Annotated in this window: 63 protein-coding genes and 2 pseudogenes (1 of these 65 running past the window's edge); 58 read left to right on the top strand and 7 right to left on the bottom strand. The window is 36.5% G+C overall.

All coding sequences use genetic code 11. The annotated features are described in order from the left end of the window. Positions 1 to 56 precede the first annotated feature (56 nt). The 3 genes from G576_RS0100005 (at position 57) to G576_RS0100015 (ending at position 2,514) form a co-directional block, all read left to right on the top strand. Positions 57 to 866: an ANT(9) family aminoglycoside nucleotidyltransferase Spw gene (locus tag G576_RS0100005; RefSeq protein ID WP_002294509.1), complete on the top strand. Its 810-nt coding sequence runs from the start codon at positions 57 to 59 to the stop codon at positions 864 to 866. Between the two features lie 433 nt (positions 867 to 1,299). Continuing rightward, entirely contained in the window at positions 1,300 to 1,515 is a 216-nt protein-coding gene (locus G576_RS0100010) for a helix-turn-helix domain-containing protein (protein WP_027972793.1), read from the top strand. Then, positions 1,516 to 2,514, top strand: a complete 999-nt coding sequence (locus G576_RS0100015; protein WP_027972794.1) for a DNA cytosine methyltransferase — start codon at positions 1,516 to 1,518, stop codon at positions 2,512 to 2,514. 42 nt (positions 2,515 to 2,556) lie between these two features. Here the strand turns inward: G576_RS0100015 and G576_RS0100020 are convergent, their stop codons facing one another. Genes G576_RS0100020 through G576_RS0100040 form a run of 5 tightly spaced genes read right to left on the bottom strand, consistent with a single transcriptional unit; the run spans position 2,557 to position 6,588 of the window. Continuing rightward, entirely contained in the window at positions 2,557 to 3,384 is an 828-nt protein-coding gene (locus tag G576_RS0100020; protein WP_027972795.1) for a hypothetical protein, read from the bottom strand. A 1-nt stretch (position 3,385) separates the two neighbouring features. Further along, complete coding sequence (locus G576_RS0100025) at positions 3,386 to 3,598, bottom strand: helix-turn-helix domain-containing protein (RefSeq protein ID WP_027972796.1); 213 nt, start codon at positions 3,596 to 3,598, stop codon at positions 3,386 to 3,388. Further along, positions 3,588 to 5,249, bottom strand: coding sequence for a DUF2326 domain-containing protein (locus G576_RS0100030; protein ID WP_027972797.1), 1,662 nt, complete (start codon positions 5,247 to 5,249; stop codon positions 3,588 to 3,590). Before G576_RS0100030 ends, G576_RS0100025 begins: the two co-directional genes overlap by 11 nt. Further along, complete coding sequence (locus G576_RS13690) at positions 5,240 to 5,464, bottom strand: ABC-three component system middle component 7 (protein ID WP_027972798.1); 225 nt, start codon at positions 5,462 to 5,464, stop codon at positions 5,240 to 5,242. The genes G576_RS0100030 and G576_RS13690 overlap by 10 nt, the downstream gene beginning before the upstream one ends. Then, positions 5,464 to 6,588, bottom strand: coding sequence for an ABC-three component system protein (locus G576_RS0100040; RefSeq protein ID WP_027972799.1), 1,125 nt, complete (start codon positions 6,586 to 6,588; stop codon positions 5,464 to 5,466). Before G576_RS0100040 ends, G576_RS13690 begins: the two co-directional genes overlap by 1 nt. Before the next feature lie 434 nt (positions 6,589 to 7,022). On the opposite strand from G576_RS0100040, the gene G576_RS0100045 reads away from it, so the two are divergent. From G576_RS0100045 to G576_RS0100315, 53 genes and pseudogenes are all read left to right on the top strand, one after another. Beyond that, positions 7,023 to 7,643, top strand: coding sequence for a hypothetical protein (locus G576_RS0100045; RefSeq protein ID WP_027972800.1), 621 nt, complete (start codon positions 7,023 to 7,025; stop codon positions 7,641 to 7,643). A gap of 12 nt (positions 7,644 to 7,655) precedes the next feature. Further along, a complete protein-coding gene (locus G576_RS0100050) occupies positions 7,656 to 8,447 on the top strand; it encodes a phage antirepressor (RefSeq protein WP_027972801.1) in 792 nt (263 codons plus the stop codon). Continuing rightward, a complete protein-coding gene (locus tag G576_RS0100055; protein ID WP_027972802.1) occupies positions 8,440 to 8,817 on the top strand; it encodes a DUF7768 domain-containing protein in 378 nt (125 codons plus the stop codon). Before G576_RS0100050 ends, G576_RS0100055 begins: the two co-directional genes overlap by 8 nt. Continuing rightward, the gene (locus G576_RS0100060; RefSeq protein ID WP_027972803.1) at positions 8,808 to 11,054 is read left to right on the top strand and encodes a phage/plasmid primase, P4 family; all 2,247 of its coding nucleotides are present in this window, start codon (positions 8,808 to 8,810) and stop codon (positions 11,052 to 11,054) included. Before G576_RS0100055 ends, G576_RS0100060 begins: the two co-directional genes overlap by 10 nt. 205 nt (positions 11,055 to 11,259) lie before the next feature. Further along, the gene (locus tag G576_RS0100065) at positions 11,260 to 11,538 is read left to right on the top strand and encodes a VRR-NUC domain-containing protein (RefSeq protein ID WP_027972804.1); all 279 of its coding nucleotides are present in this window, start codon (positions 11,260 to 11,262) and stop codon (positions 11,536 to 11,538) included. Between the two features lie 31 nt (positions 11,539 to 11,569). After that, positions 11,570 to 12,920 (top strand): annotated as a pseudogene (locus tag G576_RS11965) (SNF2-related protein). A gap of 43 nt (positions 12,921 to 12,963) precedes the next feature. Then, the gene (locus G576_RS0100075) at positions 12,964 to 13,374 is read left to right on the top strand and encodes a hypothetical protein (RefSeq protein ID WP_027972805.1); all 411 of its coding nucleotides are present in this window, start codon (positions 12,964 to 12,966) and stop codon (positions 13,372 to 13,374) included. 131 nt (positions 13,375 to 13,505) lie between these two features. Continuing rightward, complete coding sequence (locus G576_RS0100080) at positions 13,506 to 13,868, top strand: HNH endonuclease (protein ID WP_027972806.1); 363 nt, start codon at positions 13,506 to 13,508, stop codon at positions 13,866 to 13,868. Positions 13,869 to 14,000: 132 nt separating this feature from the next. Continuing rightward, positions 14,001 to 14,552, top strand: a complete 552-nt coding sequence (locus G576_RS0100085; protein WP_027972807.1) for a P27 family phage terminase small subunit — start codon at positions 14,001 to 14,003, stop codon at positions 14,550 to 14,552. A gap of 2 nt (positions 14,553 to 14,554) precedes the next feature. Next, positions 14,555 to 15,337 carry an S-adenosylmethionine synthetase N-terminal domain-containing protein gene (locus tag G576_RS0100090; RefSeq protein WP_027972808.1) on the top strand — a complete coding sequence of 261 codons (783 nt, stop codon included), beginning with the start codon at positions 14,555 to 14,557 and terminating at the stop codon, positions 15,335 to 15,337. A 9-nt stretch (positions 15,338 to 15,346) separates the two neighbouring features. Then, positions 15,347 to 16,594 carry a site-specific DNA-methyltransferase gene (locus G576_RS0100095; RefSeq protein ID WP_027972809.1) on the top strand — a complete coding sequence of 416 codons (1,248 nt, stop codon included), beginning with the start codon at positions 15,347 to 15,349 and terminating at the stop codon, positions 16,592 to 16,594. Continuing rightward, entirely contained in the window at positions 16,578 to 18,005 is a 1,428-nt protein-coding gene (locus tag G576_RS0100100) for a DNA cytosine methyltransferase (RefSeq protein WP_037618090.1), read from the top strand. The genes G576_RS0100095 and G576_RS0100100 overlap by 17 nt, the downstream gene beginning before the upstream one ends. Positions 18,006 to 18,062: 57 nt before the next feature. Beyond that, on the top strand, positions 18,063 to 18,257 hold the full coding sequence (locus tag G576_RS0100105; protein ID WP_027972811.1) for a DUF6900 domain-containing protein: 195 nt from the start codon (positions 18,063 to 18,065) through the stop codon (positions 18,255 to 18,257). Then, a complete protein-coding gene (locus G576_RS14005) occupies positions 18,242 to 18,619 on the top strand; it encodes a DUF4314 domain-containing protein (protein WP_083959888.1) in 378 nt (125 codons plus the stop codon). Before G576_RS0100105 ends, G576_RS14005 begins: the two co-directional genes overlap by 16 nt. Positions 18,620 to 18,682: 63 nt before the next feature. Continuing rightward, entirely contained in the window at positions 18,683 to 18,883 is a 201-nt protein-coding gene (locus tag G576_RS0100120) for a hypothetical protein (RefSeq protein ID WP_027972812.1), read from the top strand. Positions 18,884 to 18,918: 35 nt separating this feature from the next. Then, complete coding sequence (locus tag G576_RS0100125; RefSeq protein WP_027972813.1) at positions 18,919 to 20,508, top strand: terminase large subunit; 1,590 nt, start codon at positions 18,919 to 18,921, stop codon at positions 20,506 to 20,508. Positions 20,509 to 20,662: 154 nt separating this feature from the next. Further along, a complete protein-coding gene (locus G576_RS0100130) occupies positions 20,663 to 21,556 on the top strand; it encodes a Fic family protein (protein ID WP_027972814.1) in 894 nt (297 codons plus the stop codon). 46 nt (positions 21,557 to 21,602) lie between these two features. Further along, entirely contained in the window at positions 21,603 to 21,932 is a 330-nt protein-coding gene (locus G576_RS0100135) for a hypothetical protein (RefSeq protein ID WP_051177923.1), read from the top strand. Positions 21,933 to 22,026: 94 nt separating this feature from the next. After that, positions 22,027 to 23,286 carry a phage portal protein gene (locus G576_RS0100140; protein WP_027972816.1) on the top strand — a complete coding sequence of 420 codons (1,260 nt, stop codon included), beginning with the start codon at positions 22,027 to 22,029 and terminating at the stop codon, positions 23,284 to 23,286. Beyond that, entirely contained in the window at positions 23,252 to 23,962 is a 711-nt protein-coding gene (locus tag G576_RS0100145) for a head maturation protease, ClpP-related (RefSeq protein ID WP_027972817.1), read from the top strand. Before G576_RS0100140 ends, G576_RS0100145 begins: the two co-directional genes overlap by 35 nt. A gap of 5 nt (positions 23,963 to 23,967) precedes the next feature. After that, entirely contained in the window at positions 23,968 to 25,131 is a 1,164-nt protein-coding gene (locus G576_RS0100150) for a phage major capsid protein (protein WP_211218864.1), read from the top strand. Positions 25,132 to 25,148: 17 nt separating this feature from the next. Next, complete coding sequence (locus G576_RS0100155) at positions 25,149 to 25,424, top strand: head-tail connector protein (protein ID WP_027972819.1); 276 nt, start codon at positions 25,149 to 25,151, stop codon at positions 25,422 to 25,424. Then, the gene (locus G576_RS0100160) at positions 25,424 to 25,756 is read left to right on the top strand and encodes a phage head closure protein (protein ID WP_027972820.1); all 333 of its coding nucleotides are present in this window, start codon (positions 25,424 to 25,426) and stop codon (positions 25,754 to 25,756) included. The genes G576_RS0100155 and G576_RS0100160 overlap by 1 nt, the downstream gene beginning before the upstream one ends. Continuing rightward, positions 25,753 to 26,130, top strand: coding sequence for an HK97 gp10 family phage protein (locus G576_RS0100165; RefSeq protein WP_037618096.1), 378 nt, complete (start codon positions 25,753 to 25,755; stop codon positions 26,128 to 26,130). Before G576_RS0100160 ends, G576_RS0100165 begins: the two co-directional genes overlap by 4 nt. Further along, positions 26,123 to 26,461 carry a hypothetical protein gene (locus tag G576_RS0100170; protein ID WP_027972822.1) on the top strand — a complete coding sequence of 113 codons (339 nt, stop codon included), beginning with the start codon at positions 26,123 to 26,125 and terminating at the stop codon, positions 26,459 to 26,461. Before G576_RS0100165 ends, G576_RS0100170 begins: the two co-directional genes overlap by 8 nt. After that, a complete protein-coding gene (locus G576_RS0100175) occupies positions 26,446 to 27,036 on the top strand; it encodes a major tail protein (protein WP_027972823.1) in 591 nt (196 codons plus the stop codon). The genes G576_RS0100170 and G576_RS0100175 overlap by 16 nt, the downstream gene beginning before the upstream one ends. A gap of 11 nt (positions 27,037 to 27,047) precedes the next feature. Then, a complete protein-coding gene (locus tag G576_RS0100180; protein ID WP_027972824.1) occupies positions 27,048 to 27,413 on the top strand; it encodes a hypothetical protein in 366 nt (121 codons plus the stop codon). Continuing rightward, on the top strand, positions 27,410 to 27,574 hold the full coding sequence (locus G576_RS13695; protein WP_169361564.1) for a hypothetical protein: 165 nt from the start codon (positions 27,410 to 27,412) through the stop codon (positions 27,572 to 27,574). The genes G576_RS0100180 and G576_RS13695 overlap by 4 nt, the downstream gene beginning before the upstream one ends. Before the next feature lie 51 nt (positions 27,575 to 27,625). Continuing rightward, complete coding sequence (locus tag G576_RS0100190) at positions 27,626 to 30,433, top strand: phage tail tape measure protein (RefSeq protein ID WP_027972825.1); 2,808 nt, start codon at positions 27,626 to 27,628, stop codon at positions 30,431 to 30,433. Next, positions 30,430 to 31,068 (top strand): phage tail family protein, encoded by a 639-nt coding sequence (locus G576_RS0100195; protein WP_027972826.1) that lies wholly within the window; start codon positions 30,430 to 30,432, stop codon positions 31,066 to 31,068. The genes G576_RS0100190 and G576_RS0100195 overlap by 4 nt, the downstream gene beginning before the upstream one ends. Next, positions 31,068 to 32,687 (top strand): phage tail protein, encoded by a 1,620-nt coding sequence (locus tag G576_RS0100200; protein ID WP_027972827.1) that lies wholly within the window; start codon positions 31,068 to 31,070, stop codon positions 32,685 to 32,687. Before G576_RS0100195 ends, G576_RS0100200 begins: the two co-directional genes overlap by 1 nt. Position 32,688: 1 nt before the next feature. Continuing rightward, positions 32,689 to 34,422 (top strand): hypothetical protein, encoded by a 1,734-nt coding sequence (locus G576_RS0100205; RefSeq protein WP_027972828.1) that lies wholly within the window; start codon positions 32,689 to 32,691, stop codon positions 34,420 to 34,422. 10 nt (positions 34,423 to 34,432) lie between these two features. Beyond that, entirely contained in the window at positions 34,433 to 34,840 is a 408-nt protein-coding gene (locus G576_RS0100210; protein ID WP_027972829.1) for a phage holin family protein, read from the top strand. Next, positions 34,840 to 35,820, top strand: coding sequence for an N-acetylmuramoyl-L-alanine amidase (locus tag G576_RS0100215; protein WP_027972830.1), 981 nt, complete (start codon positions 34,840 to 34,842; stop codon positions 35,818 to 35,820). The genes G576_RS0100210 and G576_RS0100215 overlap by 1 nt, the downstream gene beginning before the upstream one ends. Before the next feature lie 149 nt (positions 35,821 to 35,969). Then, positions 35,970 to 36,161: a hypothetical protein gene (locus G576_RS0100220; RefSeq protein WP_027972831.1), complete on the top strand. Its 192-nt coding sequence runs from the start codon at positions 35,970 to 35,972 to the stop codon at positions 36,159 to 36,161. Next, positions 36,154 to 36,450: a hypothetical protein gene (locus G576_RS0100225; protein ID WP_027972832.1), complete on the top strand. Its 297-nt coding sequence runs from the start codon at positions 36,154 to 36,156 to the stop codon at positions 36,448 to 36,450. Before G576_RS0100220 ends, G576_RS0100225 begins: the two co-directional genes overlap by 8 nt. After that, positions 36,443 to 37,576 (top strand): DUF2800 domain-containing protein, encoded by a 1,134-nt coding sequence (locus G576_RS0100230; protein ID WP_027972833.1) that lies wholly within the window; start codon positions 36,443 to 36,445, stop codon positions 37,574 to 37,576. The genes G576_RS0100225 and G576_RS0100230 overlap by 8 nt, the downstream gene beginning before the upstream one ends. Continuing rightward, a complete protein-coding gene (locus G576_RS0100235) occupies positions 37,577 to 38,125 on the top strand; it encodes a DUF2815 family protein (protein WP_027972834.1) in 549 nt (182 codons plus the stop codon). Positions 38,126 to 38,237: 112 nt separating this feature from the next. Continuing rightward, positions 38,238 to 40,664, top strand: coding sequence for a DNA polymerase (locus G576_RS0100245; RefSeq protein WP_027972835.1), 2,427 nt, complete (start codon positions 38,238 to 38,240; stop codon positions 40,662 to 40,664). Between the two features lie 54 nt (positions 40,665 to 40,718). Then, positions 40,719 to 41,117: a sigma-70 family RNA polymerase sigma factor gene (locus tag G576_RS0100250; RefSeq protein ID WP_037618100.1), complete on the top strand. Its 399-nt coding sequence runs from the start codon at positions 40,719 to 40,721 to the stop codon at positions 41,115 to 41,117. Continuing rightward, positions 41,107 to 41,286, top strand: a complete 180-nt coding sequence (locus G576_RS11980; RefSeq protein WP_037618109.1) for an SHOCT domain-containing protein — start codon at positions 41,107 to 41,109, stop codon at positions 41,284 to 41,286. Before G576_RS0100250 ends, G576_RS11980 begins: the two co-directional genes overlap by 11 nt. 44 nt (positions 41,287 to 41,330) lie before the next feature. Continuing rightward, the gene (locus G576_RS11985) at positions 41,331 to 42,272 is read left to right on the top strand and encodes a recombinase family protein (protein WP_051177926.1); all 942 of its coding nucleotides are present in this window, start codon (positions 41,331 to 41,333) and stop codon (positions 42,270 to 42,272) included. Continuing rightward, a complete protein-coding gene (locus G576_RS0100265; RefSeq protein WP_027972837.1) occupies positions 42,238 to 43,779 on the top strand; it encodes a recombinase family protein in 1,542 nt (513 codons plus the stop codon). The genes G576_RS11985 and G576_RS0100265 overlap by 35 nt, the downstream gene beginning before the upstream one ends. 107 nt (positions 43,780 to 43,886) lie before the next feature. Next, on the top strand, positions 43,887 to 44,336 hold the full coding sequence (locus G576_RS0100270; RefSeq protein ID WP_027972838.1) for a CopY/TcrY family copper transport repressor: 450 nt from the start codon (positions 43,887 to 43,889) through the stop codon (positions 44,334 to 44,336). 17 nt (positions 44,337 to 44,353) lie between these two features. Continuing rightward, positions 44,354 to 45,796 carry a multicopper oxidase family protein gene (locus G576_RS0100275; protein WP_018381136.1) on the top strand — a complete coding sequence of 481 codons (1,443 nt, stop codon included), beginning with the start codon at positions 44,354 to 44,356 and terminating at the stop codon, positions 45,794 to 45,796. A gap of 8 nt (positions 45,797 to 45,804) precedes the next feature. Continuing rightward, a pseudogene (locus tag G576_RS13100) lies at positions 45,805 to 45,942 on the top strand (CopY/TcrY family copper transport repressor); the annotation flags it as partial. A gap of 19 nt (positions 45,943 to 45,961) precedes the next feature. Then, entirely contained in the window at positions 45,962 to 48,091 is a 2,130-nt protein-coding gene (locus tag G576_RS0100280; protein WP_027972839.1) for a heavy metal translocating P-type ATPase, read from the top strand. A gap of 521 nt (positions 48,092 to 48,612) precedes the next feature. Next, entirely contained in the window at positions 48,613 to 49,413 is an 801-nt protein-coding gene (locus tag G576_RS0100290; RefSeq protein WP_027972840.1) for a Cof-type HAD-IIB family hydrolase, read from the top strand. Then, positions 49,403 to 50,236: a Cof-type HAD-IIB family hydrolase gene (locus G576_RS0100295; protein WP_027972841.1), complete on the top strand. Its 834-nt coding sequence runs from the start codon at positions 49,403 to 49,405 to the stop codon at positions 50,234 to 50,236. The genes G576_RS0100290 and G576_RS0100295 overlap by 11 nt, the downstream gene beginning before the upstream one ends. Next, on the top strand, positions 50,223 to 51,440 hold the full coding sequence (gene ftsY, locus G576_RS0100300; RefSeq protein ID WP_027972842.1) for a signal recognition particle-docking protein FtsY: 1,218 nt from the start codon (positions 50,223 to 50,225) through the stop codon (positions 51,438 to 51,440). The genes G576_RS0100295 and ftsY overlap by 14 nt, the downstream gene beginning before the upstream one ends. 144 nt (positions 51,441 to 51,584) lie before the next feature. Next, positions 51,585 to 52,157: a CHAP domain-containing protein gene (locus G576_RS12910; RefSeq protein WP_051177928.1), complete on the top strand. Its 573-nt coding sequence runs from the start codon at positions 51,585 to 51,587 to the stop codon at positions 52,155 to 52,157. A 179-nt stretch (positions 52,158 to 52,336) separates the two neighbouring features. Then, positions 52,337 to 54,178 carry a translational GTPase TypA gene (gene typA / locus G576_RS0100310; RefSeq protein ID WP_027972843.1) on the top strand — a complete coding sequence of 614 codons (1,842 nt, stop codon included), beginning with the start codon at positions 52,337 to 52,339 and terminating at the stop codon, positions 54,176 to 54,178. Positions 54,179 to 54,193: 15 nt separating this feature from the next. Then, a complete protein-coding gene (locus G576_RS0100315) occupies positions 54,194 to 54,433 on the top strand; it encodes a DUF3165 family protein (RefSeq protein ID WP_027972844.1) in 240 nt (79 codons plus the stop codon). Positions 54,434 to 54,619: 186 nt separating this feature from the next. Here the strand turns inward: G576_RS0100315 and queA are convergent, their stop codons facing one another. Further along, on the bottom strand, positions 54,620 to 55,648 hold the full coding sequence (gene queA / locus G576_RS0100320) for a tRNA preQ1(34) S-adenosylmethionine ribosyltransferase-isomerase QueA (protein ID WP_027972845.1): 1,029 nt from the start codon (positions 55,646 to 55,648) through the stop codon (positions 54,620 to 54,622). Positions 55,649 to 55,794: 146 nt separating this feature from the next. Between queA and nagB the strand changes: the two genes are divergently transcribed. Further along, entirely contained in the window at positions 55,795 to 56,499 is a 705-nt protein-coding gene (nagB, locus tag G576_RS0100325) for a glucosamine-6-phosphate deaminase (RefSeq protein ID WP_027972846.1), read from the top strand. A 343-nt stretch (positions 56,500 to 56,842) separates the two neighbouring features. Here the strand turns inward: nagB and plsY are convergent, their stop codons facing one another. Then, on the bottom strand, positions 56,843 to 57,481 hold the full coding sequence (gene plsY / locus G576_RS0100330) for a glycerol-3-phosphate 1-O-acyltransferase PlsY (protein ID WP_027972847.1): 639 nt from the start codon (positions 57,479 to 57,481) through the stop codon (positions 56,843 to 56,845). A gap of 69 nt (positions 57,482 to 57,550) precedes the next feature. On the opposite strand from plsY, the gene G576_RS0100335 reads away from it, so the two are divergent. Continuing rightward, positions 57,551 to 57,671, top strand: partial view of a GNAT family N-acetyltransferase gene (locus G576_RS0100335; RefSeq protein WP_027972848.1) — the start only. Its footprint extends 341 nt past the window's final position; 121 of the gene's 462 nt are visible here — the first part of the coding sequence; it begins with the start codon at positions 57,551 to 57,553; the stop codon falls past the right edge of the window.

Below are 57,671 nucleotides of genomic sequence, written 5' to 3' on the forward strand. Positions count from 1 at the left end.
TTTTATAAATTTTAAGAGGCGTTAAAAAACAGTTTTCAGACGAAAGGAGATCGAAGTTGAGTATAGATTTAAGTAACAAAAAAATTCCGAAAGAAGCAATTCAAGCATTAAAAACTATAGCGGAACTACTTGATAATATGTTAATTGGGGTGTATTTGTATGGTTCGGCAGTAATGGGTGGTTTACGTATGAATAGCGATGTAGATATTTTGGTAATAACAAATCAAAGTTTATCTGAAAAAACTCGAAGGAATCTTACAAATAGGTTAATGCTTATATCTGGGAAAATAGGAAACATAAAAGATATGAGGCCTCTTGAAGTTACGGTCATAAATCAAAAGGATATTGTCCCTTGGCATTTCCCCCCCAAATATGAATTTATGTATGGCGAGTGGCTAAGAGAGCAGTTTGAAAAGGGAGAAATTCCTGAGTCGACTTATGATCCGGATTTAGCAATACTTTTAGCACAACTAAGAAAAAATAGTATTAACCTTTTGGGACCAAAGGCAACAGAAGTAATTGAGCCTGTGCCAATGACAGATATTCGAAAAGCAATTAAAGAATCGTTGCCCGGGTTGATAGCTAGCATTAACGGTGACGAACGCAATGTGATTTTAACTTTAGCCAGAATGTGGCTGACAGCATCTACTGGTGAAATTCGCTCAAAAGATCTGGCAGCTGAATGGGCGATACCTCAATTACCCGATGAGCATGCTACTTTACTCAACAAAGCGAGAGAGGCTTATTTAGGAGAGTGTGTTGACAAGTGGGAAGGAATGGAATCTGAGGTGGCTGAACTCGTTAATCATATGAAAAAGTCTATAGAGTCTTCCCTTAATATCCAATTACCTTTTCGAATAGTTTAAATATAACAAAGACTAGTTGTTAATGTGCATTATTGATTGCTTCGATATGTTCCCCCATATATCAGTTTCTTAAAAAATAATCAAAATACCGTTGATACGTTCCCGCGAACGAAAGGGTTAAAAATCAGCTTAAGACATCAATGCCATCAACTCGAGCCATGTGGAGTGTATAGCATTGTTGACTAGAATTTAGGTAAGACAGAGTAAATAGGCTGATAAATAAAGGATTTCTAAGTGTTGTTCAATTTAGAATGACGCTTGGGAATTTTTTATTTGCAGAGAAAGTTTGAATTTAAAAAGAGTGTGGAGTTGACAGATCTGTTATTTAGGGATTGAGTTGATGGGTTGGTTTATATAATCTTTCTTGAAAAAATTATATACTTTATAAAACGCTATATTTATGCTATACTAACTATATAAGCAGGTGGAATACATGGATATAGGGAAAAAAATAAAACAAATAAGAAAGTCGATGTTTTTAACACAAGAAGAGTTCGCTGAAAAATTGAATGTTTCATTTTGCACTGTAAATAGATGGGAAAATAATAAAGCAATTCCAAATTTAAATGCGCTAAAAAAGATAAAACATTTTTGCGAAGAAAACGAAATTGAATTCAAAATTTCTATGAAAGATCTGGAGGTACTGTAAATGCAAGTATTGAGCTTATTTAGCGGATGTGGTGGATTAGATTTGGGATTTGAAAGAGCTGGATTTAAAATTCCAGTTGCTAATGAGTATGATAAAACAATTTGGGAAACCTTTAAACTGAATCATCCGAATACCAAATTAATAGAAGGCGATATTAGAAACCTATCAAAGAAAGATATTGCAGAGCATTTCAAAGGAAATATCGATGGAATTATTGGTGGACCTCCTTGTCAATCTTGGTCCGAAGCAGGATCTCTAAAGGGAATAGATGACGATAGAGGAAAGTTATTTTTTGATTATATTCGTTTATTAAAAGAGATTAAACCTAAATTTTTTCTAGCGGAAAATGTGAGTGGTATGTTAGCGAATAGACATTCAGAGGCAGTTAAGAATATCTTAGAAATGTTTGAGGAAGCTGGTTATATTACTACAATGACCCTCGTTAATGCCAAAGACTACGGAGTTGCACAAGATAGAAAGAGAGTCTTCTATATAGGATTTAGAAGTGATTTAGAAGTCAATTTTGAATTTCCTAAGGGATCAACTTCTGATGATAGTAAAAAGATTACATTAAAAGACGTTATCTGGGACTTGCAAGAAACTGCTGTACCTGCGAGTGAAAAAAATAAAAGTAATCCAGAAGCAATAAACAATAATGAATATTTCATTGGATCATTTTCAACAATTTTCATGAGTAGAAATAGAGTTCGTTCGTGGGATGAACAAGGGTATACTGTACAGGCGTCAGGGAGACAGTGTCAACTTCATCCTCAGGCTCCAAAGATGATAAAGTTTGAAAAAAATGATTGTAGATTTGTAGAAGGAAAAGAGCATCTCTATAGGAGATTAACAGTAAGAGAGGTAGCTAGAGTTCAAGGATTTCCTGATGATTTTAAGTTTATCTATGATAGTGTAGATACTGGATATAAAATGATTGGTAATGCAGTACCTGTGAACTTAGCATATGAAATAGCATTAGCAATTAAATCAGTACTTTAAAAATAAAAACCAGCAAATACTATAGTTGCTGGTTTTTGCTTTTTATAATTTTCTTGGGACAATAATGTTGTATTGATCTTCTAAGGTATCGAGTATATGATTATGGTTAAGTCTAGTGGGTTCTACGGTAACAAATTCACCTAGAGCAAAAAGTTCCCTAGGATTTTCAATTACTGTTGGTTGCTCTAAAGACTCATATGGTTGAAACTTTGTATAAACATTTTTTCCGCGGTTAGTGCCTTCTGTCATTGGATTTATAGGTCTATATGCAACTTTGAATGACTCTGTAGCTTCAATAACTGTTTCAACAGTTATTTCTTCTAAATTATTAATAAGATTTAAAATACTATTAGGCACAGTGTTATCTATTATCATACAATTTGCAACATGCTCTCCTTTACCAAACCCTCTTGCAACGGTTAGGATATCCTTAGCAGTAAAGATATCGGTAAAATCCTGTGCGGTATTTCCAGTTCTTCTTCCAAAGCAAATACTTACACCAACGTAAGGGGCAATAGCAGTTTCTGCCCATTGATTTGCCCATTTAGTAGCTTCTAAAGTCATTCTTTCAAAAGCTTCTGTACCAAATTCTTCTAGAAATCTAACGTGACCATACCAATTTCCGAAATAGTCTGCATTAGTCAACTTTGCAGATATTTTTATTGGTTCTCCTTTAGACAATTCAATAATTACGTCTGTTTTATTACTTCTATTTACACTACCGATTCCCCTACATGAGATTATTTCAGAGGAGGGAACAATCCCTTCTTTAATCATCCATTCAGGTAAATCATTTGGTAAACTTTCACCTATATGATTATTAACCATTTCCACTAAATCATTTTCAAATTTATCAGATTTTTTTGACATGTTAATCCCCCTTAACAGTTTCCATAATATCTTCAATACCGCAGTCTAAAACACTACAAATCTTCAACAGCACATCTGTTGTGACATTTTCACCTTTTCCTAATTTAGCAAGAGAGGAAGAACTGATACCAGATTCTTCTCTCAATTTAGTTTTAGACCAACCTATATCAATGAGTCGTTTCCATAATTTGTTGTAGCTTATTTTAAGATTCATTTTCATTCGCTCCCTTACTCCAAGAAATACCGAATAATTCATTACCATTATCTGATAGTCGTAATACAGTATTATCTTTTAATACTTTTTCAGTTTCTGATCCATAAGATGCGGTCTTATCAATTGCAATAAATACTTGTTTACCAAGTTTAGCTGTTTGTGTGTATAGTTTTACTAGTCCAGCTATTGCTTGATCACTTATATTTTTAAATAACAATGAGTCATGCGCTAACATTGGTAAATTTGTTAAGTATAGTATTGCTAAATCAAGCACAAGTACACCCTTAAATTTTGTACCAGTTCCATCGTCATCTGGTGTATGGAACGAATAGCTGTTGTATGCTTTTAATGTAATTTGAGGTGACTTACGAACATCAGGGTAGAGTACATCATTGAATTCACGCATTTTAGCGTTTATTATACTTTGAAGTTCTACCAATATTTCTTCAATACTACGCTTCAAGTCTTTGTCAGCATCCAGTTTGATTTTATTTAATTTGTTTTCATCAAGATAGGCTTTGTTTTGTTCTTTCAAGGCATTAATAGTAGATGTTAATTCTGTGTATTTATCTAAGAAATCAGCTGATAAATGTGTCGAAGCTCCAATTTCACTAAGTTGTATATTTGTGTTCTGTAAGACATCTTCAATTTGTTTCAACTCGTGTGTAAGCTGTTCTTTTTCATTACTGAATTCTGAGTCCAAAATTTTTGCTAACTTTTTATGGTACTTCTCAATCTCGAAAATTTTTTTAACTTCTACACTAGGGAAAAATTCCTGTAAGGAAGAAACATCGGCTTCAGTAGGGTAGAGACCATACTCTAAACTAATATCAAGTAACTTTAATCTTCGTTGTTTGTCTAGCATGAGTTTTTCAAGTTCTAACTTTTGATTTTTTAACTTAATCTTTTGCTTACTGTTTTCTAAATCTTGAGAATTTATTCTTAGATTTTCTTCATCCTCTTGTAATTGTGATAGCTGATATTCAAGCTCTTTTATTCTTGCTGCGTTTAATTCAAATTGTTTTTGACCACCAATTAGATTTGATATGAAGTTATATTTTCTAGCTTCTTTAAATGCCTTTAATTTGTTTTTGCTTTCTGTTAATTTTTCGCGATAGATTTCAATATCGTCATAATAATCAAAAAGTTGAATTAGTGTTGTCAGAGCCCCCTCTGATGATTGACTGCTATAAACCTTTAATGGATAGTCTAGATCTTGATTGGATTTACCAGCAATTCTAAAAAATCCACTAACCCCAAGTCTAAAAGATAAACCTTTATTGTTTAAATCGTATTTATCTTTTAAAAAATCCATATAATCGTCTTTGGTATGTGTTTTATCAATGACATCGTATCCATTTTTGTATTCAATAATTTTTTCTGAGTTTTCCGTATCTCTTGAAAAATAGTAAGTTTTATCGAATTTAAAAGAAAAGTAAATGGGATGATCCCCGACCTTTTTGACAGCAACAGATTTCAAATAACTAGTGCCACCAAAAATGAAATCAATCGCTAGCAAAGTAGAGGACTTTCCAATTGAGTTATCGGCATTATCCATTCCCATTACGACATTAAGTCCTAAATGGAATTTAATAGGTTCTCTAATTTCACCTTCTTTTTTAAAGGCAGGAGACCACATTTCTATAAGCATATTTTTACCTCCCCTGAATCAGACATCTCGATTGCATTTAGAGCATATAAACAATCCATTATAGATAAAAAGTCTGTTGGCTCTTTCAGGTATTTAGAAATTGCTCTAAATAACGTCACTACATGGTTGTTTCCATTTTTTATTTCCTCTAGTACCAATGGAAGGTAAAACAATGTGCTGTTTTTATAAGAGTATAGTTTATTTGGTAATTGCATTACTCTAACACCTCACATTTCTGAATAAAGAAAGAAACAATCATTTGGCAAAAGTATATGTCCTGCAATGTTGCATGATGTATTTTCTCAGAGATAGTATTGAAAATTTCAAGACTATCTTTATTTGATTTTTTGAGTTTTTTGTACATACTCCTCATTTGATTTTGAATTTCAATATAATCAATTTTTCCTCGCTTATCTAAACTAACGAGAATTTTATCAAGTGTCACATAGTTATCAATTACTTGATTTTTCACAGTGTTATATAAAGTTCTATTTTGGTCAATCGCTATCTTATCGGTTAATTCTTTAGGATCAAACGAAATGTCGTAGTCGTCGTATTTTAATTTATTCATCCGGATTAGAACTTCTGTTATTCCTTCATCGAGTTGTATTGCGGATAGTGTTTGTTGAGAAATGTTATTAGATGCCAGAATTCTTTTTATATTAGCCAATTGTTTGGTGATACTTTTTCTTTTATCTGATTGATAAGTCAAAAAACAATCGGGACATAAAGTAATTAAATTGGATACATCTGTACCTTTAGATTTATCAATCATTGAAATTTCATAATTCGCATAATCTAATCCATTATTTGTTTTTATTAAAAGGGAATCACAAGATGGGAATGCACACCTATTGTTTGATTCAACTAGTAAAAATCTCCCATGTTTCTTTTTAAGAGCTGATGACTGTGAACGAAGATTATTCTTCTGAATCGCATCTGCTGGAGATACTCCTGCTCTTTGTCTAATAATATCGGCGAAAATTTGAGGGACTCTAGTTGCGACATTATCAGTGTCAATATCAGGAAAATATCCTGACATTTCATCAGCCAATGATTCAATACAGTCAAATCCTCTAGACTCAATAGATAGTTCCATATTTTCAGTATTTAAGTTGTATAGAAGTTGCGTTGCCATTTTTTTACTGAAACTTCTATTTGGCTTTGTATAACTAATTAGAGTTGAATCGGCTTTATCACTCGCAATTCCAATTCGAGATAAAAAAGAATCACAATCTTCTTCAGTAATCATTTCAATGAGCTCTCTAAAAAATATTGGAACAGTAGCTCCATTTGATAAATGTCTTTTTAAGATTTTGAACAATGTAGGAAAATCCAAATATATGCCTCCTTTCAAATTTTGTACCAACTTGTACCATCATGTACAAAAGTGTCCCTATTTGAAAAGAGGCCTTTATTATAATGATGACAGATCCAATTGATAAATATTTCGTAAATTAATTATATCACGAGCAGTTATCTTGGGTCAAAAAAGATATTTGCGAATCTATATATGATATTCGCAAAAACAAATACAAAATCTCATAAAAAGTTCAAGTAGGCCTACAAGAACGGACGAGATGCAAAAGTGAATTTAGAAATTACCAACTATATAGATGAAGTAAGTAGTAGTCTAGGTAATTTTGAAATTTCAATGCACCGACCGTATTTTGTTGCGCCTATTTGATGCCAACTTCTAAAACTGTGGTGTGTTGAAATACCACAGTTCTTTTTGTTTCTCGTCCTTTGAGTAGGAAGGTTGAAACAGAAATTATGAAGATTAAATGGCAAGACAACAACAAAAAAGTAGAACTAGACGTGGAATTAGATGAATTAAAAGGGTGGCTAAAGATTGATGTGATTGAAGATGAATCAGAAGAAGAACTGCAAGAACGAATTCAAGAAGCAATTAACGAAAAATACAATAAACCAGATTACAACAACTGGCACAGACACAATCGTCATGTAGGTTATTCCAAAAAAGTATCTGAAGATGGAGACGATTATTTTGGTCACTTCAAAGAACCGTTAATAACTGAAGTTGAAGATAGCACTATCTTTTATAAAGACGAGATTGAGAGAAGTCATCAAGAAGAATTGGAAAATTGCTATAGGTTTCTAACTAAGCACATTAATAAACAAGAGCTTGTTGATTTGTTTACTAAGGTTGTTTTTGAAGGATACACGCTTAGAGAAATTGCGATACTTCAAAATCCAAGACCAGAAGGGATGAGCGAGAAAGAATACAAGAAGCTAATCGCAAAAGTAGAAAACAATCTCTCTCATAAATTAGTAAGGGTTCGAAAAAAATTAGAAAAAATAATTTTAGAAACGTCCGATTTTGATGTCTCTCGTGGCTACCTAGTAGAGGATAACTCCTCTAGAAATTTATAGGAGGTCATTAGGATGACGAAAATTCAAATTTTTTCAAACGATGAGTTTGGCAAGGTAAGGACCATTATGGTTAAAGGAAATCCAATGTTTATTGGAAAAGATGTAGCAGAGATTCTAGGATACTCGAATACTAGAAAAGCCTTATTAGACCATGTTGATGAAGAGGACAAGGGGGTAACGAAATGTGACACCCTTGGCGGAGTACAAGAATTAACAGTTATCAACGAATCAGGACTGTACAGTTTAATTCTTTCTAGCCACATGCCAAAAGCAAAAGCATTTAAAAGGTGGGTTACAACAGAAGTATTACCTTCTATTCGTAAAACAGGTATGTATGCGACTGATTATCTACTCGATAATCCAGACATTGCCATTGCAGCATTTACGGCATTAAAAGAAGAAAGGGAAAGAAACAAGACTCTGACTAAGACTATTGCCATTCAAAATCAACAGATTGTTGAGATGAAACCAAAGGCTTCATATTATGATGTCATTTTAAGTAGTAATAATGCGATTCCCATGCGTACCCTTGCCAAAGATTATGGCAAATCAGCACAGTGGATGAATGCCAAACTGCATGATCTAGGTGTTCAGTTCAAGCAAGGTGATACGTGGCTACTTTATCAAAAATTTGCAGCACTTGGTTATACCAACACAAAAACACATTCATTTACTCATCATGATGGCAGTCAAGGTGCAAAGGTTCATACCTATTGGACACAAAAAGGACGATTGTTTATTTATCAGTTACTAAAGTCAAATAATATCTTACCGCTTATGGAACAGGAGGCTTTCGATGAGTAAATCCATTAAAAAAATCATTAGTGAAAAACAACATCAGTTCAAACCGATAGTTTATATCTGTGCTCCATTTAGTGGTGATACGACCTTTAATACCAAACAAGCAGTTAAGTATGCGAAGTTTGCTTATGAGAATGGTGCAATACCACTTACACCACATCTACTATTTCCATTTTTAGATGACGGAAGTTTAGCAGACAGGCAGTCTGCATTATCTATGGATAAGATTTTTCTAGGGAAATGTCAAGAAGTCTGGGTGTTTGGAGATACGATAACAGATGGGATGCACCAAGAATTAGAAATATCTAAAAGAAGACGTCAACCGATTAGATACTTTACAACAGAGTGTAAGGAGGAAACAACGTGCAGCTAACAATGTATAACTCAAACAGTAAGGGCAATGCTAAAAATTGTATCTATCCGAATAAACACACTATCACAAACGAAAAAGAGCTCATGGACGTGGTCAGTTTTGACCATGTCTGTGCGAGCTTTAAAAATAATTATCGAAACAAAGATAACTTTTTAGAGTGCAACTGTGATGTGTTTGATTGTGATAATGACCATAGTGATGATCCCTCAGACTGGATCTATCCTGAAGATTATGAGTTCTTATTAGAAGGGGCAAGTTTTGCAGTAGTGCCTAGTCGTAATGATGGCAAAGTAAAAAACGGTAAATCTGCCAGACCAAGACATCATTTATATCTTCCTCATCGCATTTTTCACTCTGCTAATGAGTGTGAGGCTTTCAAGCAAAAAGTCTATGAGCGATTTCCTTTTTTAGATGGCAATGCACTGGATGCTGCAAGGTTTATCTTTGGTCATGCTGTTAGTGAGATGATGTGGTTTGAAGGTAGTGTAGATATTGAAGATGTTATCAGCTCAGATGAACCTGATTTGTTTGCGCAATTAGATGAAGAATCGGCTACTATACAATCTGGTTCAAGAAATGCAACGATGAGCCATATTGCTGGGAAACTTATAAAGCGATATGGCAATACCGATGAATGTTTTGAACTATTTATGAAAGAGTCAGAAAAGTGCAGTCCGCCGCTTAGTGATAGTGAACTTAAAACAATATGGCTTAGTGCGTGTAAGTTTGGAAGTAAAGTATCAAAGCAAGCTGGATATATTGACCCTGAATTATACAATCAAGAATTAAAGCTAATGCCTAATGATTTTTCTGATGTGGGGCAAGCGTATGTACTTTCTAAAGAATATGCTGACAGAATAAAATACTCTCCAGCAACAGAATATTTAGTTTATAACGGCAGTTTTTGGGAGGAGTCTTTACCTAATGCACAAGCCTTATCTCAAGAGTTAACAGAAAAACAACTAGAAGAAGCTGAAGTTGAAATTCAAAAATGCATGAAAGAATTAAATAGTTTAGGTGCGATGACACTTATCTTATCACTTGGTGAGAAAAAAGCTGTGGACCAATTTAATGATAAGCAAAAAAGAGTGTTCGAAAAGTATAAGAACGCACTGACTTATCAAAAGTATGCGATTAAAAGAAGAGATAGTAAGTATATTTGGTCTACGCTTAAAGAAGTACGACCACTTGTTCAAATCGAACCTGTCATGTTAGATAAAAACGAGTTTTTGCTTAATACTCCAATTGGAACGATAAATTTAATCAATGGAGATTTACAGGCTCATAACTATCAAGATTTTATTACAAAACAAACAAGTGTAGCACCAAGCAATAAAGGGATGGATATTTGGAAGGACGCGCTAAATACATTTTTTAGGAATAACCAAGAGCTAATAGATTATGTTAAACAGATTGTCGGACTAGCTAGTGTAGGTAAAGTTTATGTTGAAGCACTCATTATTGCTTATGGAGAAGGCAGGAACGGGAAGTCTACCTTTTGGAACGTGATTGCTAGAGTGCTTGGAACGTATAGTGGCAATATCTCTGCTGATATGTTGACCGTTGGATGTAGACGAAATGTAAAACCAGAACTTGCAGAGGCGAAAGGGAAAAGACTACTCATTGCTGCAGAGCTTGAAGAAGGAATGCGCATGAACACATCTAATGTAAAACAGCTTTGTTCAACGGATGAGATTTTTGCGGAAAAGAAATTCAAATCGCCATTTAGTTATGTACCTACTCATACATTAGTTCTTTATACCAATCATCTACCGAGAGTTGGAGCACTAGATAAAGGAACTTGGAGAAGGTTAATCGTTATACCGTTTAATGCCAAGATTGAAGGGTCGAGCGATATTAAAAATTATGCCGATTACTTATATGAAGAATGTGGTGGTGCGATTTTAAGTTGGATCATTGAAGGGGCGAAATCAGTCATCAAATCTAACTTTAAAATTCAAAAACCACAAGTGGTGGAAGATGCCATTAAAGTTTATAAGGAAAATAATGACTGGCTTAATCACTTCATTGAAGAGTGCTGTGAGGTGGATGTTTCAGCCACAGAAAAGAGTGGTGAGCTATATAGTGAGTACCGAGCATTTTGTTTGCGAAATGGTGAGTTTACTCGTGGTACGGCAGACTTTTATGCTGCACTTGAAAATGCAGATTTTAAGCGTAAGAAGAATATGAAGGGTTCTTTTGTGTATGGACTTAAATTGAAATCGGAATTTGAATGATGGTGTATGACGCTCATTTCAGTAGATTTTGAATATTTGTATTTTAAGTTGAAATCAAAAAAATACTGTAATTGACTGTCATAAATAGAAATATGACGGTATATGATAGTCTATTACATAACCTTATATAGGAATAGAAAAAATAAAGTATATATATTATATAGGTAAATAGGTATCATAGCCTGTCATAGGTTAGGAGATTACTATGTTAGAAAAAGAAATTGAAAGACAGTTAGTCAAAAGCGTAAAAGCTAAAAATGGCTTATGTTTAAAGTTTAATTGTTTAAGCATGAATGGTGTTCCAGATAGAATCATTTTGATGCCATTCGGGAAGTTTTGCTTTGTAGAAGTTAAGGCTCCTGGTAAAAAGTTAAGACCGTTACAGATGAAACGTAAAAAGCAGTTTGAATCGCTAGGCTTTGATGTCTATGTTATTGATGACATCACACGCATTGATGAATTGGTAGAGAGGTTAACAGCATGACAAGAAAAATAAGGGAAGGAGGTGTCGCCGAGTGAAGTTCAATCCACATAACTATCAAGCACATTCAATCAATCACATCGTAAAGAATGAAATGTCAGCATTATTTTTGGATATGGGCTTGGGCTGAGGGCAAAACAGTCATTACCTTATCAGCAATCAACGATTTAATGTTTGATTACTTTGATGTAAGTAAAGCACTAATCATTGGACCTCTTAGAGTAGCGTCTGAAACTTGGCCATCAGAAATTAAAAAATGGAGTCATCTCAAAGACTTAAAGTATTCTGTGGTAATTGGAACAGAGAAAGAAAGACTAACAGCATTAAAGATAAAAGCTGATATCTATATCATTAACCGAGAAAATGTTGACTGGCTAATTAATAAAAGTGGATGCCCATTTAATTTTGATATGGTTGTGATTGATGAGCTTAGTTCTTTTAAGTCTTATCAAAGTAAGAGGGTTAAAAGTTTACTTAAAGTCAGACCAAAGATAAAACGCATTGTTGGACTTACTGGAACACCAAGTAGTAATGGCTTAATGGATTTATGGGCTCAGTTTAGAATACTAGACTTTGGAGAAAGGCTTGGTCGATATATTAGTCATTACAGGAACACCTACTTTGTACCAGATAAGCGAAATGGAATGATCGTGTATTCCTATAAACCGCAAGCAAATGCTGAAGAGAGAATATATAAGAAAATTGAAGATATTACGATATCTATGAAAGCAAAAGACTACCTAAAGCTTCCTGAATGTATCATGAATGAAGTGGAAGTAAAACTTGATAAGAAAGAAAAGAAAGTCTACGACACATTAAAAGAAGAGATGATTGTATCCATCAAGGATACAGAAATTGATGCGATTAATGCGGCAAGTCTTTCAAATAAACTTCTTCAAATGGCAAATGGAACAGTCTATGATGAAAACAAAAACGCCCATACTATTCATGATAAGAAATTAGATGCACTTGAAGATTTAATTGAAGGTGCCAATGGTAAACCAGTCCTTGTAGCCTATTGGTTTCAAAGTGATAGAGATAGAATCATGAAAAGATTTAATGTTCGAGAAATCAAAACAAGTGAAGATATAGATCATTGGAATAAAGGAGATATACCCGTTGCACTCATTCATCCAGCAAGTGCAGGTCATGGACTGAATTTACAACAAGGTGGCTCGACACTGATTTGGTACTCGCTGACTTGGAGTTTAGAACTCTATCAACAAACCAATGCCAGACTTCATAGACAAGGACAAAAAGATACTGTGGTGATCCATCACATCTTAACCAAAGGAACGATTGACTTTGATGTGATGAAGGCACTAAAGAAAAAAGATAAAATACAATCGGCTTTAATGGAAGCAGTTAAAGCAAATCTTGAGTAGAGGTTCTAGAGAGAACTTACCTCAGAAATCTTGGAGGTAAGAGATGACATCAAAAGAATTTTTTAGATACTTAAAACAATTAGAAAACCAAATCGAATCAAAAAGCTATATGGCACAAACCTATAGAACACTTGCAGAAGGTTTAAGTTCACCCATATATTCTGATATGCCTATAAAGGCAAGTAGAGAACTAGAACCCATGGCAAAAGCATTAACCAAAGCATTAGAAATTGAAGATGAGATAAAAGAACTAAAATTTGAACTTGCCAGTCAAAAAGCAAAAGGGATGGATGCAATATCAATGCTTGAGAAAGAGTATCAGATATTACTGATAAAAAGATACTTTGAAAAGAAGTCGTGGGGACAGATTGCAGCAAGTATGTATTATTCAGAACGATGGATATATAAGCTACATGGACTAGCACTAAAAGATTTGGATCAATTGTTCAGTTGAGTTCAGTTAAGTGCAGTCGAGTTCACTAGTATTCAGTAAGGACGCTATGATAGACTATAATTGTGAAAAAGTATAATTAAAACAACGCTCTGGTGGAGAAATCCGTCAGGGCTTTTTAATTGGAGGAAGTTATGCCAACTAAACCTAAACGAGCATGTTCCTATCCAATGTGTCCAAAATTAACCGATGGACGATTTTGTGAGGAACATCAAAAAAGAGAAAACAAACGATACGAACAGTATGATAGAAACCCAATCGTGAGAAAAAGATATGGAAGTGAGTGGCGTAAAGTCCGTGCAAAGTATGTAAGAACTCATCCTTATTGCGAACTGTGTTTTAAGGAAGGTAGGATGAAACTCGTTGAAGAAGTGCATCATAAAGTTCCTTTATCAGAAGGTGGCACACATGATGAAGATAATCTCATTTCTCTTTGTCAAAGCTGTCATGCAAGAATTCACGCCAAAGATGGTAGTCGTTGGAACAAAAAGAAATAGGGGTAGGGGGATAACAATCTCTAAACTAGATCCCAAAGGATAACGGGCGCCTCCCTTCACGCACAAAAAGAGCGAAATCAAAAGGGTAATAGGGAAAATCAAACAAAAATATTTTCAGAACGGAGGTGTTTTATGCCGACTAAATCAAACAATACTGGCGGTCGTGGAGGCAAACGAGCTGGTGCAGGACGAAAGAAAAAATCAAATATTGAGAAAGTGCAAACTGGTAATCCGGGTGGACGCACATTAAGTATGTTGGATATTCCACATATGGAAGGTGTTGAAATGCCAACTCCAAATGACTATTTATCACGAGACCAAAAAGACGGTTCAGTTTTACAAGCAAAAGAAATCTACGAAGAAACGTGGCAGTGGTTGGATAATTTAAATGTATCGCAACTAGTTCATCCGAATTTAATCGAACGCTACGCCATGAGTTCAGCAAGATGGATTCAATGCGAAGAGATAACAAGTAAACTAGGATTTTTGTCTAAACATCCAACTACAGGGAATCCTATACCGTCACCATTTATCAACATTGGAATAAATTATATGAATCAATCTTTAAAACTATGGAATGAGATATTCCAAATTGTAAAAGAAAACTGTAGTAAAGAATTTGAGGGTTTAATGCCACAAGATGATATGATGGAGCGATTACTTCGTTCTAGGAAAGGAATATAAATATGATTGAAAAAGTAAACCCACAGCACCCTGATAAAATCGCAGATAGAATTGCAGGAGCAATTGTGGACTTAGCCTATACAAAAGAAGAACAACCAAAAGTTGCCGTTGAAGTATTAATCGGACACAGAAAATGTATTGTCATTATTGAAACGACAAGTCAATTAAAGAAAAAAGAAATTGTGACAATAATTGAAAGAATTGCAGGTAAGATGAAATGTGATATCACAATTGAAAAGCAAGATGTACATTTATCTAATAACCAAGAAGGAAAAATTAGATGTGGTGATAACGGCATATTTAAAGGTATGCCTGTAACAGATGAACAGAAAAAATTATCTGAAATCGCAAGAAATATTTACAGACAATATCCATTTGATGGTAAATATATTTTAGACGGAGAAAAATTAATCATCTGTCAAAGTAATGCCTATCAACAGTTTTTACAGAGCCAATTTCCTAATGCAATCATTAACCCATTAGGTGGTTGGACAGGAGGAACGGACGTAGATACGGGTGCTACTAATCGAAAACTAGGCAGTGATATGGCTGATAGTGTAACGGGTGGTGGTTTACATGGTAAAGACTTATCTAAAGCAGATGTGTCAGTTAACATTTATGCCTTTTTAAGATCGCAACAAGTAAAAGAACCTGTGCAGTTTTCATGTGCGATTGGTGATGAAACAATAGACGGAATTCCTTATGAAGATATCGTAAAAATTGCAAAAGAATATATAGACTCCATTGGTGGTTTTGAGAAACTAGCCGAGTGGGGTCTTTTTTAGAGGTGTGAAATGAAAAAAGAAGCACAGTATTATTTAGCCAATATCAATGAACTCATTCCATATGTGAATAATGCGAGGACACATTCAGATACACAAATTGCACAAATCGCAGCTAGTATAAAAGAGTTTGGTTTTTTAAATCCAGTAATTGTATCAAGTGACAATACTATTTTATGTGGACATGGTCGTTACTATGCAGCCCAAAAGTTAGGGCTTGAAAAGATACCCTGTATTAAAGAAGAACACCTAACTGAGGTACAAAAGAAAGCATATATTATTGCAGATAATAAACTCGCATTAAATGCAGGTTGGGATAATGATTTGCTAACCATTGAGTTATCTGATTTACAAGGTGTGGACTTTGATTTAGATTTACTTGGATTTGACGATAAGGAATTATCTAAACTTTTTGATGAAACAAAAGATATTGAAGATGATGACTTTGATGTAGAAGAAGAATTGAAAAAGCCAGCAATCACTCAAACAGGAGATATTTGGCATTTAGGTAAACATACACTCATTTGTGGTGATTCAACTAAGGAAGAAACTTATAAGAAACTACTAGGGGATACAAAAGTAAACCTAGTCGTTACTGACCCTCCATACAACGTGAACTATGAAGGAAGTGCTGGGAAAATTAAAAATGATGATATGGAAGATAGTGCCTTCTATCATTTCTTACTAGATGCATTCAAGCAAACAGAAAAGGTAATGGCACAAGATTCTAGTATTTATGTATTTCATGCTGATACGGAAGGATATAATTTTAGAAAAGCATTTAAAGATGCGGGATTTTATCTATCTGGTACTTGTATTTGGAAAAAGCAATCACTCGTTTTAGGTAGAAGTCCTTATCAGTGGCAACATGAACCAATATTATTTGGTTGGAAACAAAAGGGTAAACATCAATGGTATACAGGGAGAAAGGAATCTACCATTTGGGAATTTGATAAACCAAAGAAAAATACAGACCATCCAACAATGAAACCATTAGACTTGATTGCTTATCCAATCAAAAACTCAAGTATGACCAACAGCGTTGTTCTTGATATGTTTGGTGGTAGTGGTTCTACATTACTTGCAAGCGATCAGCTTGATAGAATTTGTTACACCATTGAATTGGATGAGAAATTCTGTGATGTTATCGTCAAAAGATATATTGAACAAGTAGGTAATTCTAGTGATGTTTATGTCATTCGAGATGGGAAAAAGCTAGGTTTTGAAAAAGTGGGTGGAACTCATGTTGACAATGGGTAGTTTATTTTCAGGTTCTGGTGGTTTTGAGTTAGCATCAAAGTTAGTCGGTATAAAACCTATTTGGAATAGTGAAGTAGAACCATTTCCAATTTTAGTGACAAGGAAGAATTTGCCAGAAGTAAAACATTTAGGAAATATCCAAAAAATAAATGGCAAAGACATACCACCAGTAGATATCATTACGTTTGGTAGTCCTTGTCAAGATTTATCTATTGCAGGAAAAAGACAAGGGTTAGATGGTAAAAAGTCTAACCTTTTTTATGAAGCAATACGAGTAATAAAAGAAATGAGGGAGGAAACGAATGGAGAGTATCCAAGATATATCATTTGGGAAAATGTACCAGGAGCCTTCTCAAGCAACAAAGGAGAAGACTTTAGATGTGTGCTTGAAGCAATCTGCAAAATTAAAGAAACACAGACATCTATCCCTAGACCTACAAAATGGACCAACAGTGGAGAGATTGTGGGTCGAACATTCTCTCTTGCATGGCGAGTTCTTGATGCTAGGTATTTTGGAGTTCCCCAAAGAAGAAAAAGAATCTTCCTTGTCACAGATTTTAATGGCAAATGTGCCAGTGAAATATTATTTGACAAAGAAAGCCTGCCAGGGAATATTGAAGAGAGCACGTCTGAGAGGGAAACAACTACCACAAGAATTGGAAGAGGCACTACAATCTGCTTAAATGACCAAGGTGGAGAAAGAATGGATGTGACAGAAGATTTTACTTCAACACTTCGTGCCAAAGGGAATCGAGCACCTTATGTATTTGAAAATCACGGACAAGACTCAAGATTTAAAGGACCGTTAGATATTAGCCCTACAATTGGAGCTAATCTTGGTTTAGGGGGGAATAATCAACCATTGGTAGTTAATACTAAAACTTACGACATTCGACTTACAAGCGAAAACACACGCAACGTAAGGGCAAATATTTACGAAACCAATCTCTCTAGAACGATTGATACTGGTGGAAATAACCCAGATAGAAATCAAGGTGGATTAGCTGTGGTTTATTCTACAAGTAAAAATTCACACCATACAAGTGTTAATGTTGATGAAGTAGGTACATTAGTTTCTAGTGACTATAAAGATCCACCTACCGTAATGGATAGAAACCTAAAAGTTAGAAGATTAACACCACTTGAATGTGGCAGGCTTCAAGGTTTTCCAGATGAGTGGTGTAGTGACTTAAACATTACAAATCCAACTGAAGGTGAGTTGAAATTTTGGAGAGAAGTTTTTGAAGAACATCGTATCATTATTGGAAAAATGAAATCTAAATCGGATAAGCAAATAATAAAATGGTTATCCAATCCTTATTCAGATACAGCAGAATATAAGATGTGGGGTAATGGTGTGGCACTTCCTTGTGTTCAATATATTATGAAAAAAATCGCAAAAATAACTTGATATATAATTGGTTTAGAGTGATATATAGTGTAACGAAAAACAAAGGAGTACACTAAAATGAAAATGAGAAAAAGCCTATATAAGATTGCAGAAAAAAACTTACTTGCTGTAGAACAAAGAGGAGATTTAGAAACACGCTACAATGATTCTGAAGATTTCTTGGATGTTGCGGTTTGGACGCTACAAAAAATGTTAGAAGAAGCATACGAACTTGGAAAAAAACAAGGTGAAAAACAATGCAAGAAAAACTAAAACAGCTTCGCACTGAGTACCCAAGTGGTACTCGTGTGAAATTAGTCAAAATGGATGATGAACAAGCTCCACCAATTGGTAGTTTAGGGACTGTAATTGGAGTTGATGATTTATGTTCTATACTTGTAAGATGGGATAATGGCAGTCGATTAAGTATCGTTCTAGACGTTGATAAATGTGTCAAGGTTCAAGATGACATTATTCGACAAATTATAAAAGTTAGAGATACAGGATTAACGAATATGTTTGATACCAATTCCGTGCAGAGAATTGCTTATGAAATGGGTTTATATGAATTGGTTATGTTTATCGAAGATGATAAAAAAGCCTATATAAATATCATCATAAATGGTAAAAAATAACTTGATAATTATTCGCTTTAGAGTGATATATAGTGTAACGAAATTAAAGCGAGGATAATAAACATGACACGATTTGAAAAAGATTATGTAAGCATTCTGACAGATCCATTTTTCGCAATAGAGATTTTAGAAGAAAGAAAAAAAGAAATCAAAATATTAAATGATAAAAGAAACTGGTGTAAAAATGGTTTTAGATGGCAATGTATCACTCAAGAAATAGAAAAACTTGAAAAAGAGTACAACATACTGGATGAATTAATTTAGGGCATTAAGCTCTTTTTTTGTTGGGAGGGAATTAAGTGAAATATAAACCAAGTCAGTTTAAACAAAAAACATCTAAATATAACAAAGAATTAGCTGACTATGCAGTAAATTTTATTGAATGCCTATCCCATACAAAAGGAACATGGGCAGGCAAGCCATTTAAATTATTAAATTGGCAAGAACAAATCATTAGAGATTTATTTGGCATTGTAAAACCAGATGGGTATCGACAGTTTAATACGGCATATATTGAAATACCTAAGAAGATGGGCAAATCTGAACTCGCAGCTGCAGTGGCACTACTGCTATGTTGTGGAGATTTTGAAGAACGTGCTGAAGTGTATGGCTGTGCGGCAGATAGACAACAAGCAAGTATCGTATTTGAAGTTGCTGCGGATATGGTTAGGATGTGTCCTGCATTAAATAAACGAGTAAAGATTTTAGCCTCGCAAAAACGGATTGTGTATTTACCAACGAATAGTTTTTATCAAGTCTTATCGGCTGAGGCATATTCAAAACATGGTTTTAACATTCATGGGGTTGTGTTTGATGAGTTACATACACAACCTAACAGAAAACTGTTTGATGTGATGACAAAAGGAAGTGGGGATGCTAGAACACAGCCTTTATATTTTTTAATCACAACAGCAGGAACAGATACAAATTCGATATGTTATGAAACACACCAAAAAGCAAAAGATATACTAGAGGGTAGAAAAGTAGACCCAACTTTTTATCCTGTCATTTATGGTGCTGATGAGAGTGATGATTGGACAGATCCAAAAGTATGGAAAAAAGCTAATCCCTCTCTAGGAGTAACCGTACCAATTGAGAAAGTGAAAATGGCGTGTGAATCAGCGAAACAAAATCCAGGAGAAGAGAATGCCTTTAGACAATTGCGACTCAATCAATGGGTAAAACAAGCAGTACGTTGGATGCCTATGGAAAAGTGGGATGCTTGTTCCTTTGCAGTAAATGAAGATGAACTTGAAGGAAGAGTATGCTATGGAGGTCTTGACCTATCATCTACAACAGACATTACAGCCTTTGTTTTAGTTTTTCCACCGATAGATGAAGAAGATAAATTTGTGATACTTCCATATTTTTGGTTGCCGGAAGAAACACTGGAGTTAAGGGTTAAACGAGACCATGTTCCCTATGACATTTGGGAAAGACAAGGGTATATCCAAACCACAGAAGGAAATGTTGTTCACTATGGATATATAGAAACATTCATAGAAAAATTAGGTGAAAGGTTCAATATTAGAGAAATTGCCTTTGATAGATGGGGAGCTGTTCAAATGGTTCAAAACTTAGAAGGAATGGGTTTTGCAGTTGTACCGTTTGGTCAGGGGTTTAAGGATATGAGTCCACCTACAAAAGAATTGATGAAACTAACGCTTGAGAAAAAAATTGCTCACGGGGGGCATCCAGTACTTAGGTGGAATATGGATAACATTTTCATACGAACAGACCCTGCAGGTAACATCAAAGCCGATAAGGAAAAATCAACGGAGAAAATTGATGGTGCTATCGCTACAATTATGGCACTTGATAGGGCGATTAGGTGTGGTAATCAAAACACAGAGAGTGTATATGACAGCAGAGGTATTTTGTTTATGTGAAATTTATCATTCCGTTATAGCAGATAATATTGTTCCATATATAAGGTATCGTTCCACAAACTAGTATTATTCCGATAAACGGTATACGTTATTCCTATTTCGTTGATATTGTTCCGATAAGATGGTATAATATGAAAGAATGGAGGAACGATTTATGTACATTACAGTGAAACAAGCGGCTGAAAAATGGGGCATATCCGACAGAAGAGTAAGAATTTTGTGTTCAGAAGGGAAGATTCCCGGTGCATATCAAGAAGGAAGAGCTTGGAAAATACCTTATGATGCAACAAAGCCGACTGATGGAAGATATAAAATTAAGGAATCACTCATTCCAATTATAGAAGACAAACTAGAAATTCTTAAAAGAAGAAGACCTTTAACAGAAGGAGAGCTAGAAAGATTAAATGAGGAATTCCTAACAGAATACACCTATAATTCAAATGCAATCGAAGGTAATACCTTAACCTTGCGAGAGACAGATATGGTTCTTAGAGGGCTCACTATTGACCAGAAATCATTAAAAGAGCATTTGGAAGTTATTGGACATAAAGACGCCTTTGATTATGTCAGGCAGCTTGTTAGTGAAAACGCCCCAATATCTGAAAAAGTAATAAAGGATATTCACTATCTGGTCTTGGCCGATAAGAAAGAAGATAGGGGCATATATAGAAGAGTTCCAGTTAGGATTATGGGAGCTGCACATGAACCTGTACAGCCATATTTGATTATTCCCAAGATGGAAGAACTACTGGAACAATATGAAAACAGCAAGGGAGATATTGTGACTAAGCTTGCCCGTTTTCATATCGAATTTGAAAGCATACATCCTTTTATCGATGGAAACGGAAGAACCGGAAGACTACTAGTTAACTTAGAACTAATGAAAGCGGGGTATCTACCGATAGATATAAAGTTTACCGATCGCTTGAAATACTATGAAGCCTTTGATGAATATCATGTAAAACATAATATATCTGCAATGGCAGATATGTTTGCAAGATATTTAAATCAGAGACTGGATTTGTATTTGTCTATTTTGGATATGTAAGAATAGCAAGTCGTTAAATAAATTAGAATTTGTGGAGGTGTTAGCTATGGGGCTATTTGAAAAATTAAAAAAGAATAAAAATGCTAAAATTGTAGAGCAGAAATTCCCTTTTTATGATGAGCCAAATACAGCAGCTATTGTATGTAGTCATGTAATAAATAGAGAAGAACCAATTTTATTTGTATCACATGATGAAGATGATGGTATGTGGCAATTCTTATGCGGAAAAACACACGAAGTAGAGGACGCTAAATTAGTTTCTTTACAGTCTGTATTTGAGTTAGATAATTCGATAGGAACTTTGGTAGAAATGCCTTGTGGATATTGTGCAACAAAAGAAAATCAAGAAGCTAAATGGATAATCAGAGAACTTTAAATCCCAGTTTGTAGAACAAAATAGAAATTTAAGTTTAAAGCATCTACTAATAAGAGTAGGTGCTTTTTTGATGTAAAAATTAGGAGGAGTGTGAATGGGAATATTAAGTGGTTTATTTAAATCTAGAGACAAACCGGAAAACAAATTGAGTAATAACAGTTACTCTTTTTTTGTTGGACAATCATCAAGTGGAAAACATGTTAACGAAAAGACAGCAATGCAGATGACAGCTGTTTATTCATGTGTTCGGATATTATCTGAAACACTAGCTAGTTTACCACTGCATATATACGAAATAACAGATTTAGGAAGTAAAAAAGCAACCAAACATAGCCTATATAATATATTGCATAATGAACCAAATAGTGAAATGACCAGTTTTATTTTTAGAGAAACCTTGATGACACATTTATTGTTATGGGGGAATGCTTATGCACAAATTATCCGAAATGGAAAAGGCGATGTTTTAGGGTTATATCCATTAATGCCAGATAAAATGAAGGTCGATCGAGATGAGCATCATACCATTTACTATGAATATTTAACAGGAGAAGGGAGTAAGGTCAGGCTATCATCTCAAGATGTTTTGCATATTCCAGGACTCGGCTTTGATGGTTTAGTAGGATACTCACCCATTGCGATGGCGAAAAATGCAATTGGGATGTCTATGGCTGCCGAAGAATATGGAGCCAAGTTTTTCTCTAATGGTGCTACACCTAGTGGGATTTTAGAACATCCAGGAACAGTTAGAAATGCAGAAAGTTTAAGAGAAAGTTGGACCCGTGGTTTTTCTGGAAACAATACCCATAAGGTGGCGATACTGGAAGAAGGGATGAAGTATACACCGATTTCCATATCTCCAAATGAGGCACAATTTTTAGAAACACGAAAGTTTCAAATCAATGAGATAGCTAGAATTTTTAGGATACCACCTCATATGGTAGGTGATCTTGAAAAGTCTAGCTTTTCTAATATTGAACAACAATCCCTAGAGTTTGTGAAATATACCTTAGACCCATGGGTCATTCGTTTTGAACAAGCCTTCAATAGGCGATTGTTAAAGGATAAAGAAAAGAGTCAATTTTATGTGAAGTTTAATGTGGATGGGCTACTTCGTGGTGATTATCAATCTCGAATGAATGGTTATGCAGTTGGACGTCAAAATGGTTGGATGAGTGCTAACGATATTAGAACTTTAGAAAACCTAGATCGAATACCAACTGAAGAAGGTGGCGACTTGTATTTAGTTAATGGAAATATGTTGCCATTAAAAAATGCAGGCGCATTCGTAAATCTAAATAAGGAGGAAGAAATAAAGAGTGAAGAAATTTTGGAATTGGAAAACAAAGAATAATGATGAACACATTCTTTTTTTGAATGGAACGATTGCTGAAGAGTCTTGGTTTGATGATGATGTCACGCCAAGGCTTTTTAAGTCTGAACTAGAAAATCACAAAGGGGATATTACGGTTTGGATTAACTCTCCCGGTGGGGATTGTATCGCAGCAGCTCAAATTTACAATATGTTAATTGAACACAAAGGAGAAGTGATCGTAAAAATTGATGGTATAGCAGCAAGTGCAGCATCAGTTATTGCGATGGCTGGGACAAAAGTGTTGATGAGTCCAGTCTCTATGATGATGATTCATAATCCAATGACTGTTGCTTTTGGAGATAAAGAACAGATGAAACAAGCGATGGCAATGTTAGATGAAGTCAAAGAATCAATTATGAATGCTTATGAAATCAAGACAGGCTTAGCACGCCAAAAATTGTCCAACATGATGGATAGTGAAACTTGGATGAATGTCCATAAAGCAATTGAATTAGGATTTTGTGACACGTTATTAGAACGAGAAAAAGAAGATGGTACAGATGCACCTGTGTTATCAAATCTCTATTCAAAAGTAATTGTAGAGAATTCATTAAAAAATAAAATTGCAGAGAAAAGTAAGATTAAAGCTAAAACCAATACAGCTAAGTCAGATGACTTACTAGACAGACTCAACTTAATAAAAAATTGGAGGTAATAATGATGAGTAAAATTTTAGAAATGATTGAAAAACGTAATAAAGCTTGGGAAGGTGCAAAAGCTTTTGTTGAATCGAATAAGGATAAAGACGGTCTATTGTCTGAAGAACACACGAAACAATATCAAGAAATGGAAAATAAAGTGTTGAACTTTAGTAAAGAAATCGACCGATTACAACGTGAGGAACAAATGGAGAAAATGATGGAAAAACCAATCAATGCTCCAATTAAAGAAAAACCAAGACAAGACGTTGAGGAGAAAACAGGTCGTGCTCGTAAAGAGTATAAGGAAAGTATGCTTCAAGCGCTACGTACGAACTTTAAACAAGTGTCGAATATTCTACAAGAAGGAGTGGATGCTGATGGTGGGTATTTAGTTCCTGAAGAATATGACGCACGACTAATCTCTGTTTTAGAAGAAGAGAATATCATTCGTAATTTAGCTACTGTCATTACAACTGCAGGTAATCATAAAATTAATATCGCAGGTACTCGTCCAGCAGCAGCATGGATTGACGAAGGGGCAGAATTACAGTTTGGAGATGCAACCTTTAAGCAAATGTTGCTAGATGCGCATAAGTTGCACGTTGCCATTAAAGTGACAGAAGAATTGCTTTATGACAGTGCATTTAATTTAGAAGCATACATTAATGAACAATTTGGTAAAGCACTTGCGAATGCTGAAGAAGATGCTTTCTTAAACGGTGATGGAAACAACAAACCAACAGGTATCTTCCACGAAACCAATGGTGGTACATTCCTTGAGAAAGTTAGTGCGATTAAGTCAGATGACGTCATTAACTTAGTACATGCCTTAAAACGACCTTATCGAAAAAATGCAGTCTTTATTACGAATGATAAGACCATCGCTCAGATTAGAAAATTTAAGGATAGTAATGGGGCATACATTTGGCAACCAAGCTATCAACAAGGTGAGCCTGATAAATTGTTAGGTTATCCTGTTTATACTTCCGCATTTGCACCAGAAAATACGATCGCTTTTGGCGACTTTAGCTATTACAACATTGGGGATCGTGGGGCTCGTTCATTTAAAGCCTTAACTGAATTATTCGCAGGTAATGGGATGATTGGGTATGTGGCAAAAGAACGTGTTGACGGTAAGTTGATTGTCAAAGAAGCCGTACAAATCTTAAGTACACAAGGTTAGAAAAGGAGGGTTAAGCAGTGAGTCTTACGTTAGAAGAAGTTAAACAATATGTCAGAGTAGATTCAAGCGATGATGACGCACTGCTTGAGTCTTTGATGTTGAGTGCGAAACAATTATGTTCGCATATCCTAAGAGTAGATGAAACAGACGAGTTGTTACAAAAAGATGAAGTGAAAATCGCTATGCTTTATGCAATTGCCTATTTATATGAGCATAGAGAAGAAGCAAATCACAAGGATTTAACACTTACCCTTAGAAGTCTACTCTTTGGACTTAGAAAGGTGGAGTTTTAATGAAGGTCAGTTTGTTTAATACAAAAATCACTCTACAAATCTCAAGTGTAGCTATGGATGAAGTGGGCAACCAAATAGAATATTGGCAAGATGCCTATACTTGCTTTGCAAGTGTCAGCCACGAAAGTCCACTGGAAAATACAAGTGCAGGTGCGATGTGGGATAACAGTAAAATAGATTTTACAATTCGTTATTCATCTGAAGTAGCTAAAGTAGATTCACTTACTCACCGAGTGATTTTTGAGGATCAGATATATAACATCAAAGGAATTGACCATATGAATTATAAAAAGAAATCATTGAAAATTCATTGTCAAAGGGTAGAAAGATGAAAATAAAAGTCGATGATTTAGCTAAAACCATTCAAAAAAAACTTGACCAGTATAAAAAGCTAACCAATGAACAAATTAAAGAAACCGTAAGAGAAGTTGGTAAGGAAACAAAAGAATTAATTCAAGCAACTGCGCCAAAGAAAAGTAAGAAATATTCTAAAAGTTGGGCAGTTAAAGTGACAAGAGAATCATCAAACGCTATGAGTGTGATAGTTCATTCAAAAAATAAATACCAACTTACGCATTTACTAGAGTTTGGTCATGCCAAAAGAAATGGTGGACGAACGAAAGCAATACCACATATCGGAGAAGCTGAACAACAATCAATTCAATTATTCGAAGAAAGAGTACAGGAGATATTAAACAATGGCTAATTTAAATACAATCTTAAAACAACTTAATATCCCGTATGCCTATCATCATTTTGCCGAGAGTAAATCGCCTAAGCCACCCTTTGTAGTTTATTTACTACCAAATACGAATCACTTTAAAGCAGATGGGAAGATTCACTTTAAGGTAAGTGTTGTACATTTAGAAATTTATAGCGACAAAAAGGATATTACTTTAGAGCAAAAAGTAGAATCTATACTTGATAAAAATAGTATCGTGTATGAAAAAAGTGAAGTTTGGATAGAGTCAGAAAAACTCTATGAAGTCTTATATACATTTGAAATGGAGGAGAATAAGTTATGGGAAACAAAGTAAAATATAATTTAAAAAATGTTCATGCAGCGAAATTAACGAAAACACCTGAAGGAACATTTAATTACGCAACACCTAAACCAATCCCTGGTGCGGTGAGCATTAGTTTAGAAGCAGAAGGTGAATCAAGTCCGTTTTATGCAGATGGTATTGTTTATTTTAGGTCGACATCAAACAATGGGTATAGTGGTGACTTGGAAATTGCATTAATACCTGAATGGTTTAGAACAGAAATTTTAAATGAGGAATTAGATAAAAATGGCGTGTTGGTTGAAAAAGCAACAGTTAAAGAAACGGAGAAATTTGCACTGCTGTTTGAGTTTGATGGAGATGAAAAAGCAATCCGACATGTTTTATATAACTGCTCTACTTCTCGTCCGTCAATCGAATCTGAAACAAAAGAAGAGTCTATTTCACCGGGGACGGAGAAACTCACGTTAACAGCAGATCCGAGAGAAGATGGGTTAGTTAAATCAAGAACGGGAGACACGACACAAGATGCAAGTTATCAAAACTGGTATAAAACGGTTTATGTACCTACACCAAAAGCAGAAGCAACATCTCTACCATCAAGATAGGAGTCTAACTTATGATTGAAAAAACAGTAATAATCAATAAACAAGAAGTAATATTTCGATCTTCAGCAACTATCCCAAGGTTATATCGATTGAAATTTAAGCGTGATATCTTTAAAGACTTATCAAAACTAGAAAAATCATATCAAGGTAATGACTCTACCTTTGAGGTTGAAGATTTAGAAATCTTTGAAAATGTGGCTTATATTATGGCGTATCATGCAGATAAGACGATACCACCAACGATTGAAGAGTGGCTAGACCAATTTGAGATGTTCTCTATTTATGAAATCTTACCCGAGATTTTGGAATTATGGGGTAGTAATTTAGTAACTGATGTTGTAAATAAAAAAAAGTTACATCAAGTAGCAGGGAAATGACAACCGCCTTATTTCTACTAAGATGTGTTGAAGTCGGTATTTCTATAAGTGACTTAGATTTATTATCTATTGGAATGGTACTTGATATTTGGACTGAAAAAGCAAATGACAGTGTGAAGTACAGTAGAGTGGCAGGTCAAGCAGAGTTTGATAAGTTTTAGCATTAACCACAAGGGTTAGTGCTTTTTTAATTTTAGAAAGGAGGTTAGAGAATGGCTAATCGCATTAAGGGGATTACGATTGAAATTGGTGGTGATACAACAGGTCTTGATAAGTCACTCAAATCAGTTAATTCATCTATTAAAAATACGCAGATGGCATTAAAGGATGTCAATCGTTTATTAAAACTTGATCCAAAGAATGCTGAATTACTCGCTCAAAAACAAAAACTACTCCAACAACAAATCAAAGAAACGAGTAGCAAATTAGATGTGTTAAAAGAAGCAGATAAACAAGCCAAATTTCAACTTGAAAGTGGTGATTTAGGTCAAGATAAGTACGATGCTTTACAACGTGAAATTATTGAAACGGAACAGTCTATCTCTAAACTCCAAGAAGAACTTAAACAAGTACCTAACTCAGTATCTTTATCAGTAAAAGAAGCAGGAGATAAGATTAAAGATTTTGGCGATAAAACTGCTGAAGTAGGTGGAAAGTTATCAACACACTTAACTTTACCTCTTGTTGGCATTGGTGCAGCATCTGTTACTGCCTTTAACGAAGTTGATGCTGGACTTGATACGATTGTGACCAAGACAGGGGCAAGTGGTGATGCTCTTGAAGAGATGCAAAGCATTATGGAGAGAATTGCGACAAGTATCCCTGTTGATTTTGCGACAGCTGGTGCAGCAATTGGTGAAGTAAATACAAGGTTTGGTGTTACTGGTCAGCAACTAGAAGAATTATCAACGCAGTTTATCAAGTTTGCACAAATCAATAATGTTGATGTTTCAAGTGCGATTGATAACACTCAAAAAATTATCGCTGCTTTTGGATTAACCACTGAAGATACAGGTTTGGTTTTGGATACAATGAATGCAGTTGGGCAGAGAACTGGAATTAGTATGGATGCTTTATCTAATGTGATGATTACCAATGCCGCCTCACTACAACAATTAGGTTTTTCAGCAAGTGATGCGGCTAACTTTTTAGGTAATGTGGAAATGTCTGGGGCAGATACATCTCAAGTGATGACTGGTTTAACCAAAGCATTAGCAACTGCAACTTCAGAAGGTAAGCCATTAAACGAAGCACTTGCTGATATTCAAAATAGTATGGTTAATGCCAAAAGCGATACTGAAGGATTGCAAGTTGCATATGAGTTGTTCGGTAAAAGAGCTGGTGGAGCGATTTATCAAGCATGTAAAAATGGTTCTTTAAATTTTAATGAACTAGGGACGTCATTAAAAGATAATATGGGTTCAGTTGAATCTACCTTTGAAAATACAATTGATCCGATTGATAGTTTTCAAACGACCATGAATCAACTCAAAATTGTAGGTGCTGATGTAGGTAATACACTAATGACAATCTTAAAGCCAGTTCTTGAAAAATTAGCAACAGTCTTTAAGAATATCAAGTCTGGTTGGGATAGTTTGTCACCAGGAATGCAAGAAGCGATTGCGACCTTTGGTGTTATTGTTGCTACTGTCGGTCCAATCCTTGTAGTAGTTGGAAAAATCATCACAGCAATTGGAACAATTACAGGTGTCCTTAGTCCTTTGATTGGATTATTAATGGGAACTAGTACGGCAACTACAGCGGTTGGAGTCGCAGGAGGAGCAAGTGCCGCAGGAACAACAGCAGCCGGAGTAGCGGCAGGAGGTGCAGCCACAGGATTTGGTGCATTAAACCTTTCACTGTTACCTATTATTGGTATTATTGCAGGTATTATCGCTGCGATTGCCGCTATTATTTTGGTCATTAAGAATTGGGGTGCTATTACTGAGTGGTTTAAAGGTGTTTGGGAAACTATTACACAAACAGTCACGACAGTGGTTCAAAATATTTCAACATTCTTTATGACGGCTTGGCAAGGCATCGTCACTTATTTTACAACTACATGGGAAACCATTAAGAATGTTTTAGATTTTGGTTTACAGTTTATTGTCGCACTCATTGAGGGTGCTTTTTTATTAATTACTTTACCATTTCAGTTAATATGGGAGAATTGTAAATCAACCATTTTATCTGTATGGGAAAGTATCAAATCAATTGTAGATAGTGGTATTCAAGCAGTATCAAGCGTGATTAATATTGTCATGACCACTATTTATAGTTTCTTATCAACGATTTGGCAATTAATTAGTACGACAATTTCTAATGTGGTAAATACGATTAGAACAATAGTGTCTAATGTGTTTAATGCGATTAAAAGTATTGCGACTACTGTGTGGAATGGTATTAAATCAACTATTGGTGGTGCAGTTGAAGGTATTAAGTCAACAGTTTCAAATGTATTCACTGCTGTATCAAGCACAGTAAGTAGTATTTTTAATGGAATTAAATCAACTGCAACATCAGTTTGGAATGGCATCAAGTCAGCTATTACAACACCGATTGATAATGCCAAGAATTTTGTTAAAAGCGCTATTGATTCAATCGTAGGATTTTTCTCTGGGATGAAGATTTCTTTTCCAAAAATCAAATTGCCGCATTTTAGTTTAACAGGTAGTTTCTCATTAATGCCTCCATCTGTACCAAGACTTTCTATTGATTGGTATAAAGAAGGTGGGATTATGACAAGACCTACACTCTTTGGTATTAACGGTTCATCTTTAATGGCGGGTGGAGAAGCAGGAGCAGAGGCAATCTTACCACTTAAAGGATTTTACTCACATTTAGATAAATTATTCCATGAGAAGATGAATGGAAATGACATGATTGAAAAGTATCTATCAATCATTGCTGAAAACAGCACGCATGCCATTTATCTTGATGACGGCACATTAGTTGGTCGATTATTGCCAAGTATTGATAGTGGTTTAGGGAAATTAGCAGTAAGGAGGGCAAGAGGTTGATAAAACTTTTTATTGATGATGTTGATTTATATAGAGAAGCAGGTATCGTATTAGAAGAATTTGATATCGGCATACCAGAAATGAAAATTAATAAAGTTTCTGTACCTGGTAGAAATGGCGATCTTGATATGAGTAAAGCCTTGACGGGTTATACGCATTTTCATAATCGAACGATAGTATTACAACTAGGTATAATCGGTAATGAGTATGCACGAGAAGCTATACGTACACTGTTCTTTCAGTCTTTATACAATAAACAAATTAAAGTAGCATTTTCTCATTTAGAAGGATATTTTCTAGGTCATGCCACGATAAATTCACATGAAAGAACGCCTGCAAAATCAACAATTAAAGTAACTATTGATTGTTATCCTTTAAGATATATTGGAGAAGAAATAATAAGTCGGACAATACTAACCACGTCACCTAAGACAGTTTCAGTTCATAATATGCATATGCCTGTTCCAGTAACTATTGAAACAACAGCACAAGCAAACGTTGAATATAAGGGAAAAAGATACTCAGTTCAAAGAGGACAACATAAATTAGGCATTATTTTAGAACAAGGTAATAACATGTTTACGGTGTCTGGTAGTGGCACACTTACAATAAAATTTAGAATGGAGGTGTTGTGATGTATCGTATTTATGCTGATAGTGATTTGATTTATAATCCTTTAATTCCTGAATACAGTATTCTTGATGGTAGGTTATCCATTAGTTTAAATACGGTAGGTACTTTAACTTTTACAATACCTAAAAGCAATCCAGGTTATGGTCGTATTAAGTATATGAAATCTATTATCACCCTTTATGAAAATGACCAGTTGTTATTTAGAGGAAGAGTGTTCTCTCCAAGTGTTGATTTATATCAGACGGAAACTGTGGAATGTGAGAGTGACTTAGCATTTTTCAATGATAGTATTCTTGAACCTTATGATTTTAGAAATGTGAGCGTTGAACAAGTTTTAAGGACAGTTATTTCAAAACACAATACTCAAGTAAGTAGCGATAGACAATTCAAGTTAGGTCGAGTCACCGTGACTAACGATACAGCAACCGGTAATATTATCCGTTCATCAACAGACTATACATCCACTTGGTCTTTTTTAAGAGATAAACTTCAAAAAGAACTCGGTGGCTATTTTTTTGTACGCTATCAAAGTGACGGCGTGTATTTAGATTATGTAAAAGATTTAAATTATATAGCTAGTCAAGAAATTGTTCAAACGATTAATTTATTAGACGCAAAAAGAGAATGGTTTAGTGATGAATTAGCTACGATTATTATTCCGTTAGGTTCAAAAATAAAAGAAGAGAATAGCGATGACGAAAATTATCTAACAATAGAATCAGTTAATAGTGGGAGTAAATCCATTCGAGATGATACGGCTATTTCCCTTTATGGAGAAATTACAAAGGTTACGCATCATGATAACATTACCGATCCAACGAATTTATTACGAGCAGGTAGAAAAGATTTAGCTGATTCGATTATGTTGATTAGTAAAATTACATTAACAGCTGCTGACTTATCAAAGGCAGGAGAATCAGTTGACGCTTTTAGACTGGGACAAAAGGTGCAGGTTAATATTCCAAGTTTAGCAATCGAAGAGAAAATGTTGGTAAGTAGTCTGTCATTGGATTTACTACATCCAGAAAGTAACATCTTATCGATTGGTGCTGAAGAAAAAACGATGACGGTCACTCAGTTTAATACAGAGCATTCAATTGAAACGATATATCAGAATTTACAAGAGAACATGAAAGAGTTAAATGCAATGGCGATTGTTAGGGCGATTCGAGAAGCTAACTCTTATATTCAACAATCTGCCAATGAAATTAAACTTGAAGTATCTGAGAAATACTACAATAAAGAAAAGGCAGATGAATTATTAAGTTCCATTCAAACGATGATGACACAAACATCAAATGCGATTACTTTTCAGTTTAATCAATATAAACAAGTACAAGAAACATTGTATGGTTCAAACGCTAAGAAGTTTACAGAACTGAGTCGTTATATTCGTTTTGAGAATGGGCATATTATTTTAGGTGAACAAAACAGTCCAATCGTTCTTCGTATAGAGAATGAAAGGATTGTTTTTTTACAAAGTGGTGTAGAAAGTGCTTATTGGCATAATCGAAAATTCTATGCCGTAGACGGCGAGTATATTCATAGTTTGAAGTTAGGGAAGTTTGCTTTTATGCCAAGGGCAACAGGAAACTTAAGTTTTACAAAGGTGGTGAATTAAGATGGCAAGTAATGGTTCTTTTAATACGAATGCCTATGAAGTTAGGTATTTAACATTTGAGTGGAGTGTTGCCAGTCAAAACGTAACAACTAATCAAACGACTATTAACTGGAGTTTACGCGGTAATGGATCAAATCCAACAACTTGGTATATGTCGGGTAATTTCAAAGTTGTCATCGAAGGTTCAACCGTTTATCAGTCTACGACGCGTATTCAGTTAAGTGGATCAACAAGCGTTGCGAGTGGTCAGTTTACACTAACGCATAACGCAGACGGCAATAAATCGTTTAGTGCCAGTGTAGAAGCTGGCATTTACTATTTTGCAGTTAACTCAAGAGGAAGTGGCACATGGTCACTACCGACAATCGCAAGAGCAACACAACCCAGTGTGAATAAAACAACGATGGCTTTTGGGGATTCTATTATCATCTATACCCCTAGAGCATCAACGGTTTTTACGCATACGATTCAAGCAGGTGTTGATAATAAGTTGAATTTTACCAATATCGCAACTAATGTAGCGACTAGTCATACATGGACATTACCTAAAACTTGGGGGAGATATTTAACCCATTCAACAGATAAGTTAAAGTTTCGGGTATTAACTTACTCAGGCGGACAGTTAATTGGTAGTAGAGATACTAACCCTGTCTCAGTCACAGCAACTTCAGATATGGCACCAGTGGTTAATATCGCTTTAAGTGATGCCAATAATCTTTACAACACGTATGGTGGTTTTGTCAAAGGTAAGTCCAAGATTAGAGCAGTAGTTTCTGAAACGATGTATGAACAAGCTGTTGTCACGACCCGAAGTTTGGTCTTAAACGGTATTACTTATCAAAGTAATAATCAAACCTCTGAAGTCATTACTTCTACCACGCAAAGGATAGAGGCTAGAGTAGTTGATTCAAGAGGTATGACTGGTACAAAAGTTTTAACACCACTTGTTTATGATTGGTATGAACCTAAAATTACAATGGCTAAAGCTAATCGATGTCAAGCTAACGGTACACTTGATGAAGCAGGTACTCATATTAAATTAGAGTATGCTTGTGCCATAGCACCAGTTAATAATCGTAATCAGAAGAATCTAAGTTATACTTATAAACCACAAAATCAAACTCAAGCAACTACTCAAAACATCACAATGGATACTTATAGTAAGACAGGGAGTGTCATTTTCCCTGCCAGTGGAGAAAGTTCTTGGGAAGTGACACTCACATTAAGAGATGCCTTTAATTCAAGTCAAGTGGTCATTAGTGTGGGTACAGCTTTTGTATTACTAGATTTTCATAGTTCAGGTAAAGGGATTGGTGTTGGTAAGGTTGCAGAACTTCAAAACACTTTAGACATCTCACCTAATTGGAACTTGAAATATAAAAATTCAATGATGACGGACTTTGTGATTGAACAAGGCATACGTAACAATTGGATTTATCGAAAATGGTATAGCGGATTTTTAGAATGTTATATTTCTGGAACGATAGAAACAGTAAATCAAAATGCATATCGAAGTAAGCAATTTACACTGCCATTTAATCAACCAAATACAAATTATATTGTTCAAGTCGTACCGACACTTTCAGGGCATTATACAGATTATATATGGGTTGGAAATACTAATGGGACTAACAGTAAAACAACTTCATCATTTACGATTTGTATTTGGAGTGATAATCAAAATAACTTTACTTTTGGTGTTGATATAGCAGTTATGGGTAGATGGAAAAATTAAGGAGGAAAAAATGAAAGATATATGGTCAACCATTCAATTAGTGTTTTCAGCAATAGGTGGAACACTTGGTTATGTATTAGGAGGTATGGACGGCATGTTATATACGTTATTAGTTTTTGTGACTATCGATTATTTGACAGGCATGTTATGTGCGATAGCAGATAGAAAATTATCGAGTGAAGTTGGATTCCAAGGTATCGCAAGAAAAGTCATTATATTTACATTAGTAGGAATAGCACATTTACTAGATGTACAAATCTTAGGAAAAGTTGGCGTGCTAAGGGCAATGGTGATTTTCTTTTATGTGTCGAATGAAGGAATCTCAATTATTGAGAATGCGACACACCTAGGATTACCGATTCCAGAAAAATTAAAATCAATCTTAGAACAGTTAAAAGATAAGGAGGGTAGAAAATAATGAGTAATAGTCCTTTAGTTAATCATATAAATTTAAGTCCAAATCATAGTGGTCTTAGAAAGCATAAAATTGATACAATTACGATTCATCATATGGCAGGTAACTTATCTGTCGAAACATGTGGTAAAGTATTTCAACCAAGGTCAAGACAAGCAAGTAGTAATTATGGTGTAGATTCCAAAGGACGTGTTGGTATGTACGTTGAAGAGAAGAACCGTTCGTGGTGTTCTTCAAGTCCGGCTAATGATAACCGTTCGATCACAATCGAGGTAGCTAATGACCAAATTGGTGGTAATTGGCATGTAAGTGATATTGCTTTAGAAAAAACGATAGAACTTTGTGTTGATATATGTAAGAGAAATGGCATCAAGCAATTAGTCTACACTGGTGATACGAAAGGTAACTTAACCAAGCATGAATGGTTTGCGAATACAAACTGTCCTGGACCATATCTTGGTAGCAAATTCCCATATATCGCTTCGGAAGTGAACAAGCGATTAAGAGGACAATCATCAACACCTATTCAAACATCGACTATGCATCTTGATGATGTGGCACGACAAGTTATTAATGGTCGTTTTGGAAATGGAGAAGAACGCAAGCAAAAATTACGTTCAGCTGGCTATGATCCTGTTCAAGTTCAAAATCGAGTGAATGCCTTATTAGTTAAAAAACCGACACCTCAATCCACTTTAAAATCAATCGATGAAGTGGCACAAGAAGTGTTGAACGGTAAATGGGGTAATGGTAATCAGCGCAAATCTGCGCTCATTGGTGCAGGTTATGATTACGACAAAGTCCAAGCAAAAGTGAATGAGATTGTTAGTGGTAAATCCACTCCGTCACTCAAACCTATTGAAGTCGTTGCACGAGAAGTCATTAACGGTAAATGGGGCAATGGTCAAGAACGAAAAAACCGTTTAACGCAAGCAGGATACGATTATCATCAAGTTCAACAAAAAGTGAATGAATTAATATAGAAGAAAACCTATCTAGGCAGAAATGCTTGGATAGGTCTTTTTTTTGTTTTGTAGAAAAATATTTTTTTAAAATCGTCCGATTTTATTCTTTCCCAAGGCTATCTATTAGAGGGAAATAAAAAGAACATCCTCTAGAAAGGAGAAATGCAATGAAACATCAATTAAAAGTCAGTGTTTCAAAAACACCGTCCTTAGAAAAGATGATGACATGTCGAAAGCTATCAATACGAGAAAAAATTTTGCGATTTTTCTTTGGTAAAAAGCAAGACCTTGTTGTCTTAATTCCAAGTGACAGAATATCAGAAGTAGCCATTAGTAAGAAAGGAGAAAGCAATGAGTAAGATGAAATTACTTCAACAAGTATTAGATGATTTGAATAATTTAAATCAGAGTATTTCAGATTTAGTGAACGCACTTGAAAATAAACAAGAAGTTAATGAAGACCAGGAAAATCTTCCTACCACTACTTTAGAAGAAGTAAGAGGTGTGTTAGCGGAAAAAAGTAGAGATGGATTAACTAAAGAAGTTAAAGGTCTAATTCAAAGCTTTGGTGCTAGCCGACTAAGTGAGATAAAAGCAAGTGATTATCCGTTACTTCTTGAAAAGGCAAAGGAGTTAAAACATGAGTAATCATGCATTATTATCAGCTTCCAGTTCTCATCGTTGGTTGAGTTGTCCACCACTTCCAAGATTAGAGCAATTTTTCCAAAATGAAATCAGTGATGTAGCAGTGGAAGGTACACTTGCTCACAAACTTGCAGAACATAAACTACGTGTGGCATTAGGGGAAAACAAAACGCAATTAGACATGACCAACATAAATCAAGAAATGCAGGAACATACAGATGATTATGTGACGTACATTCTTGAACAAATAGCATTAGAAAAACAGACAACGAAGGACCCAAGTATATTAATCGAACAAAGATTAGATTTTTCAAACTATGTACCAGAAGGATTTGGAACAGGAGATTGTATCATTATCGCAGATAAAAACCTACATATCATTGACTTTAAATACGGTCAAGGGGTAGAAGTTAGTGCGGTAGATAACCCACAGATGAAACTGTATGGACTAGGGGCACTGAACATCTATGAAGCATTGTACGATATTGAAACAATTAAGATGACCATTTTTCAACCAAGAAAATTTAACATTTCGACTTATGAGATGACAGTTAAAGCATTGAAAGACTGGGCAGAAACAGAATTAAAAGAAAAGGCAGAACAAGCTTTTGAAGGTAAGGGGGTTATTACTTATGGACCTTGGTGTCAGTTTTCAAGTTGTGGTACGGTACTTCGTGCAAGGTTCGATTACCATAACAAGCTAAAACAATTTGAATTGAAGTCGCCACATCTATTAACAGATAGCGAAATAGAAGAGGTCTTAGATCATATTGATGATTTAGTGAAATGGTCTAATGAAGTCAAAGAGTATGCAACTAAAGTCTCATTAGAAAGTGGCAAAGAATGGAGTGGATACAAATTAGTACACGGTAGAAGCACAAGGAAATTTAAAGATGAGAATAAAGTGGTTGAGATAGCTAAGGAAAATGGATATGACAATATTTATAAGCAATCGTTACTCTCGATGACAGAACTTCAAAAAATGATGGGGAAAAGTACATTTGAAACCATATTTAAAGATGAATTCATCAAACAGTTAGGGAAACCAACGTTGGTTCCTATAACAGATAAAAGACAAGTAATTATAACAGCCAAACAAGAATTTAATGAAATAACGGAGGAAAAGTAAATGGCAAAATTAAATAAAACAAAAGTAATTACAGGTAAAGATACAAGACTATCTTATTTTAATGGGTGGCATCCCGTATCCATTAATGGCGGTGCAGAAAAATATTCAGTATCGGTTTTAATTCCAAAAGATGATAAAGAAACTTTAGTAAAAATTGAAAAAGCAATTGATGCAGCAATTGAAGAAGGTATTGCAAAATTTGGTGGCAAAAAACCGAATAAGGCGGCAATTAAACTACCACTTCGTGATGGCGATATTGAACGAGATGATGAGGCATATAAAGGGCATTATTTTATTAATGCCAATTCAGTCGCAAAACCACAAATTGTGGATAGAAATGTAGCACCTATCTTAAATCAAGAAGAAGTGTATTCAGGTTGTTATGCAAGGGTATCACTGAACTTTTATGCGTTTAATTCTAATGGGAATAAAGGTGTTGCGTGTGGACTAGGCAATATACAAAAAATACGAGATGGCGAACCATTAGGTGGAAGAAGTAGTGCGAGTGATGATTTCACGACTTTAGAAGATGATGACTTTTTGGCATAGGAGGGATAGTCTGTGATGGAATATCTAGTCGTTATCGTAGTAGGGGTATTAGTGTTGGAATTTATGATTAAGCGTGGCTTAGAGTTATATTTGTATATAAAGGAACAGTTAGATGAAACAACTAAATATTGACATTGAAACGTATTCTAGTGTGAACTTGCTTAAATCTGGTGTCTACAAATATGCAGAGAGCGAGGACTTTGAAGTCCTCCTTTTTGCATACGCTGTTGATGGGGGCGAAGTTTGTGTGGTGGACTTGGCTAAAGGTGAGTGTATTCCTAAGGAAATCATAGATGCACTACAAGATGATACGGTGTTGAAATGGGCGTTTAATGCACAATTTGAACGGGTGTGTTTATCTCGTCATTTTGGGGTTGCTCTTTTGCCATCATCTTGGCGGTGTACGATGGTGTGGTCTGCGTATATGGGATTGCCATTATCTCTTGAAGGTGTGGGGGCAGTGTTAGGACTAGAAGAACAAAAGTTAAAGATAGGTAAAGATTTAATTCGTTATTTTTGTGGATCTTGTGCTCCCACCAAAACCAATGGTGGACGAACAAGAAATGAATACTACCATGATGAGCAAAAGTGGAAACAATTCAAAGCATATAATAAAAAAGATGTGGAAGTGGAGATGGCAATCGGACAGAAACTATCTAAATTTCCAGTCCCTGATTTTATATGGGAGGAGTATCTACTTGATCAAATCATAAATGATAGAGGAATAGCAGTTGATCCACTCTTTGTAGAGAGAGCAATTTCTATAGATGCGAGGTGTAGAAGTGCAATGATGGAAGAATTACAACAATTAACGCATATAGATAATCCAAATTCAGTTTTTCAACTCTCTCAGTGGCTACAAGCACAAGGTATTGATGTAGAGAGTTTGGATAAAAAATCAGTCAAAAAGCTATTAAAAGAAGAGAAGAATCCTACTGTAGAACGAGTGCTACGATTAAGACAGCAATTATCCAAATCATCAGTTAAAAAGTATCAAGCGATGCAACAGGTTGCTTGTAGGGATAATCGGTGTCGAGGAATGTTTCAATTTTTAGGGGCTAATCGTACTGGCAGGTTTGCTGGGCGATTGGTTCAATTACAAAATTTAGTTAGAAACAATATGTCTGATTTAAAAGAAGCACGAGAGCTTGTCAAACAAGGCAATATGGAAGCGTTGAGTATTTTGTACGATGATACCTCTAAAGTATTATCCGAGTTGATTCGAACAGCGTTTATTCCAAAAGGGAGATTTTATGTGGTGGACTTTTCAGCTATCGAGGCACGAGTGATTGCATGGCTTGCGAAAGAGAAGTGGCGAGAAGAACTGTTTAGAGACGGTGGAGATATTTATTGTATGTCTGCGAGTCAGATGTTTGGTCTGCCAGTAGAAAAACATGGTGTGAATAGTGAATTAAGGCAGAAAGGCAAAATTGCCGAGCTTGCCTGTATCGCAGAAGATGAACATGTTTTAACAGATTATGGGCTTGTCCCTATTCAAGATGTCACTACAGATATGAAAGTATGGGACGGACTGAATTGGGTTAAACATGAGGGTGTCGTTTATCGAGGTGTAAAAGAGGTGATTGAATACGATGGTCTTAGAGCAACCAAAGACCACCTTGTGTGGACGGAAGGGCAATTACATCCGATACAGTTTGAAGAATCCGCCAAAAGCGGCGAGCATCTCTTACAAACAGGAAATGGTAGGAGAGCGATACGGTTGGGTGGAAATTATCAGTCCAGAAAAAAGATGGAATCAAAAGAAAAATCATTGTTATGTTTTAACTCAGTGTATAGGTTGTGGCAGTATACAATGGCAAAATCGAAATGCTTTAACCAGTGGAAAAAGGAAAAATTAGCGATTAATCGAGGCAAGGTTAGAGTTTATGACATACGAAATGCCGGACCATATCATCGTTTTACCGTATCGGACAAGTTAGTACATAATTGTGGATATGGCGGGTCAGTAGGTGCATTAACCGCTATGGGAGCACTTGAAATGGGACTAAAGGAAGAAGAACTGCAACCCTTGGTGCAAGCATGGCGAATCGCTAATCCTAACATCGTTAACTTATGGTGGGAGGTAGATAGGTGTGTCAAGCAGACTGTCAAAGAGCGTATCACAACGAAAACACACGGCATTATCTTTAGCTACCAAAGTGGTATGTTGTTTATAACTTTGCCAAGTGGTCGTAAACTCTCCTACATCAAACCAAGAATAGGAGAGAATAAATTTGGTGGGGAGTCTGTTACGTATGAAGGGGTAGGTGCAACGAAGAAGTGGGAGAGAATTGAAAGTTATGGCCCGAAGTTTGTAGAAAATATTGTGCAAGCAATCGCTAGGGATATTTTAGTCTTTGCGATGCAAAACTTAAAAGATTATGACATTGTCGCACATGTACATGATGAGGTCATTATAGAAGGCGAAGGTCTATCCTTAGAAGAAATTTGTTCTATTATGCGTCAAGTACCGCCATGGGCAAAGGGATTGATTTTAGATGCAGATGGTTATACATGCGAATTTTATAAAAAAGAATAACAAACCGTCCGATTTTACCTCCTGCCAAGGCTACCTTGTAGGAGGTATTTTATTATGGATACAAAAACTGAAATTATTAGATTAAGAAAGAACGGACTAAGTTATAAAGACATTTCTATTTGTTTGAATATGTCGGTTAATACGATTAAGTCTGTTTGTCGCAGATTAAAAGTAGAAAAACAATCCATTGATACGAATAGAAGTGTCTGTCTCTTGTGTAAAGTATCGTTAACGCATACTCAAGGAAAAAAGAAAAAGAAGTATTGTAGTGATACTTGTCGAATGAAGTGGTGGAATACACATCTTGATAAAGTCAATAAGCAATCTTATTCAGAGCATATCTGTTTCAATTGTCAGAAAACATTTCAATCGTATGCAAATAATAAAAGGAAATATTGCAGTCACCATTGCTATATTGCATCACGCTTTGGAGGTAAACAAGATGATGAATAATAGTGTTTTCCACGCCGAATTAACTTATCAAGTAACTATGTTGTATGTTAAAGCGTTATTAAGCAGGGGTCTACTAAGCATAGAGCAGTGCCGTGATTTTCAAGAGCAAATGCAAACACTGTATTCGCCACTTTTTAGCAAATATATGGACGAAACACTTGATAAATAAATGGTTTAGAGTGATATATAGTGATACAAAAAGGAGGATACATTGTGAAAACAGTCAAAAAAATACAACAGATAAGACCAGTGAAAAATAAAAAATTACGTGTCGCTGCTTATGCGAGAGTATCCCATTCTGAGTTACTACAATCACTCTCCAATCAAGTCAGTTATTACAGTGAATTGATTCAAAATCATTCAGAATGGGAATATAAAGGTGTTTATGTTGATAGTGCAATTACTGGGCGGAACATTAAACAGAGAAAAGAATATCAGCGGTTAATACAGGATTGTAAAGAGGGCAAGATAGATGTGATACTAACGAAATCAATCTCTAGGTTTGGTCGTAATACCATAGACTTACTAAAAACAATTAGAGAGTTAAGACGATTAAATGTGAGTGTGCGTTTTGAAAAAGAAAACATTGATACAATGACCACAGATGGCGAGCTATTACTAACTTTATTGGTTTCTATCGCTGAAGAAGAATCAAAGGCAATTGGACAAAACATCAAATGGCGTGTCAAAGAAAAGTTTCAACAGGGACTTCCTCATAGTCCACAAGATATGTATGGGTATCGTTGGCAAGAGGATGCGTATGTCATTGAACCCCATGAGGCGTCCATCATCCAACAAATTTATGAGTGGTATTTAAATGGTTACTCTCCCACACAGATTGCAAAAATATTAAATGAAAAAAGAGAGAAAACAAGGAAAGGCAATGCATTTACAAGGAGTGTGATTCATAATATTTTAAGTCAAGACACCTATACGGGACGATTAATATTACAAAAAACATATCGTGTAGCACATAAAGGAAGATCTGTTATGAATCAAGGTGAGCATACAAAGTATATCGTTGAACAAGCCCATGAGCCGATTATCTCAAAAGAACAATTTGAAGAAGTCCAGCAAGTAAAAGCCACAAGAAGTAATCATTATCAGAAAGGAGCAAAGCATGGCGAAAAAGATTGTCACCATAGAAGCAGTTAAGCCTGTTTGTCATCAAGTAGATTTTTTAAGGAAAAGAAAAGTGGCAGGATATGCCAGAGTTTCCACAGACCATGATGACCAAGCAAGCTCTTATGAAGCACAAATGTGTTATTATGAAAACTACATTCAAAGTCGTCATGATTGGGAGTTTGTGAAGATGTATTCGGATGAGGGGATAAGTGGAACGAATACGAAGAAACGTCTAGGATTTCAAGAAATGGTAGCAGATGCCTTAGACGGTAAGATTGATTTAATCATTACAAAATCAATTAGTCGCTTTGCCAGAAATACAGTGGACGCCTTGACAACAGTTAGAAAATTAAAAGAAGTGGGGGTTGAGATATACTTTGAAAAAGAAAACATCTGGACACTCGATTCAAAGGGGGAGTTGTTGATTACGATTATGAGTTCCTTGGCACAAGAAGAATCACGGTCAATTTCAGAAAATATTACATGGAGTAAGCGTAAGATGGCGGCTGAGGGGCAAGTGACATTTAATTATACCCATGTTCTCGGATTTAAAGAATCAAAGGAGGGTGGCTTTGAAATTGATGAAAAGGAAGCGGAGGTTGTCAGATACATCTTTGGGTTATTTTTACAAGGAGAAAATCCAAACAGTATCGCTAAGATATTAACAGATAAAAAGATTGCCACTCCAGCAGGAAAGAAAGTGTGGAGTTATTCTACAATCAAAAGTATTCTAAGCAATGAAAAGTATAAGGGAGATGCACTACTTCAAAAGTCTTTTACAGTTGATTTCCTAACGAAAACAAGAAAAACTAATCAAGGGGAACTACCCCAGTATTATATCGAAAACAACCATGAAGCGATTATTGATAAAGCGATATTTGATATGGTACAAGTGGAATTAAAACATGAAAGAAGTCGATCAACATTAAGCTATTTTGGTAAAGTGATATGTGGGTGCTGTGGTGGCAGTTATGGCAGACAGACATGGCATTCAACGAGTAAGTATAAAAGAGTTGTGTATCGATGTAACCATAAATACAAAGGGGAAGAAAAGTGTGATACGCCACATGCAAGTCGTGAAGAGATAGAAGCGTGGATTAGCCAAGCAATTAGTCAGTTGATAACGAATAAAGACGAGATTATACGCAATTTGGAATGCTTAATAAGTGTATTGGCAAAGAGTGGACAACTAGAAGATGAACTAAAAACTTTAGAATCTCAGCTATTTAGCATTCAAGAAGAAGTTGAACAGTTAGTCAATGGGAAACTGACACAAAATCTCTATTCACAATATGATGCTTTAGTTAAAAACTACCACACACTACAGAAAACATATCGTGACAAGCAACAAGTGTTGCAGGAAAGAAAAATCAAATTGAAAGCATTAAACAACTTTATAGACATCTTAAGGCAACAAGACAAGCTAGTTGTTGTATACGATGAAAAGCTATTTAACACCTTAGTAGACAAGGTCATCATCTATAAAGACAAACAAGTAGAAGTCCACTTCAAGAACGAACAAGTCATATCTATGTGATATGGCTTTTTTGTGATTAGCAAAAGACTTGACATATTTCGTTTACAATAGTAAACTTATTTTGAACACATTCGTTTATATTTGTAAACGACAAGGAGAGAAGGAAAATGAGCACAATAGAATTTAATACTTCTATCACAGATGCTGAATGGGAAGTAATGCGTGTAGTTTGGGCAAATGATCGAGTAACTAGTAAAACAGTCATCTCTGTATTGAAAGAAAAAATGGACTGGACAGAATCCACTATCAAAACGATCTTAGGTCGATTAGTTGAAAAAGGCGTACTAAATACAGAGCAAGAAGGTAGAAAGTTTATTTACACTGCCAATATTGTAGAGAAAGAAGCCGTAAGGGATTATGCAGAAGATATTTTTAACCGTATTTGCAATAAGAAAGTTGGAAATGTAATAGGAAGCATCATTGAAAATCATGTCTTAAGCTTCGATGATATAGATCGACTAGAGAAAATATTAGAGATAAAAAAATCTTTCGCAGTAGAAGAAGTGGCTTGCAATTGTCCAGAAGGACAATGCGAGTGTCATTTACATCATCATTAACATAAGGAGGAATAAAAATGAGTAAGAATAAACATATGTTATTAGGTATTGGACTTACAGTCGTATTAACTGCAGTTGGATATATTACACTTTTAGAACCAATGATTAGTTATTTTAAAATAAACCAGAGTGCAGTTAATATAGATATTCAAACAAGTAAAACAAAAAGTACACTTCCTATACCACCACTATTAGAGGATAAAAATCCAGATCCTAATATTGCGGATTTTACTTTAGAACCTCAAGAAAGAGAAACTTCATTTTTACCAAATACCAAGACACGAACTATGGGTTACAACGGAAGTTTCTTAGGCCCTGTCATCAGAGTAAGTAAAGGTGAGCAAGTAAATGTGCACGTAAATAACAAGCTAAAAGAAGCAACTACAGTTCACTGGCATGGACTAGAGGTAGAAGGAGAAAAGGATGGGGGCCCTCATCAAGGAATTGAACCAGGAACAACTTGGGAGCCTAGTTTTACAGTAAATCAACAGGCTGCAACATTGTGGTATCATCCGCACTTTGGAGGAAATACTGCTACCCAAGTTTATAAAGGTTTAGCAGGACTATTCTATGTGGATGATGAAGTATCAAAAAGCTTAAATATTCCTAAGGAATATGGAGTAAATGATATACCTTTAGTAATTCAAGATAGAAGCTTTGGCAAGGACGGCAGTTTTATTTATAATACAAATATGATGGATGGAGCAACAGGGGATACTATCATAGTTAACGGAGCTATTAAACCTAATTTAGAGGTTAATAGAGTCAAGATGAGATTTAGAATAGTTAATGGTGCTAATGCAAGTAACTTTAATTTGAAGTTAGATAATAGAGATGGATTCTATCAAATAGCATCTGATGGTGGATTTTTAGAAAAACCGGTTAGCCAGAGAAATATTATGTTATCACCTGGGGAAAGAGCAGAGATAATAGTGGACTTTTCAAAGTATGAAAAGGGAACGCAGCTATCACTTATGAGTAATAAGGAAGCCATTATGACCTTTAATGTTAAAGGCGATGGGAAAGATGATACTGAAGTACCTAGCACTTTAACGAATATAGAAAGAATGTCAGAAGCACAAGCTACTAAGATAAGAAGTTTTGAGCTTCAAGGTATGGGTCACATGGTATCAATAAACGGTAAAAAGTTTGATATGAATAGAATTGATGAAACAGTGAGGCTTGGAGATACAGAGATTTGGGAAATTACAAACCCAGGATCTATGATGCATGAAATGGGACACCCATTCCATATTCATGGCACCCAGGTTCAAATTCTATCAAGAAACGGTAATGCGCCTTCTCCAGAGGAGAGCGGATGGAAAGATACTGTATATATTGAGCCTAACGAAAAAGTAAGACTTATAGTTAAGTTTAATAAGAAGGGTAGTTATATGTACCACTGTCACATTCTTGAACATGAAGAAGCAGGTATGATGGGACAAATTAAAGTAGAATAATAAATAATATTGAAGATCATGTCTTAAGCTTCGATGATATAGATCGACTAGAAAAAATATTAGAGATAAAAAAATCTTTCGCAGTAGAAGAAGTGGCTTGCAATTGTCCAGAAAGACAATGCGAGTGTCATTTACATCATCATTAAGAATAAGGAGGAATTTAAAATGAACAATAACAACAAACATTTATCCCAATGTCACCATAATCATGGCGACATGGATCATTCAAAACATGAGCACGTAAGCACGGAAAAACATGGAGACCATAAGAATCACCATCAAGAACATCATGCTGAGCATGATCACAGCGGGCACAGTGGGCATGACCACTGTGGGCACCACGGAGGGCATGAACACCATCATCACGGTAACTTTAAGGAACTTTTCTTAAAATCATTGCCACTAGGAATCATTATTATGCTCTTATCCCCTATGGCTGGGTTTGACCTACCATTCCAGTTTACTTTTCCATATTCTGATATTGTAGTAGCTATTTTATCTACTATATTAATTATTTATGGTGGACGTCCATTCTATCAAGGCGCAGTTGACGAATTTAAACAAAAAGAACCTGGAATGATGGCTCTAGTTTCTTTAGGTATAAGTGTTTCATATTTATACAGTATTTATGCTGTTATCATTACCTACGTAACGGGTGGACACGTGATGGACTTTTTCTTTGAATTTGCTTCATTATTATTAATCATGTTATTAGGTCACTGGATTGAGATGAAAGCTATTGGAGAAGCAGGAGACGCACAAGCAGCATTGGCTAAGTTGGTACCAAAAGATGCTCACGTTGTGTTAGAAGATGATTCAATTGAAATACGTCCAGTTGCTGACTTACAGGTAGGCGATTTAATTCGTGTTCAAGCCGGAGAAAATGTGCCAGCAGACGGAACTATCGAGCGTGGCGAATCACGTGTAAATGAAGCTCTTTTGACTGGAGAATCAAAAGCAGTTAAAAAAGGTCCTGGCGATGAAGTAATCGGAGGCTCAACAAATGGCGAAGGGGTTCTTTATATTAAAGTGAATGAGACAGGTGATCAATCCTTTATCTCTCAAGTACAGACTTTAATTAGCCAAGCTCAAAGTCAGCCTTCCAGGGCAGAAAATATTGCGCAAAAGGTTGCAGGGTGGCTCTTCTATATTGCTGTTATTGTCGCGATAATTGCTTTTGTAGTGTGGATGATTATTGGAGATATCCCAACGGCAGTTATATTTACTATTACTACATTAGTTATTGCTTGTCCGCACGCATTGGGTCTGGCTATTCCATTGGTAACCGCCCGAAGCACAAGCTTAGGGGCTAGCCGTGGCTTACTAGTAAAAGACCGCCAAGCCTTAGAAATAGCTCAAGATGCAGATGTGATAATTTTAGATAAAACGGGTACTTTAACAACTGGTGAATTTAAAGTATTAGATGTAAAACTTCTTAATGACAAATACACAAAAGAGGAAATCATTGCCTTATTGGCAGGTATTGAAGGAGGATCTAGCCACCCAATTGCTCAATCAATTATAAGGTTTGCTGAGCAGCAAGATATACGTCCAGCATCTTTTGATTCGATTGATGTGATTTCCGGTTCTGGAGTAGAGGGTAAAGCAGGTGGGCACCGTTACCAATTAATCAGTCAAAAAGCCTATGGACGTAATCTTGATATGGATATTCCAAAAGGAGCAACTCTTAGTGTCTTAGTAGAAAATGATGATGCCATTGGTGCTGTAGCTTTAGGGGACGAATTAAAACCAACGAGTAAAGGGTTAATTAAAGCTCTTAAAAAGAACAATATTCAACCAATTATGGCAACAGGTGATAATGAAAAAGCGGCTCAAGGCGCGGCAGAAGTTTTAGGGATTGAGTATAGATCAAATCAATCTCCACAAGACAAATATGAGTTAGTTAAAACACTTAAAGATGAAGGAAAGAAAGTTATCATGGTAGGTGATGGTGTAAATGATGCTCCTTCTCTTGCCTTAGCAGATGTTGGTATAGCTGTAGGTGCTGGAACTCAAGTTGCATTGGATTCAGCTGATGTCATATTGACTCAATCCGATCCAGGAGATATTGAATCATTCATTGAATTAGCACACAAAACAACTCGTAAAATGAAGCAAAACCTATTTTGGGGAGCTGGTTATAACTTTATAGCTATCCCTCTAGCTGCAGGAATTTTGGCTCCTATTGGTATCACATTAAGCCCTGCATTAGGAGGAATCCTAATGTCTGTGTCAACAGTCATCGTCGCCATTAATGCTATGTTATTAAGTTTAGATCCAAAAAATAAGGGTTAACAGATTGAATGATTGAAACTCATTAAAGTATCAAGATACAATAGTTTTACAGGAAAAAAAGAGATGTAAGTACTGGCTCTTTGTAAAATCGTGTTGGAAGAAGTAGTCGATTGATTTAGATCGAGAAGAAGTATTAGTTGCTTTTGAAGATGATGAAATTATAGGTGCAATTTAAGAGAGATTGCTTGATGCAGATAAAAGAGGCTGAAAAACTAAGAGTACAGAAATATGCAGTCTATAAAAAAGTCAATAATACCAGAAAGAAGGGATTGAGCTTTACAAAGAATTAAGTAAATAATAGAATCGTCATCTCGTTTTGAGGTGGCGATTTTTTGCTAGTCTTTTTGATAGAAAAAGCATATCCATGTGATATGGCTTTTTTGTGATTAGCAAAAGACTTGGAAAATATGATATAATAAAATCACGGGTTTAGGAAATCGTTAAAAGATGCACACCTTTTTGGGCTTTGCACACCTTTTTACCCCTTTGCACACCCCTAGCGTAAAAAAAGGAGAAATTGTATGATAAAACTCATAGCGACAGATATGGATGGCACTTTCTTAGATGATAAACACAGCTATGACAAAAAACGATTTTCTGACTTGCTGGATAAGCTTGATAAATTGGGGATTGTCTTTGTAGTCGCTAGTGGTCGTTCCTTGCTGACTTTGGAAGAACTTTTTGCTGATTTTATTGACCGAGTGGCCTTTGTGGCTGAAAACGGGAGTGTGGTGACCTATAAAGGCCAGTTGATTAGCGAAAGTGTGATGAGTAAAGACCAATATCTAACCATTGCAAGGCAGTTAGATAAAATGACGGACTGTCAAGGTTACCTGCTCTCAGGTCGTCATGGGGCTTTCGCGCCACTTTTTGCCAAAGACAGCTATATCGAGCACGTCAGTCAATATTATGTCAATATTGTCAAGCAGGATTTAGCACAGGTGACGGATGAGATTTTCAAGGTGACGGCACAGTTAGAGGCGGAGACTATAGAGGACGGAAGTCAGGCCCTGAGCCAACTTTTGGACGGGGTAACGGCAGTTACGACTGGATTTGACGGCATGGATATTATCCTTGAATCAGTCAATAAAGCCACGGGCTTGAGGTCTCTCGGTCGTCATCTGGGAATAAAGGCAGAGCAGGTTATGGCTTTTGGAGACAATGGTAATGACATTGAAATGCTTGAACTTGCAGGCAAAGCCATTGCCACTGAAAATGCAAAAGTACAGGTAAAAGCAATCGCCAATCAAGTCATCGGTCATTGTAACGACCGCGCAGTTCAGAGATTTTTGGAAGAATGGGTAATTGAAAATGACTATTAAATTACTAGCCTTAGACATGGATGGAACGCTTTTCACGACTGAAAAGACCATCACAGAGGAAAATAAGGTGGCTCTAAAAAAAGCACAAGAATTAGGTGTTAAAGTGGTCATCACTACTGGGCGTCCACTTAAAGCTATCAAACATGTTTTGGAAGAACTAGACCTATATAACGCAGACAACTATAGTATCACATTTAATGGTGGCTTGGTTCAGCGCAATAATGGTGATATTCTAGACAAGAGCGACCTGACTTTTGAGGAATTAGAAGTTCTCTATCAACATCTGGAAGCTCTCGCTCTGCCAATGGACATTATCAGTGATGGTATCGTTTATAGTTTGGCGAGTCGTGGTAATCATTCTCAGTACCACAAGGCTAATCCCATGTTGACCTTTATTGAGTTGGATTGTTTGGCTGATTTACCACGGAACATTATCTACAATAAGGTTGTAATTGTGACAGACGCTGACTTTTTGGATAGCAAAATTCCACAAATACCGGCAGAACTACATGCTCAATTTGAGATTTTCAAATCTCGTGAGATTATCCTAGAGGTCATGCCAAAAGGTGTTCACAAGGCTGTTGGACTTGAGCTTTTGACTAGACATTTAGGATTGGATGCTAGCGCAGTAATGGCTATGGGAGATGAGGAGAATGATCTAACCATGCTCAAATGGGCAGGTCTGGGAGTTGCAATGGCCAACGGCTCCGCTATTGCCAAAGAAAATGCCAATGTTATAACCACTAGAACAAATGATCAATCAGGTGTGGCCGAGGCAGTTGTCAAATACATCGTGAAGGGAGAATTTAATGGGATTATTTGATAAATTATTTGGAAATCAGGAAGAAGAAACTCACCAAGAAGTGGCAGAAGTTACGGAGGAAATGACTGAAGAAGTGGAATCAGCTCAAACTTCTGAAAATACGGAAGGAGCTCCTGCTGACAACGCTTTTTCAGATGTCATGGCGGACTATTACGCTAAAAAAGCTGCTGCCAAAGCTGCCGCAGAGAAAGGTGAAGAAATTCAGTTTGAAGCGGTTGAGACACGTAAAGTAGAAGAAGTTATTCAGCCAGAACCAGTTGTTCTTGAGGAAATGCATGAAACGACCGAAGAAAAATATAGCCGTTCCTTGGAGAAAACAAGAACCGGTTTTGGGGCTCGTCTTAATGCTTTTCTCGCTAATTTTCGTCGTGTTGATGAGGACTTCTTTGAAGAATTGGAAGAACTTTTGATTTTATCAGATGTAGGTGTCTCCGTGGCAACAAATCTGACGGAGGAGCTCCGCTATGAAGCTAGGTTGGAAAACGCCAAAAAACCAGAAGAACTTCGTCGAGTTATCATCGAAAAACTGGTCGACATTTATGAAAAAGATGGTAAGTTCAATGAAGGCATCAATTTTCAAGATGGTTTGACGGTCATGCTCTTTGTCGGTGTCAATGGGGTTGGAAAAACCACTTCGATAGGGAAATTGGCTCACAAATACAAGCAAGAAGGTAAAAAAGTCATGCTTGTCGCAGCGGATACTTTCCGTGCAGGGGCTGTTGCTCAGTTGGCTGAGTGGGGGCGTCGCGTCGGAGTCCCTGTAGTGATAGGACCAGAGAAAGCAGATCCCGCCTCTGTCGTTTTTGATGGTATGGAAAAAGCTGTCGCTGAAGGAGTGGATGTCCTTTTGATTGACACAGCTGGTCGCCTACAAAACAAAGACAATCTCATGGCGGAGCTTGAAAAAATTGGCCGTATTATCAAGCGTGTACTTCCAGATGCTCCGCACGAAACTCTCTTAGCGCTTGATGCTTCTACGGGACAAAATGCCCTCAGTCAAGCCAAAGAATTTTCAAAAATCACACCGTTGACAGGACTTGTTCTAACTAAGATTGACGGAACTGCTAAAGGTGGTGTGGTACTGGCTATCCGTGAGGAATTAGATGTCCCAGTTAAACTGATTGGTTTTGGCGAAAAAATTGATGACATCGGACAATTTAATTCAGAAGACTTTATGACAGGACTTTTGGCTGAGATTTTATAGAATATATTGGAGCGGTATCCTGCTCCATTTTTTTGTGAGGCTTTCGTTTTATTCCCTTTAAGCAAATTTTAGGAAATCTTTAACCTGAAATTAAGTTTGTCTAGATAAACTTAATGCATATCAAGATAGATTGAAAGGATTACTATGAAAAAACGAAATCTTCTTATTCCTGCTTTTGCAGTTGCAGTTAGCTTTTCTCTAGCCAGTCAAGCATCGGCTGATGATTATACCTATCTCCCCCAAGAGTACGGAGCCTACTCACAATGGCAAGAGGGCTGGCAGTCGACAGAAGTTGCTTATACCACTTACTCAGGGGTTGATTACGCTACCTCTTTTACAGAGACAAGTAGTGATACGACCAATACCTACCCAGTAGGGCAGTGTACATGGGGTGTGAAAGAGCTGGCCTCTTGGGTGGGAAATTATTGGGGAAATGCTGCTGATTGGGATGACACGGCGTTGTCTCTTGGTTACCATGTGGGAACGACTCCTAAAGTAGGGGCGGTCATCGTCTGGGATGATGGGGCATATGGACATGTGGCCTATGTAACAGACGTAGATGAAAATGGCAATATTCAAGTGTTGGAAGCCAACTATGGAGGTTCTGCTGAAGCGGCATCTTCAAATGGTATTGGCAATTACCGTGGCTGGTTTAATCCAACCGAAACAAGTAACGGTGCCAGCATTTCATACATCTATCCACCGGATAGTAACTAAATGTCTAAATGAGCATGATTTGTGCTCATTTTCTTTTGTGTTGTGAAAACATTTACACTTATGTCTGCTCTGCTATTTTCCAAAAAGTATGATATAATAGCAAGGTTGAAAATAAATAATGAAAGATTGAGCGTTGGATTTGCTGTCTCTTGGACGGTGACGCTCATGGTAGCTTAGGAATGACTACATTAAGAAATGATATCCGCAACGTTGCAATTATTGCCCACGTTGACCATGGAAAAACGACTCTTGTTGACGAACTTTTAAAGCAATCTCAAACCCTTGATGAGCGCACGCAGCTGGATGAGCGTGCTATGGACTCAAATGATATCGAAAAAGAGCGCGGGATTACTATCCTTGCTAAAAATACTGCGGTTGCCTACAATGGAACTCGTATCAACATCATGGATACACCAGGACACGCGGACTTCGGTGGTGAGGTTGAGCGTATCATGAAAATGGTTGATGGTGTAGTCCTTGTCGTAGATGCTTACGAAGGAACCATGCCTCAGACTCGTTTCGTCTTGAAAAAGGCTTTGGAGCAAAATCTAACACCAATCGTCGTTGTTAACAAGATTGACAAACCATCTGCTCGTCCAGAAGAAGTTGTAGATGAAGTACTTGAACTCTTCATCGAGCTTGGCGCAGACGATGATCAGCTTGAATTCCCAGTGGTTTACGCGTCGGCTATCAACGGTACGTCATCTTTGTCTGACAATCCAGCAGACCAAGAAAAATCAATGGCACCAATCTTTGATACCATCATTGAGCATATTCCAGCACCGGTTGATAATTCAGATGAGCCACTTCAATTTCAAGTTTCACTACTTGACTACAACGACTTCGTAGGTCGTATCGGTATCGGTCGTGTCTTCCGTGGTACGGTTAAAGTTGGTGACCAAGTTACCCTTTCAAAATTAGATGGCACAACTAAAAACTTCCGCGTTACTAAACTCTTTGGTTTCTTCGGTCTTGAGCGCAAGGAAATCCAAGAAGCAAAAGCGGGTGACTTGATTGCTGTTTCTGGTATGGAAGATATTTTTGTCGGTGAAACAGTGACCCCAACTGATGCTATTGAGCCACTTCCAGTTCTTCGCATTGATGAGCCAACCCTTCAAATGACATTCTTGGCAAACAATTCCCCGTTTGCAGGTCGCGAAGGTAAACACGTGACCTCACGCAAGGTTGAAGAACGTCTTTTGGCAGAGCTTCAAACAGATGTGTCTCTTCGTGTTGAAGCAACTGATTCGCCAGATAAGTGGATCGTATCAGGACGTGGTGAACTTCATTTGTCAATTCTTATCGAAACCATGCGTCGTGAAGGCTATGAGCTTCAAGTGTCTAAACCAGAAGTTATCATCAAAGAAATTGATGGTGTCAAATGCGAACCATTTGAGCGCGTGCAGATTGACACACCAGAAGAATACCAAGGATCAATCATTCAAGCTCTTTCAGAACGTAAGGGAGACATGCTTGATATGCAAATGGTTGGTAACGGTCAAACACGAATGATTTTCTTGATTCCTGCCCGTGGTCTTATCGGATTCTCAACAGAATTCTTGTCAATGACACGTGGTTATGGAATCATGAACCATACATTTGACCAGTACCTCCCATACATCGATGCTGAAATTGGAGGCCGTCACCGCGGAGCTCTGGTCTCAATCGACCAAGGTAAGGCAACGACTTACTCTATCATGCGTATTGAAGAACGTGGAACAATCTTTGTGAATCCAGGAACAGAAGTTTACGAAGGGATGATTATTGGTGAAAATGCTCGTGAAAACGACCTGACTGTTAATATCACAACAGCTAAGCAAATGACCAATGTCCGTTCTGCGACTAAAGACCAGACATCTGTCATCAAAACCCCTCGTATCTTAACCCTTGAAGAATCTATTGAATTCCTGGACTATGACGAGTATATGGAAGTAACACCAGAATCAATCCGCCTACGTAAACAAATCCTAAACAAGAACGAACGTGAAAAAGCAAACAAAAAGAAAAAACAAGCTGACTAAGTAGGAGTCTGAACGATGTTCTATCTCATCATAGCTATCTTGATTATTCTCTATTACTTTTTCAGAGCGCCAAAAACCATTAAAAACACCTTGAGCATCATCCTGGTTGTAGGTTTAGTGGCACTTTTAGTGGTCTTAGCTGGTATGACCTTTATGCAAATTCTTCAGTCACCGCCCGAATTATTCATCGCCCTCGGTATGATAGGAGTTGCTTACCTAACCATCAAAGATATTCGCAATCTTTCAGATAAATAATAAAAGGCGCTCATCACAAGGATGAGCGTTTTTTGATGCTATAGCCATTTGAATTAACTTTGACACCTCGTCACTTTCGGCTTTCCCTACTCTAGTCCTGCCTGTGCCTCAGCTCCTTGTCTGAAAGCTAATTCATTCGACTATATTGAAAAAGCCGTGCGGGATTGGCACGACTAGAGGTGTAAATTATTGGATGAACATGGCGTCTCCGAATGAGAAGAAGCGATAGCCTTCATCAACAGCGTGTTTGTAGGCTTCTAGGATAAAGTCTCGCCCAGCAAAGGCTGAAACTAGCATAACCAAAGTTGATTTTGGAAGGTGAAAGTTGGTTGAAAAAGCATCAACAACTTTAAACTCATAGCCTGGTTTGATGAAAATTTTTGTCCAGCCTGAATCCGCCTTAACCTGACCGTTGAATTTTTGTCCGATGGTCTCAAGGGTGCGGATAGAGGTCGTTCCAACCGCTACGATACGACCGCCACTGGCTTTGACTTGATTGATGGTATCGGCAGCTTCCTCGGACAAATTATAAAATTCAGAATGCATATCGTGTTCGTCAACACTGTCAACAGAAACTGGTCGGAAGGTTCCAAGTCCAACATGCAGCGTCAGGTAAACTAATTTAACGCCTTTGGCCTGAATTTTTTCCAAGAGTTCCTTCGTAAAATGTAAGCCAGCAGTCGGTGCAGCAGCGGAGCCATTTTCCTTAGCGTAAACGGTCTGATAACGCTCGCGGTCTTCTAATTTTTCATGGATATAAGGTGGCAGAGGCATTTCGCCCAAACTTTCTAAAATCTCGAGGAAAATCCCATCGTAGCTGAATTCAACGATACGACCGCCGTGTTCAAGTTCTTCGGTAACCGTAGCGGTCAGGCGGCCATCACCGAAGCAAATTTTTGTACCGACCTTGAGACGCTTAGCGGGCTTGGCTAGAACTTCCCACTGGTCGCCTTGGGTATTTTTTAGAAGAAGGAGTTCCACATGGCCATGCGTGTCTGGCTTTTCACCGTAAAGTCGAGCAGGTAGGACGCGCGTATTGTTCATGACAAGGGCATCGCCAGGATTGAGCTGGTCAATAATATGATCAAAATGGCTGTCGGCCATGCTTTTTTGGTCACGGTTCAAAATTAAAAGTCGTGAACTATCGCGTTTTTCAAGAGGAGTTTGAGCAATGAGCTCCTCTGGTAAGTCAAAATCAAAATCCTTTGTATTCATTTTTTTCTCCAATGTCAATTCAAAAATGTGTCTTTCCATTATACCACGATGTGGAGAATAATGAAAAGAATAGTTTTTATTTGACATCTCTAGGTTAATATACTATAATGAAGTAAAATATTGGTATAGACCAAAAGGAGTTCCTTATGAAAATAATAATTGTTAAAAATCAAGTTGAGGGTGGAAAAGTGGCTTTTGACCTTTTAAAAGAAGCTTTAGCATCAGGGGCCAAAACGTTGGGTCTAGCTACAGGTTCAAGCCCTTTGGAATTTTACAGACAAATCAGAGCCTCTGACTTGGATTTCTCAAATGTCACGTCAATCAATTTGGATGAGTACGTTGGGCTTTCACCTGATACTGAGCAGTCCTACCATTATTTTATGGCGGAGCAACTTTTTAATCATAAGCCATTTAAAGCCACCTATATTCCTAATGGTCTAGCGAAAGATTTACAAGAGACGGTTGAAGCCTACAATCGTATGATTGAAGAACATCCCATTGATTTTCAAATTTTGGGAATTGGACGTAATGGTCACATCGGTTTCAACGAGCCAGGCACTGCTTTTACAAGCAAAACTCATGTGGTTGATTTAGATGACTCGACTATAGAGGCAAACGCTCGCTTTTTTGAAGATAAAAGCCAAGTGCCACGCCAAGCTATTTCCATGGGTATCGCATCTATCATGTCTGCCAAGCAAATCGTTTTGATGGCTTATGGGGCGGAAAAAGCTGACGCTATTGAAAAGACAGTCCATGGAACAGTCACAGAAGAAGTCCCAGCCACAGTTCTCCAAAACCATGCCAATGTCGTCCTAATCGTGGATGAAGCCGCTGCTGGAAAGCTGGAATAAGAAACTCCCTCTCAGCCATACTGAGAGGGAGTTTTTGGATGGTGGCTAAATAAAAACACCCGAATCGGGTGCCACTTTTACAAGTTGTGTACGGATAAAGCCTTATTTTAACTCGCTGTGTTGTTTCGAATGGCTCCAAAACTTAATCACAAACGAAAATTATTATACAAATGTTTTAGAGCTGTGTTGTTCCAAATGCACTTTTTTAGCTCATAAAGTTATTTCTGCTTTTAAGCTTTGAGGGTCTTGACAAACGGTAAAAAAGGACTTAGCCCTGTGCAATACAGAGCTAAGTCCTTACATCGTTATTTCTTCAATTTTTAGGGATAAGTACATCAAGTACTTATTTTTTTTGTTGATGCGTTAGATTTAGTCCCCAAGGAACTAAGTTTTCTGTTTTGTTTTTGATGCGATGAATGTTTTCCTTGTGGCGCAGGATGATGATACTTGAGATGAGAATCATAATCAGGCTAAGGAGCCAGTCATAATCTGTAAGAATGAAATCAAGAGCTGGGAAAACCAACACCCCAATGATAGCAACGATTGCAACGGTCACGCTGGAGAGGGAAATCATACTAAAAAGATAAAGCGTTAGCGCAAAGATGAGAGCTAGGAAGAGGAGAAAGGCAGGGGCGAAACCCAAGAGTACACCAGCACTGGTAGCGACAGCTTTTCCTCCACGAAATTCTGCAAAAATAGGGAAAGTATGGCCCAAAATGGCGAAAAATCCGATAGCTAGGGGAGTAATAGCTGCGCCCCCAAACCAGATAGGAAGCAGAACAGCCAATGTGCCTTTGAGCAGGTCCACAGCTAAAACCACTAAACCAGCCTTTATCCCAAGGACACGGAAAGTGTTTGTGGTACCCATATTTCCAGAACCATGTTCACGGAGGTTAATTTTGAAAAAATGCTTTCCAATCCAAAGTCCTGTTGGAATGGAGCCCAGCAGGTAGGCAATCAAAATAAAAAGTAGAGTTTTCATAGTTTTAATTATAGCATAAAGAGAAGGATTTTTGCTATAATAGCCATGTATCAAAAAGGGGGAAATAGGATGATTAGACGTGCGACCTTGGCGGATATTCCTGCTATTCAGGCTTTAATGGGACAGATTTTACGGATTCACCATGAGGCTAGGCCTGACATTTTTAAAGACAGTGGCAGCAAGTTTACGG

The sequence above is a fragment of the Streptococcus porci DSM 23759 genome (genome assembly GCF_000423765.1).
Taxonomy (GTDB): domain Bacteria; phylum Bacillota; class Bacilli; order Lactobacillales; family Streptococcaceae; genus Streptococcus; species Streptococcus porci.

What these genes read in the sequence shown, in the direction of transcription:
- G576_RS0100140 (WP_027972816.1), top strand. Translation starts at nt 22,027, where the DNA reads ATGGGAATATTAAGTGGTTTATTTAAATCTAGAGACAAACCGGAAAAC.
- G576_RS0100315 (WP_027972844.1), top strand. Translation starts at nt 54,194, where the DNA reads ATGTTCTATCTCATCATAGCTATCTTGATTATTCTCTATTACTTTTTC.
- ftsY (WP_027972842.1), top strand. Translation starts at nt 50,223, where the DNA reads ATGGGATTATTTGATAAATTATTTGGAAATCAGGAAGAAGAAACTCAC.
- G576_RS0100020 (WP_027972795.1), bottom strand. Translation starts at nt 3,384, where the DNA reads ATGTCAAAAAAATCTGATAAATTTGAAAATGATTTAGTGGAAATGGTT.
- G576_RS0100220 (WP_027972831.1), top strand. Translation starts at nt 35,970, where the DNA reads ATGAAACATCAATTAAAAGTCAGTGTTTCAAAAACACCGTCCTTAGAA.
- G576_RS0100025 (WP_027972796.1), bottom strand. Translation starts at nt 3,598, where the DNA reads ATGAATCTTAAAATAAGCTACAACAAATTATGGAAACGACTCATTGAT.
- G576_RS0100045 (WP_027972800.1), top strand. Translation starts at nt 7,023, where the DNA reads ATGAAGATTAAATGGCAAGACAACAACAAAAAAGTAGAACTAGACGTG.
- G576_RS0100280 (WP_027972839.1), top strand. Translation starts at nt 45,962, where the DNA reads ATGAACAATAACAACAAACATTTATCCCAATGTCACCATAATCATGGC.
- G576_RS14005 (WP_083959888.1), top strand. Translation starts at nt 18,242, where the DNA reads ATGCAAGAAAAACTAAAACAGCTTCGCACTGAGTACCCAAGTGGTACT.
- G576_RS0100200 (WP_027972827.1), top strand. Translation starts at nt 31,068, where the DNA reads ATGTATCGTATTTATGCTGATAGTGATTTGATTTATAATCCTTTAATT.
- G576_RS0100010 (WP_027972793.1), top strand. Translation starts at nt 1,300, where the DNA reads ATGGATATAGGGAAAAAAATAAAACAAATAAGAAAGTCGATGTTTTTA.
- G576_RS0100270 (WP_027972838.1), top strand. Translation starts at nt 43,887, where the DNA reads ATGAGCACAATAGAATTTAATACTTCTATCACAGATGCTGAATGGGAA.
- G576_RS0100135 (WP_051177923.1), top strand. Translation starts at nt 21,603, where the DNA reads ATGGGGCTATTTGAAAAATTAAAAAAGAATAAAAATGCTAAAATTGTA.
- G576_RS0100080 (WP_027972806.1), top strand. Translation starts at nt 13,506, where the DNA reads ATGCCAACTAAACCTAAACGAGCATGTTCCTATCCAATGTGTCCAAAA.
- G576_RS0100235 (WP_027972834.1), top strand. Translation starts at nt 37,577, where the DNA reads ATGGCAAAATTAAATAAAACAAAAGTAATTACAGGTAAAGATACAAGA.
- G576_RS0100215 (WP_027972830.1), top strand. Translation starts at nt 34,840, where the DNA reads ATGAGTAATAGTCCTTTAGTTAATCATATAAATTTAAGTCCAAATCAT.
- G576_RS0100160 (WP_027972820.1), top strand. Translation starts at nt 25,424, where the DNA reads ATGAAGGTCAGTTTGTTTAATACAAAAATCACTCTACAAATCTCAAGT.
- G576_RS0100190 (WP_027972825.1), top strand. Translation starts at nt 27,626, where the DNA reads ATGGCTAATCGCATTAAGGGGATTACGATTGAAATTGGTGGTGATACA.
- G576_RS0100165 (WP_037618096.1), top strand. Translation starts at nt 25,753, where the DNA reads ATGAAAATAAAAGTCGATGATTTAGCTAAAACCATTCAAAAAAAACTT.
- G576_RS0100120 (WP_027972812.1), top strand. Translation starts at nt 18,683, where the DNA reads ATGACACGATTTGAAAAAGATTATGTAAGCATTCTGACAGATCCATTT.
- plsY (WP_027972847.1), bottom strand. Translation starts at nt 57,481, where the DNA reads ATGAAAACTCTACTTTTTATTTTGATTGCCTACCTGCTGGGCTCCATT.
- G576_RS0100180 (WP_027972824.1), top strand. Translation starts at nt 27,048, where the DNA reads ATGATTGAAAAAACAGTAATAATCAATAAACAAGAAGTAATATTTCGA.
- typA (WP_027972843.1), top strand. Translation starts at nt 52,337, where the DNA reads ATGACTACATTAAGAAATGATATCCGCAACGTTGCAATTATTGCCCAC.
- G576_RS0100055 (WP_027972802.1), top strand. Translation starts at nt 8,440, where the DNA reads ATGAGTAAATCCATTAAAAAAATCATTAGTGAAAAACAACATCAGTTC.
- G576_RS0100170 (WP_027972822.1), top strand. Translation starts at nt 26,123, where the DNA reads ATGGCTAATTTAAATACAATCTTAAAACAACTTAATATCCCGTATGCC.
- G576_RS0100275 (WP_018381136.1), top strand. Translation starts at nt 44,354, where the DNA reads ATGAGTAAGAATAAACATATGTTATTAGGTATTGGACTTACAGTCGTA.
- nagB (WP_027972846.1), top strand. Translation starts at nt 55,795, where the DNA reads ATGAAAATAATAATTGTTAAAAATCAAGTTGAGGGTGGAAAAGTGGCT.
- G576_RS13690 (WP_027972798.1), bottom strand. Translation starts at nt 5,464, where the DNA reads ATGCAATTACCAAATAAACTATACTCTTATAAAAACAGCACATTGTTT.
- G576_RS0100150 (WP_211218864.1), top strand. Translation starts at nt 23,968, where the DNA reads ATGAGTAAAATTTTAGAAATGATTGAAAAACGTAATAAAGCTTGGGAA.
- G576_RS0100100 (WP_037618090.1), top strand. Translation starts at nt 16,578, where the DNA reads ATGTTGACAATGGGTAGTTTATTTTCAGGTTCTGGTGGTTTTGAGTTA.
- G576_RS12910 (WP_051177928.1), top strand. Translation starts at nt 51,585, where the DNA reads ATGAAAAAACGAAATCTTCTTATTCCTGCTTTTGCAGTTGCAGTTAGC.
- G576_RS0100030 (WP_027972797.1), bottom strand. Translation starts at nt 5,249, where the DNA reads ATGCTTATAGAAATGTGGTCTCCTGCCTTTAAAAAAGAAGGTGAAATT.
- G576_RS0100175 (WP_027972823.1), top strand. Translation starts at nt 26,446, where the DNA reads ATGGGAAACAAAGTAAAATATAATTTAAAAAATGTTCATGCAGCGAAA.
- G576_RS0100295 (WP_027972841.1), top strand. Translation starts at nt 49,403, where the DNA reads ATGACTATTAAATTACTAGCCTTAGACATGGATGGAACGCTTTTCACG.
- G576_RS0100090 (WP_027972808.1), top strand. Translation starts at nt 14,555, where the DNA reads ATGATTGAAAAAGTAAACCCACAGCACCCTGATAAAATCGCAGATAGA.
- G576_RS0100015 (WP_027972794.1), top strand. Translation starts at nt 1,516, where the DNA reads ATGCAAGTATTGAGCTTATTTAGCGGATGTGGTGGATTAGATTTGGGA.
- G576_RS11980 (WP_037618109.1), top strand. Translation starts at nt 41,107, where the DNA reads ATGATGAATAATAGTGTTTTCCACGCCGAATTAACTTATCAAGTAACT.
- G576_RS0100245 (WP_027972835.1), top strand. Translation starts at nt 38,238, where the DNA reads ATGAAACAACTAAATATTGACATTGAAACGTATTCTAGTGTGAACTTG.
- G576_RS0100085 (WP_027972807.1), top strand. Translation starts at nt 14,001, where the DNA reads ATGCCGACTAAATCAAACAATACTGGCGGTCGTGGAGGCAAACGAGCT.
- G576_RS0100250 (WP_037618100.1), top strand. Translation starts at nt 40,719, where the DNA reads ATGGATACAAAAACTGAAATTATTAGATTAAGAAAGAACGGACTAAGT.
- G576_RS0100105 (WP_027972811.1), top strand. Translation starts at nt 18,063, where the DNA reads ATGAAAATGAGAAAAAGCCTATATAAGATTGCAGAAAAAAACTTACTT.
- G576_RS0100075 (WP_027972805.1), top strand. Translation starts at nt 12,964, where the DNA reads ATGACATCAAAAGAATTTTTTAGATACTTAAAACAATTAGAAAACCAA.
- G576_RS0100130 (WP_027972814.1), top strand. Translation starts at nt 20,663, where the DNA reads ATGTACATTACAGTGAAACAAGCGGCTGAAAAATGGGGCATATCCGAC.
- G576_RS0100210 (WP_027972829.1), top strand. Translation starts at nt 34,433, where the DNA reads ATGAAAGATATATGGTCAACCATTCAATTAGTGTTTTCAGCAATAGGT.
- G576_RS0100205 (WP_027972828.1), top strand. Translation starts at nt 32,689, where the DNA reads ATGGCAAGTAATGGTTCTTTTAATACGAATGCCTATGAAGTTAGGTAT.
- G576_RS0100065 (WP_027972804.1), top strand. Translation starts at nt 11,260, where the DNA reads ATGTTAGAAAAAGAAATTGAAAGACAGTTAGTCAAAAGCGTAAAAGCT.
- G576_RS0100230 (WP_027972833.1), top strand. Translation starts at nt 36,443, where the DNA reads ATGAGTAATCATGCATTATTATCAGCTTCCAGTTCTCATCGTTGGTTG.
- queA (WP_027972845.1), bottom strand. Translation starts at nt 55,648, where the DNA reads ATGAATACAAAGGATTTTGATTTTGACTTACCAGAGGAGCTCATTGCT.
- G576_RS0100290 (WP_027972840.1), top strand. Translation starts at nt 48,613, where the DNA reads ATGATAAAACTCATAGCGACAGATATGGATGGCACTTTCTTAGATGAT.
- G576_RS0100095 (WP_027972809.1), top strand. Translation starts at nt 15,347, where the DNA reads ATGAAAAAAGAAGCACAGTATTATTTAGCCAATATCAATGAACTCATT.
- G576_RS0100265 (WP_027972837.1), top strand. Translation starts at nt 42,238, where the DNA reads ATGGCGAAAAAGATTGTCACCATAGAAGCAGTTAAGCCTGTTTGTCAT.
- G576_RS0100225 (WP_027972832.1), top strand. Translation starts at nt 36,154, where the DNA reads ATGAGTAAGATGAAATTACTTCAACAAGTATTAGATGATTTGAATAAT.
- G576_RS0100050 (WP_027972801.1), top strand. Translation starts at nt 7,656, where the DNA reads ATGACGAAAATTCAAATTTTTTCAAACGATGAGTTTGGCAAGGTAAGG.
- G576_RS13695 (WP_169361564.1), top strand. Translation starts at nt 27,410, where the DNA reads ATGACAACCGCCTTATTTCTACTAAGATGTGTTGAAGTCGGTATTTCT.